Origin of the sequence: Luteibacter sp. 621, from assembly GCF_050435445.1 — a bacterium.
Classification (GTDB): domain Bacteria; phylum Pseudomonadota; class Gammaproteobacteria; order Xanthomonadales; family Rhodanobacteraceae; genus Luteibacter.
On record NZ_JBNDKI010000004.1, the window covers coordinates 228,325 to 281,483 of the forward strand.

The 53,159-nt window shown below is 65.1% G+C and carries 51 protein-coding genes and 1 tRNA gene (1 of these 52 running past the window's edge); 22 read left to right on the forward strand and 30 right to left on the reverse strand.

The window, feature by feature from the left end; translation table 11 throughout:
- The 6 genes from ispF to ABIE56_RS07290 form a co-directional block, all read right to left on the reverse strand.
- Positions 1–214, reverse strand: partial view of a 2-C-methyl-D-erythritol 2,4-cyclodiphosphate synthase gene (gene ispF / locus ABIE56_RS07265; RefSeq protein WP_429243143.1) — the beginning only. It extends 263 nt beyond the left edge of the window; only the first 214 of its 477 coding nucleotides appear in the window; its start codon is at positions 212–214; its stop codon lies beyond the left edge, outside the window.
- Complete coding sequence (ispD, locus tag ABIE56_RS07270) at positions 211–900, reverse strand: 2-C-methyl-D-erythritol 4-phosphate cytidylyltransferase (protein ID WP_429243144.1); 690 nt, start codon at positions 898–900, stop codon at positions 211–213. Before ispD ends, ispF begins: the two co-directional genes overlap by 4 nt.
- On the reverse strand, positions 900–1,244 hold the full coding sequence (gene ftsB / locus ABIE56_RS07275; protein ID WP_429243145.1) for a cell division protein FtsB: 345 nt from the start codon (positions 1,242–1,244) through the stop codon (positions 900–902). Before ftsB ends, ispD begins: the two co-directional genes overlap by 1 nt.
- Positions 1,245–1,253: 9 nt before the next feature.
- Entirely contained in the window at positions 1,254–2,552 is a 1,299-nt protein-coding gene (gene eno, locus ABIE56_RS07280) for a phosphopyruvate hydratase (RefSeq protein WP_429243146.1), read from the reverse strand.
- Positions 2,553–2,562: 10 nt separating this feature from the next.
- A complete protein-coding gene (locus ABIE56_RS07285) occupies positions 2,563–2,946 on the reverse strand; it encodes a hypothetical protein (protein ID WP_429243147.1) in 384 nt (127 codons plus the stop codon).
- An 85-nt stretch (positions 2,947–3,031) separates the two neighbouring features.
- Entirely contained in the window at positions 3,032–4,711 is a 1,680-nt protein-coding gene (locus ABIE56_RS07290; protein WP_429243148.1) for a CTP synthase, read from the reverse strand.
- 84 nt (positions 4,712–4,795) lie between these two features.
- Between ABIE56_RS07290 and ABIE56_RS07295 the strand changes: the two genes are divergently transcribed.
- Both ABIE56_RS07295 and parE read left to right on the forward strand, forming a co-directional pair.
- The gene (locus ABIE56_RS07295) at positions 4,796–6,595 is read left to right on the forward strand and encodes a M24 family metallopeptidase (RefSeq protein ID WP_429243149.1); all 1,800 of its coding nucleotides are present in this window, start codon (positions 4,796–4,798) and stop codon (positions 6,593–6,595) included.
- Positions 6,596–6,709: 114 nt separating this feature from the next.
- On the forward strand, positions 6,710–8,599 hold the full coding sequence (gene parE, locus ABIE56_RS07300; RefSeq protein WP_429243150.1) for a DNA topoisomerase IV subunit B: 1,890 nt from the start codon (positions 6,710–6,712) through the stop codon (positions 8,597–8,599).
- 56 nt (positions 8,600–8,655) lie between these two features.
- Here parE and pgi read toward each other — a convergent pair whose 3' ends face one another.
- The 6 genes from pgi to pcnB all read right to left on the reverse strand — a co-directional run bounded on the left by pgi (position 8,656) and on the right by pcnB (position 14,606).
- On the reverse strand, positions 8,656–10,290 hold the full coding sequence (gene pgi / locus ABIE56_RS07305) for a glucose-6-phosphate isomerase (RefSeq protein ID WP_429243151.1): 1,635 nt from the start codon (positions 10,288–10,290) through the stop codon (positions 8,656–8,658).
- Positions 10,291–10,513: 223 nt separating this feature from the next.
- Positions 10,514–10,894 carry an aspartate 1-decarboxylase gene (panD, locus tag ABIE56_RS07310; protein ID WP_429243152.1) on the reverse strand — a complete coding sequence of 127 codons (381 nt, stop codon included), beginning with the start codon at positions 10,892–10,894 and terminating at the stop codon, positions 10,514–10,516.
- A gap of 142 nt (positions 10,895–11,036) precedes the next feature.
- Positions 11,037–11,882 carry a pantoate--beta-alanine ligase gene (gene panC / locus ABIE56_RS07315; protein ID WP_429243153.1) on the reverse strand — a complete coding sequence of 282 codons (846 nt, stop codon included), beginning with the start codon at positions 11,880–11,882 and terminating at the stop codon, positions 11,037–11,039.
- Positions 11,883–11,892: 10 nt separating this feature from the next.
- Positions 11,893–12,720 (reverse strand): 3-methyl-2-oxobutanoate hydroxymethyltransferase, encoded by an 828-nt coding sequence (gene panB / locus ABIE56_RS07320; protein ID WP_429243154.1) that lies wholly within the window; start codon positions 12,718–12,720, stop codon positions 11,893–11,895.
- Between the two features lie 69 nt (positions 12,721–12,789).
- Positions 12,790–13,275 carry a 2-amino-4-hydroxy-6-hydroxymethyldihydropteridine diphosphokinase gene (folK, locus tag ABIE56_RS07325; protein ID WP_429243155.1) on the reverse strand — a complete coding sequence of 162 codons (486 nt, stop codon included), beginning with the start codon at positions 13,273–13,275 and terminating at the stop codon, positions 12,790–12,792.
- Positions 13,272–14,606, reverse strand: a complete 1,335-nt coding sequence (gene pcnB / locus ABIE56_RS07330; RefSeq protein WP_429243156.1) for a polynucleotide adenylyltransferase PcnB — start codon at positions 14,604–14,606, stop codon at positions 13,272–13,274. Before pcnB ends, folK begins: the two co-directional genes overlap by 4 nt.
- 218 nt (positions 14,607–14,824) lie before the next feature.
- On the opposite strand from pcnB, the gene ABIE56_RS07335 reads away from it, so the two are divergent.
- A tRNA-Glu gene (locus tag ABIE56_RS07335) sits at positions 14,825–14,900 on the forward strand.
- A gap of 28 nt (positions 14,901–14,928) precedes the next feature.
- Entirely contained in the window at positions 14,929–15,252 is a 324-nt protein-coding gene (fdxA, locus tag ABIE56_RS07340) for a ferredoxin FdxA (protein WP_429243157.1), read from the forward strand.
- Positions 15,253–15,438: 186 nt separating this feature from the next.
- Here the strand turns inward: fdxA and ABIE56_RS07345 are convergent, their stop codons facing one another.
- Positions 15,439–16,044, reverse strand: a complete 606-nt coding sequence (locus tag ABIE56_RS07345) for a hypothetical protein (RefSeq protein WP_429243158.1) — start codon at positions 16,042–16,044, stop codon at positions 15,439–15,441.
- A 40-nt stretch (positions 16,045–16,084) separates the two neighbouring features.
- Positions 16,085–16,978, reverse strand: coding sequence for a 4-hydroxy-tetrahydrodipicolinate synthase (gene dapA / locus ABIE56_RS07350; RefSeq protein ID WP_429243190.1), 894 nt, complete (start codon positions 16,976–16,978; stop codon positions 16,085–16,087).
- Between the two features lie 108 nt (positions 16,979–17,086).
- Between dapA and ABIE56_RS07355 the strand changes: the two genes are divergently transcribed.
- From ABIE56_RS07355 to ABIE56_RS07380, 6 genes are all read left to right on the forward strand, one after another.
- Positions 17,087–17,719, forward strand: coding sequence for a glycine cleavage system protein R (locus tag ABIE56_RS07355; RefSeq protein ID WP_425492769.1), 633 nt, complete (start codon positions 17,087–17,089; stop codon positions 17,717–17,719).
- 23 nt (positions 17,720–17,742) lie between these two features.
- Positions 17,743–18,204: a peroxiredoxin gene (locus tag ABIE56_RS07360; protein ID WP_429243159.1), complete on the forward strand. Its 462-nt coding sequence runs from the start codon at positions 17,743–17,745 to the stop codon at positions 18,202–18,204.
- Between the two features lie 82 nt (positions 18,205–18,286).
- On the forward strand, positions 18,287–19,675 hold the full coding sequence (locus tag ABIE56_RS07365) for a PhoH family protein (RefSeq protein ID WP_429243160.1): 1,389 nt from the start codon (positions 18,287–18,289) through the stop codon (positions 19,673–19,675).
- On the forward strand, positions 19,672–20,448 hold the full coding sequence (gene thiD, locus ABIE56_RS07370; protein WP_429243161.1) for a bifunctional hydroxymethylpyrimidine kinase/phosphomethylpyrimidine kinase: 777 nt from the start codon (positions 19,672–19,674) through the stop codon (positions 20,446–20,448). Before ABIE56_RS07365 ends, thiD begins: the two co-directional genes overlap by 4 nt.
- 100 nt (positions 20,449–20,548) lie before the next feature.
- Complete coding sequence (locus tag ABIE56_RS07375) at positions 20,549–21,475, forward strand: aspartyl/asparaginyl beta-hydroxylase domain-containing protein (protein ID WP_429243191.1); 927 nt, start codon at positions 20,549–20,551, stop codon at positions 21,473–21,475.
- Between the two features lie 73 nt (positions 21,476–21,548).
- The gene (locus ABIE56_RS07380; protein ID WP_429243162.1) at positions 21,549–22,091 is read left to right on the forward strand and encodes a hypothetical protein; all 543 of its coding nucleotides are present in this window, start codon (positions 21,549–21,551) and stop codon (positions 22,089–22,091) included.
- Between the two features lie 82 nt (positions 22,092–22,173).
- Here ABIE56_RS07380 and ABIE56_RS07385 read toward each other — a convergent pair whose 3' ends face one another.
- The 3 genes from ABIE56_RS07385 to grxC form a co-directional block, all read right to left on the reverse strand.
- Positions 22,174–23,196: an isocitrate dehydrogenase gene (locus tag ABIE56_RS07385; protein ID WP_429243163.1), complete on the reverse strand. Its 1,023-nt coding sequence runs from the start codon at positions 23,194–23,196 to the stop codon at positions 22,174–22,176.
- 127 nt (positions 23,197–23,323) lie between these two features.
- A complete protein-coding gene (locus ABIE56_RS07390) occupies positions 23,324–23,719 on the reverse strand; it encodes a carboxymuconolactone decarboxylase family protein (protein ID WP_429243164.1) in 396 nt (131 codons plus the stop codon).
- Entirely contained in the window at positions 23,719–23,988 is a 270-nt protein-coding gene (gene grxC, locus ABIE56_RS07395; protein ID WP_429243165.1) for a glutaredoxin 3, read from the reverse strand. The genes ABIE56_RS07390 and grxC overlap by 1 nt, the downstream gene beginning before the upstream one ends.
- A gap of 135 nt (positions 23,989–24,123) precedes the next feature.
- Here grxC and ABIE56_RS07400 point away from each other — a divergent pair, with 135 nt between their 5' ends.
- The 9 genes from ABIE56_RS07400 (at position 24,124) to ABIE56_RS07440 (ending at position 34,764) form a co-directional block, all read left to right on the forward strand.
- Positions 24,124–25,737 carry a M48 family metalloprotease gene (locus ABIE56_RS07400; protein WP_429243166.1) on the forward strand — a complete coding sequence of 538 codons (1,614 nt, stop codon included), beginning with the start codon at positions 24,124–24,126 and terminating at the stop codon, positions 25,735–25,737.
- 99 nt (positions 25,738–25,836) lie between these two features.
- Complete coding sequence (gene phoB / locus ABIE56_RS07405) at positions 25,837–26,526, forward strand: phosphate regulon transcriptional regulator PhoB (RefSeq protein ID WP_045827901.1); 690 nt, start codon at positions 25,837–25,839, stop codon at positions 26,524–26,526.
- A 228-nt stretch (positions 26,527–26,754) separates the two neighbouring features.
- Entirely contained in the window at positions 26,755–27,861 is a 1,107-nt protein-coding gene (gene phoR / locus ABIE56_RS07410) for a phosphate regulon sensor histidine kinase PhoR (protein ID WP_429243192.1), read from the forward strand.
- Between the two features lie 79 nt (positions 27,862–27,940).
- A complete protein-coding gene (ppk1, locus tag ABIE56_RS07415) occupies positions 27,941–30,037 on the forward strand; it encodes a polyphosphate kinase 1 (RefSeq protein ID WP_429243167.1) in 2,097 nt (698 codons plus the stop codon).
- The gene (locus tag ABIE56_RS07420) at positions 30,034–31,179 is read left to right on the forward strand and encodes an MGDG synthase family glycosyltransferase (protein WP_429243168.1); all 1,146 of its coding nucleotides are present in this window, start codon (positions 30,034–30,036) and stop codon (positions 31,177–31,179) included. The genes ppk1 and ABIE56_RS07420 overlap by 4 nt, the downstream gene beginning before the upstream one ends.
- Positions 31,176–31,685, forward strand: a complete 510-nt coding sequence (locus tag ABIE56_RS07425; RefSeq protein ID WP_429243169.1) for a hypothetical protein — start codon at positions 31,176–31,178, stop codon at positions 31,683–31,685. The genes ABIE56_RS07420 and ABIE56_RS07425 overlap by 4 nt, the downstream gene beginning before the upstream one ends.
- 43 nt (positions 31,686–31,728) lie before the next feature.
- Positions 31,729–33,249, forward strand: a complete 1,521-nt coding sequence (locus tag ABIE56_RS07430; RefSeq protein WP_429243170.1) for an exopolyphosphatase — start codon at positions 31,729–31,731, stop codon at positions 33,247–33,249.
- A 64-nt stretch (positions 33,250–33,313) separates the two neighbouring features.
- Positions 33,314–34,039, forward strand: coding sequence for a peptidylprolyl isomerase (locus ABIE56_RS07435; protein ID WP_429243171.1), 726 nt, complete (start codon positions 33,314–33,316; stop codon positions 34,037–34,039).
- The gene (locus tag ABIE56_RS07440) at positions 34,036–34,764 is read left to right on the forward strand and encodes a UDP-2,3-diacylglucosamine diphosphatase (protein WP_429243172.1); all 729 of its coding nucleotides are present in this window, start codon (positions 34,036–34,038) and stop codon (positions 34,762–34,764) included. Before ABIE56_RS07435 ends, ABIE56_RS07440 begins: the two co-directional genes overlap by 4 nt.
- A gap of 26 nt (positions 34,765–34,790) precedes the next feature.
- Here the strand turns inward: ABIE56_RS07440 and ABIE56_RS07445 are convergent, their stop codons facing one another.
- The 6 genes from ABIE56_RS07445 to ABIE56_RS07470 all read right to left on the reverse strand — a co-directional run bounded on the left by ABIE56_RS07445 (position 34,791) and on the right by ABIE56_RS07470 (position 40,854).
- Positions 34,791–35,588, reverse strand: a complete 798-nt coding sequence (locus ABIE56_RS07445) for a ferritin-like domain-containing protein (RefSeq protein ID WP_429243173.1) — start codon at positions 35,586–35,588, stop codon at positions 34,791–34,793.
- 41 nt (positions 35,589–35,629) lie between these two features.
- Positions 35,630–37,108 carry an amidophosphoribosyltransferase gene (purF, locus tag ABIE56_RS07450; RefSeq protein ID WP_429243174.1) on the reverse strand — a complete coding sequence of 493 codons (1,479 nt, stop codon included), beginning with the start codon at positions 37,106–37,108 and terminating at the stop codon, positions 35,630–35,632.
- Positions 37,109–37,119: 11 nt separating this feature from the next.
- Complete coding sequence (locus ABIE56_RS07455) at positions 37,120–37,755, reverse strand: CvpA family protein (RefSeq protein ID WP_247428129.1); 636 nt, start codon at positions 37,753–37,755, stop codon at positions 37,120–37,122.
- Between the two features lie 42 nt (positions 37,756–37,797).
- Positions 37,798–38,862, reverse strand: a complete 1,065-nt coding sequence (locus tag ABIE56_RS07460; protein WP_429243175.1) for an SPOR domain-containing protein — start codon at positions 38,860–38,862, stop codon at positions 37,798–37,800.
- Positions 38,863–38,950: 88 nt separating this feature from the next.
- Positions 38,951–40,231 (reverse strand): bifunctional tetrahydrofolate synthase/dihydrofolate synthase, encoded by a 1,281-nt coding sequence (gene folC, locus ABIE56_RS07465; protein ID WP_429243176.1) that lies wholly within the window; start codon positions 40,229–40,231, stop codon positions 38,951–38,953.
- Positions 40,228–40,854 (reverse strand): GNAT family N-acetyltransferase, encoded by a 627-nt coding sequence (locus ABIE56_RS07470; RefSeq protein WP_429243177.1) that lies wholly within the window; start codon positions 40,852–40,854, stop codon positions 40,228–40,230. Before ABIE56_RS07470 ends, folC begins: the two co-directional genes overlap by 4 nt.
- 97 nt (positions 40,855–40,951) lie before the next feature.
- On the opposite strand from ABIE56_RS07470, the gene ABIE56_RS07475 reads away from it, so the two are divergent.
- Positions 40,952–42,034 (forward strand): sterol desaturase family protein, encoded by a 1,083-nt coding sequence (locus ABIE56_RS07475; RefSeq protein WP_429243178.1) that lies wholly within the window; start codon positions 40,952–40,954, stop codon positions 42,032–42,034.
- Here ABIE56_RS07475 and ABIE56_RS07480 read toward each other — a convergent pair.
- From ABIE56_RS07480 to miaA, 6 genes are all read right to left on the reverse strand, one after another.
- Positions 42,031–43,335 carry an adenylosuccinate synthase gene (locus tag ABIE56_RS07480; protein ID WP_429243179.1) on the reverse strand — a complete coding sequence of 435 codons (1,305 nt, stop codon included), beginning with the start codon at positions 43,333–43,335 and terminating at the stop codon, positions 42,031–42,033. The two genes, ABIE56_RS07475 and ABIE56_RS07480, sit on opposite strands and share 4 nt — an antisense overlap.
- Positions 43,336–43,388: 53 nt before the next feature.
- The gene (gene hflC / locus ABIE56_RS07485; protein WP_429243193.1) at positions 43,389–44,252 is read right to left on the reverse strand and encodes a protease modulator HflC; all 864 of its coding nucleotides are present in this window, start codon (positions 44,250–44,252) and stop codon (positions 43,389–43,391) included.
- A gap of 2 nt (positions 44,253–44,254) precedes the next feature.
- The gene (hflK, locus tag ABIE56_RS07490; RefSeq protein WP_429243180.1) at positions 44,255–45,382 is read right to left on the reverse strand and encodes a protease modulator HflK; all 1,128 of its coding nucleotides are present in this window, start codon (positions 45,380–45,382) and stop codon (positions 44,255–44,257) included.
- A 154-nt stretch (positions 45,383–45,536) separates the two neighbouring features.
- Positions 45,537–46,847, reverse strand: coding sequence for a ribosome rescue GTPase HflX (gene hflX / locus ABIE56_RS07495; protein WP_429243181.1), 1,311 nt, complete (start codon positions 46,845–46,847; stop codon positions 45,537–45,539).
- A gap of 96 nt (positions 46,848–46,943) precedes the next feature.
- Positions 46,944–47,204, reverse strand: coding sequence for an RNA chaperone Hfq (gene hfq, locus ABIE56_RS07500; RefSeq protein ID WP_247428149.1), 261 nt, complete (start codon positions 47,202–47,204; stop codon positions 46,944–46,946).
- Positions 47,205–47,337: 133 nt separating this feature from the next.
- Positions 47,338–48,273 (reverse strand): tRNA (adenosine(37)-N6)-dimethylallyltransferase MiaA, encoded by a 936-nt coding sequence (gene miaA, locus ABIE56_RS07505; RefSeq protein WP_429243182.1) that lies wholly within the window; start codon positions 48,271–48,273, stop codon positions 47,338–47,340.
- Between the two features lie 179 nt (positions 48,274–48,452).
- Here miaA and ABIE56_RS07510 point away from each other — a divergent pair, with 179 nt between their 5' ends.
- A complete protein-coding gene (locus ABIE56_RS07510) occupies positions 48,453–49,361 on the forward strand; it encodes a hypothetical protein (RefSeq protein ID WP_429243183.1) in 909 nt (302 codons plus the stop codon).
- 293 nt (positions 49,362–49,654) lie between these two features.
- Here ABIE56_RS07510 and ABIE56_RS07515 read toward each other — a convergent pair whose 3' ends face one another.
- Positions 49,655–51,808 carry a S46 family peptidase gene (locus ABIE56_RS07515; protein WP_429243184.1) on the reverse strand — a complete coding sequence of 718 codons (2,154 nt, stop codon included), beginning with the start codon at positions 51,806–51,808 and terminating at the stop codon, positions 49,655–49,657.
- Positions 51,809–51,966: 158 nt separating this feature from the next.
- Between ABIE56_RS07515 and tdh the strand changes: the two genes are divergently transcribed.
- On the forward strand, positions 51,967–53,001 hold the full coding sequence (gene tdh / locus ABIE56_RS07520) for an L-threonine 3-dehydrogenase (RefSeq protein WP_429243185.1): 1,035 nt from the start codon (positions 51,967–51,969) through the stop codon (positions 52,999–53,001).
- Positions 53,002–53,159 lie beyond the last annotated feature (158 nt).

Here is a 53,159-nt window from a genome sequence, read left to right on the forward strand (position 1 = left end):
CGCCCTTCCACTGGTCATCTGACGGCGGAAAATGTTTGCCGATATCGCCCAGCGCCAGCGCGCCCAGCAAGGCATCGCACAAGGCGTGCAGCACGACATCGCCATCCGAATGGGCCAGCACGCCCTGCTTGTGCGGCACACGAACGCCGCCCAGCATCACGTGGTCACCCTCGCCAAAGGCGTGTACGTCGAATCCCTGTCCGATGCGAATCATTTCATCCTCCCGAGCAGGAACTCCGCCAAGGCAAAGTCCGCCGGTGTTGTGACCTTGATATTGTCTTCCGAGCCCTCGACCAGCAGCGGCTTACCGCCCGCCCGTTCGATAGCCATGGCCTCATCGCTCACGACGATACCGGCCCCGGCGGCAAGGCGGAGTGCACGCGCCAGTTCGGCACGGCGAAACATCTGCGGGGTGAAGGCACGCCAACGCCCATCGCGCGGCTCGGTCTCGGCACTATGGCCGGTGGCATCGGCACGCTTGAGCGTATCGCGCAACGGCGCGCCGAGCAGGCCGCCCTCACGCTGCCCTGCTTCCGTCACCAGGCGCGTAATGTCATCCGCCCGCACACAGGGTCGCGCGGCATCGTGCACCAGCACGAACGCATCGGGGCCCACCGAATCGGGCAACGCCTCGATCCCTGCCAACACGGAATAGCTGCGCTCGCTCCCACCCAGCGTGGTGAGCAACGGCTTGCCACGCACCTGGTCGATGCTGGCGAAATGGGTATCGTCGGCCGCGATAACGACCATCAGCCCGGCGATAAGCGGGTGCGCCGCCAGGCGTTCCAGCGTGTGGTCCAGCAATGGCCTACCGGCCACGTGCTGGTATTGCTTCGGCCGGTCGCCACCGGCCCGGACGCCCTTGCCGGCGGCCGGAATCACGCACCAGAGCGCATCCATTACTGATCGCCGGCGGTGACGGGCGGCGGGGTCGGCGGCGCGCTGGTTGCGGCCCCCGGCTCCACCACCTGGTAGAACGTCTCGCCCGGCTTGATCAGGCCCAGCTCCTGGCGCGCACGCGCCTCCGTGGCCTGCTCACCGTGCTTCAGGTCTTCCACGTCGGCGCCCAGCGCTTCATTACGCTTTTGCAACGCGGCATTGTCCTCGGTCTGCTTTTTGACCGATACACGCAATGACTCGACCTCGGCCATCCCCCCACCGCCGACCCACAGCTTCAGCTGCAGCGCGATGAGGATGACGACAAGGATCAGGCCGACCCAGCGCAGGAGTGCCGCGTTGCTCACGTAACCTCTTTAGCCCGGCAGCTTGGTGAGGTTCGGGAACGCGTTGCGGCCGGCGTAGACCGCCTTCGCGCCCAGGGCTTCTTCAATGCGCAGCAGCTGGTTGTACTTGGCCACGCGATCGGTGCGGCACAGTGAACCGGTCTTGATCTGGGTCGCCGTGGTCGCCACCGCAATATCCGAAATCGTGGTGTCTTCGGTTTCGCCCGAGCGGTGCGACACGATGGCTGCGTACTTTGCGCGGTCAGCCATGGCGATGGCTTCCAGCGTCTCGGACAGCGTGCCGATCTGGTTGACCTTGATCAGGATGGCGTTGGCAATCTTCTTGTCGATACCTTCCTGGAAGATCTTCGGGTTGGTGACGAACAGATCATCGCCCACGAGCTGGATCGCGCCGTCCACGACCTTGGTCAGGTGCGCCCAGCCGTCCCAGTCGCCTTCGGCCATGCCGTCTTCGATGGTGACGATCGGGTACTGCTTCGCCCACGAAGCCAGCGTATCCACCCACTGTTCCGGGGTGAAGACCTTGCCCTCGCCTTCCAGGTCGTACTTGCCGTTCTTGAAGAACTCCGAGCTGGCCACGTCCAGGCCGAGCAGGATATCGCTGCCGACCTTGAAACCGGCCTTGCTCACGGCCTCCAGGATCGTATCGAGCGCTTCGACGTTCGACTTAAGGTTCGGCGCAAAGCCGCCCTCGTCGCCCACCGACGTGTTCAGGCCGCGCCCCTTCAACACCGACTTCAGCGCGTGGAAGATCTCCGCGCCATAACGCAGGGCTTCAGCGAAGCTCGGCGCGCCCACCGGCAGCACCATGAATTCCTGCACATCGACGTTGTTATCGGCGTGCGCGCCGCCGTTGATGATGTTCATCATCGGCACCGGCAGCGTACCGCCGCCCGGCACCATCAGGTACTGCCACAAGGCCTGCTTCTTCGAAGCGGCCACCGCGTGCGCGGCCGCCATGGAGACACCGAGCAGCGCATTGGCACCCAACTTGCCCTTGTTGTCGGTGCCATCGAGCGCGATCAGCTTGGCATCGAGGCCCTTCTGGTCGGCGGCGTCATAGCCGGCGAGCGCCTTGGCGATATCGGTGTTGACGTTGGCGACCGCCTTGGTCACGCCCTTACCGCCGTAGCGCGACTTGTCGCCGTCGCGCAGCTCGACCGCTTCGCGGGTGCCGGTGGAGGCACCGCTGGGCACAGCCGCGCGGCCGAAGGAGCCATCGGCCAGCGTAACTTCGGCTTCGAGGGTGGGATTGCCGCGCGAATCGAGGATTTCGCGGGCGTGGATTTTGGTGATGGAGGTGGTCATGCGCTTCCCGTTACGAGTTGGAATGACGGAGCACGGTACCGAGCGCCATCATGGCGCCGGTACCAAGCAGGATGAAAACATTGAGCCCAAGGCCTATCGCGGCAAACGTGCGCCGGCGATCCTGGCGGCGCAGGGCCACCAGGGCGAGCACGGTGCCGACCAGCGCCATGAGCAGGAAGAAGATAAGAACGAGGCCGATCAGGCCAAACAGCGGCATGTGCTCGGAGGTATCGCCCGCCGAAATGAGCAGCGCCGAAAACGCGATACCACCCAGCACGGCCAGGCCGGAAACCAGTGCGATGATGAAAGACGCGATGCCGAGACCCGACTGCGGCAACCTGGCCGCACGCTGGGCGTAGTCGCCCGCGCTGTGGATCCCGCTGTCTTCGACCATCGGCGCCCGTCTCCTGGGGAGGCCCCTGGCCTCCGTGGTGTGTGTGCCCGGCGCTCAAGCGCGCCGGGCAATGCCCATCATAGCGTCAAGCGGCCGATTCTTCGGAGCGGGTCGCCAGCTTTTCCCCATCGCGCACGGCCTTGTACTCGCGCGCGGCCCGAACAAAGCCGATGAACAGCGGGTGCCCTTCGCGCGGCGTGGAGGTGAACTCCGGGTGCGCCTGGCAGCCCAGGTACCACGGGTGCACGTTGCGCGGCAGTTCCACCACTTCCACCAGCAGGTCATCCATGGACTTGCCCGAGATGACCAGGCCAAGGTCTTCGAACGACTGGCGGTAGCGGTTGTTGAACTCGTAGCGGTGGCGGTGACGCTCGCGCACCACGTCCTCGCCGTACAGCTCACGGGCCAGCGTGCCCGCTTTCAGGCGGCATTCCTGCGCGCCCAGGCGCATGGTGCCGCCCAGGTCGGAGCGCTCACTGCGCTGCTCGGTTTCACCGGCCGCGGTAGTCCACTCGGTGATCAGGGCAATGACCGGATCCGGCGTGTTGCGATCGTTTTCGCTGGAATCGGCCTGCTTGAGGCCTGCCGTGTTACGGGCGAACTCGACGACGGCCGCATGCATGCCGTAGCAGATGCCGAAGTACGGGATACCGGCTTCACGGGCAAACTGCGCCGCGAGGATCTTGCCCTCGAAGCCGCGCTTGCCGAACCCGCCGGGCACCAGGATGGCGTCGGCGCCACCGAGCACGGTGCGCGCGCCGCGCGCTTCCACGTCCTCCGAATCGATCCACTCCAGCTTGACCCGGGTGGACTGCTTGATGCCGCCATGGCGAAGGGCTTCGCCCAGCGACTTGTAGGCATCCTTGTGCTCAACGTACTTGCCGACGATGGCGACGGTGACTTCATCGCGCGGGTGTTCCACCGCTTCCACCGTACGCACCCAGCTCGAAAGATCGGCCGGACCGGCATCGAGGCCGAGGCGCTTGATGACCAGGTCATCCAGCCCCTGCTCGTGCAGCCACATCGGCAGCTTATAGATCACATCGACGTCGATCATGCTGATGACGGCGTTCTTCGGCACGTTGGTGAACAGCGCGATCTTGTGGCGCTCGGCGTCCGGCAGCGCTTCTTCGGCACGGCACAGCAGCACATCGGCCTGGATACCGATCGAACGCAGCTCCTTCACCGAATGCTGGGTCGGCTTGGTTTTGATTTCACCGGCTGCCTTGATGTACGGCACCAGCGTAAGGTGCACGAACATGCACTTCTCGGCGCCGTGCTCAATGCGCAGCTGACGAATCGCCTCGAGGAACGGCAGCGATTCGATATCGCCCACGGTGCCGCCCACTTCGACCAGCGCTACGTCGAAACCACGGGTCGCTTCGTGGATCGAGTGCTTGATCTCATCGGTGATGTGCGGGATGACCTGCACGGTGGCGCCAAGGTAATCGCCGCGGCGCTCCTTGCGGATCACCGATTCGTAGATCTTGCCGGCCGTGATGGAATTCTTGCCCGTGAGACGGGTACGCACGAAGCGCTCATAGTGGCCCAGGTCCAGGTCGGTCTCGGCGCCGTCATCGGTGACGTACACCTCGCCGTGCTGGAAGGGACTCATGGTGCCCGGATCCACGTTGATATACGGATCGAGCTTCATCATGGTCACGGAGAGACCACGCGCCTCGAGGATGGAGGCAAGCGACGCCGCTGCGATGCCTTTCCCAAGGGAAGACACCACACCGCCGGTGACGAAAATCAGGGGAGTCATGCGAGCAGCCAGTGCTGGAAATTTGTATTTTACCCGAGTGCCGGGCCGCTCGCGAGGGGTTCGCTGAACGCTTAACATGGGGGCATGAGCACATCCCCCGTTTCCGCCCGCCTTGAAGCCCTGCGTGCCGCCATGGCCCGCGCAGGTGTCGCCGCCGTCGTCGTACCCAGCGCCGATCCCCACCTTTCCGAATATCTGCCGCCCCGCTGGCAGGCCCGGGAGTGGTTTTCGGGCTTCACAGGCTCCGCTGGCACCCTGGTGGTAACCGCGAAAGGTGGTGGCCTGTGGACGGATTCACGCTATTTCTCCCAGGCCGAGACCGAACTGGCTGGCAGCGGGCTGCCGCTGATGAAGCTTAACGTGGCGCACACCCCGGAGCACGTTGCCTGGCTGGCTGGCCAGCTGGGCAATGGCGATACGGTCGCCGTCGCGGGCGATAGCGTCTCCGTGGCGGGCGCCGAAGGCCTGGCCCAGCGCCTTGCCGACACCGGTGCCTCGTTGCGCACCGATCTGGACCTGCCGGGTGCCGCCTGGGCGGATCGGCCGACCCGCCCCACGGCCCCGGTTTTCGCCCACGAGGCGCCCTACGCCCCGGTCAGCCGGGCCGACAAACTGCAGCATGTGCGCACCGCCATGCGTCGGGCCGGTGCGACGCACCACCTGCTCTCCAGCCTCGACGACATCGCCTGGCTTACCAACCTGCGCGGTGCCGATGTGGACTACAACCCCGTGTTCCTCGCCCACCTGCTGGTTGAGGACAACCGCGCCACCCTGTTCATCGATGCGCCCAAGCTGCCGCCCGCGGTGAAGGCCGCGCTGGCCGCGGATGGCATCAGCCTGGCCGATTACGGCACGGCGGCCGCCGCCATGGCGGCCCTGCCCGATGACGCCACCTTGTTATTCGATCCTTCGAAGGTTGTGGTCGCCATCCTCGATGGCCTGCCCGCCAGCGTGAAGCAGGTACGTGGCGCCGCCCCCTCGACCGCCGCCAAGGCGCGGAAGACCCCCGAGGAACTGGAGCACATTCGCGAAGCCATGCGCCGCGATGGCGCCGCCCTCGCGCGCGCCTTCCGCCGGATCGAAACCGGCCTCGCGGCCGGCGAGCCGCTGACCGAACTGGATGTGGATACGATCGTCCGCGAGGCCCGTGCCGCCCAGGACGGGTTCGTCGGCGAGAGTTTCTCAACCATCGCCGGCTACCAGGCCAACGGAGCACTGCCCCACTACCGCGCCACCGAAGCAGGCTTCAGCCCGCTGGCCGCCAAGGGCCTCCTGCTGGTCGATTCCGGTGGACAGTACCTCGGCGGCACCACGGATATCACCCGCGTGCTAGCCCTGGGGGCGGTGACCGACGAGCAGAAACGCGATTCCACACTGGTACTCAAAGGCATGATCGCCCTTTCCCGGGCCCGTTTCCCCAAGGGTGCCAGCGGTCCGCAGCTCGATGCGCTGGCCCGGGCGCCCCTGTGGGCCGCCGGCATGGATTTTGGCCACGGCACGGGCCACGGCGTGGGCTACTTCCTCAATGTGCACGAAGGCCCCCACGGCATTCGGCCGCCGGTGGCCGGTGGCGCGCTGGTCCCGCTGGAGACCGGCATGATCACCTCGATCGAGCCCGGCCTGTACAAGCCCGGCCGCTACGGCATCCGCCATGAGAACCTGGCCGTGGTGACCCAGGCCGACCAGACCGAATTTGGCGAGTTTTACGCGTTTGAGACGCTGACCCTGTGCCCGTTTGATCGGCGCGGGCTGGAACCGCGCCTGCTAGAGCCGTCCGAGCGCGCCTGGCTGGACGATTATCACGCCACCGTGCGCGCGGCCCTGTCGCCGCTGCTGGACGGTGAAGACCGCGCGTGGCTGGAGTGGCATTGCGCCCCGTTGTGAGGACCTGCGTCACCGCATCGTCCAATCTCGGCGCGTGATACGTGGACGTGGCAGGCTTGACCGGCTTGCCTGCCTCACCCATCCTGCCCGGCTTACGAGAAACCGACCCGCCTGATGAATACCCGCTACAACGCCTCAGACATCGAAGTCCTCAGCGGCCTTGACCCGGTCAAGCGCCGCCCCGGCATGTACACCGACACATCGCGCCCAAACCACCTGGCGCAGGAAGTCATCGATAACTCCGTCGACGAGGCGCTGGCTGGCCACGCGAAGACCATCGACGTCACCGTATTCAATGACGGCTCGGTGGAAGTGACCGACGATGGCCGCGGCATGCCCGTGGATATCCACCCCGAAGAGAAGGTGCCGGGTATCGAGCTGATCCTCACGCGCCTGCATGCGGGCGGCAAGTTCTCGAACAAGAACTACGCGTTCTCCGGCGGCCTGCACGGCGTGGGCGTTTCGGTGGTGAATGCGCTCTCCACCCGGGTGGATGTCACCATCCGCCGCGAGGGCCAGGAATTCCGCATGAGCTTCGCAAACGGCGATCGCGCCAGCGAGCTCGAAGTCATCGGCACCGTCCCGAAGAAGAAGACCGGCACCACGCTGCGCTTCTGGCCGGACCCGAAGTACTTCGATTCGCCGCGCATCCTCGTTTCCAAGCTCAAGCACCTGCTGCGCGCCAAGGCCGTGCTTTGCGCGGGCCTGACGGTCCGCCTGCATGACGAAGCCGCCGGTGAAACCACCGAGTGGTACTTCGAGGATGGCCTGCAGGATTACCTGAAGGCCGAGCTCAATGGTGCCGAGGCGCTGCCGGCCGACCTGTTTGTAAAGCATTTCGCACGCGAGACAGACACGGTGGACGTGGCCCTGTGCTGGTTGCCGGAAGGCGAGCTGGTGCAGGAAAGCTACGTCAACCTTATCCCCACCGCCCAGGGCGGCACCCACGTGAATGGCCTGCGTTCGGGCCTCACCAACGCCATCCGCGAGTTCTGCGACCTGCGCAACCTGCTGCCGCGCGGCGTAAAGCTGGCCCCGGAAGATGTCTGGGAGCGCCTGGCCTTCGTGTTGAGCATCAAGCTGCAGGACGCGCAGTTCGCCGGCCAGACCAAAGAACGCCTTTCTTCGCGCAACGCTGCGGGCGTGGTCGAAGGCGTGGTGCATGATGCCTTCAGCCTGTGGCTCAACCAGCACGTGGACCTGGGCGAAAAGATCGCCCAGCTCGCCATCGAGCGCGCCAGCGCGCGACTGAAGGCGGCCAAGCAGGTCGTACGCAAGAAGATCACCTCGGGCCCCGCCCTGCCCGGCAAGCTGGCCGATTGCGCCTCCACTGACCTCACCCGCACCGAAATCTTCCTGGTCGAGGGTGATTCGGCCGGCGGTTCGGCGAAGCAGGCACGCGATAAGGATTTCCAGGCGATCATGCCGCTACGCGGCAAGATCCTGAACACCTGGGAAGTCGAATCCACTGCGGTGCTCGCCTCGCAGGAAGTCCACGATCTGGCGGTTGCCATCGGCTGTGACCCCGGCAAGGATGACCTCTCCGGCCTGCGCTACGGCAAGGTGGTGATCCTGGCCGATGCGGACTCCGACGGCCTGCATATCGCGACCCTGCTATCGGCGTTGTTCCTTCGCCATTTCCCGTCCCTGGTGCGCGAAGGCCACGTGTTCGTGGCCATGCCGCCGCTGTTCCGCGTGGACGTGGGCAAGCAGGTGTTCTACTGCCTGGATGAGGAAGAGAAGCGCCTGATGCTGGAAAAGGTCGAGCGCGAAAAGATGAAGGGCGCCGTCTCGGTCACCCGCTTCAAGGGCCTGGGCGAAATGAACCCGGCCCAGCTGCGCGAATCTACCGTGCATCCGGACACGCGCCGCCTGGTGCAACTCACGGTGGATACCGATGACGGCACCACGAAGCTGATGGACATGCTGCTGGCGAAGAAGCGCGCCAGCGATCGCAAACAGTGGCTCGAGGACAAAGGCGACCTGGCCACCCTCGAAGTCTGATCCACAAAAAAGCCCGGCAATGCCGGGCTTTTTTGTGCGCATGCAACGGCAGTCTTTTACCGGCGTTCGCGGATCGCCTCGATCAGCCCGCGCGTTGCGGCGTCGAACTGCGCGATATCACCGGCATCCTTGTCGTTCGCCAGCGACGGGTAGATCTGCTTGGCGATGACCTTGCCCAGCTCTACGCCCCACTGATCGAATGCGTTGATACCCCACAGGTGGCCGAGCATGAACACCTTGTGCTCGTACAGCGCAATGAGCGCGCCCAGCGAATGCGGGGTGAGCGAATCGAGCATGAACACAGTGCTCGGGCGGTTGCCCTTGAACGTACGCTGCGCGGCAAGCGCACGGCGCTCTTCTTCGGTACCGGTCTTCGCTTCGGCAAGCGCTTCTTCGAAGGTCTTGCCCAGCGACAACGCAGCGGCCTGCGCCAGCAGGTTCGAGGTCAGCACATCCTGGTTCTCGCGCAGCGGGTGCGCCGGCTTTACCAGGCCAATGAATTCCAGCGGGACGATGTCGGTGCCCTGGTGCAGCGCCTGGAAATAAGCGTGCTGCGCGTTGGTGCCGATGCTGCCCCACACCACGGGAACGGTCGAGCCGGCGACTTCCTTGCCGGTGGTCGGGTGCACGTGCTTGCCCAGCGACTCCATCTCGAGCTGCTGCAGGTACGACGGCAGGTCGGCCAGGTAATCCACGTACGGAATCACCGCACGGCTGGTGGTGCCAAGGATGTTGCGGTTCCACAGCTCGGCAGCAGCCAGCAGCACCGGCAGGTTGTCCTTCCACTCGGTGGTGCGGAAATGGTCGTCCGCCTCGGCCGCACCCGCCAGCAGGTCGCGGAAACCGTTCATGCCAATCGCGAAGGCGATGGACGCGCCCACGGCAGACCACAGCGAGAAACGGCCGCCGACGTAATCCCACATGGGCAGCACCTGTGCGGCACCCCACTTGTTCACAGCATCGACGTTCGAGCTCACAGCAATGAAATGCTTCGCCGTCTTTGCCGTGTCGCCCTTGTTGAACTTGAGGATCCAGTCACGGAACACACCGCCGTTGAGCAGCGTCTCCTGGGTGTTGAAGCTCTTCGAGACCAGGATCACCAGCGTGTGCGCGGGATCCAGTGAGTTCATCAGATCGTAGGCGGCCTGGCCATCCACGTTGGTCAGGAAGTGGCTCTTGATGCCATCGACATGGAAGCGCTCGAGCGCATGCACCGCCAGGCGCGGACCGAGATCCGAACCGCCGATGCCGATGTTGACCACATCGGTGACGCGGCCGATCAGGCCGACCGATTCGCCCTCGCCTTTATGCACGGCGTTGACGAGCTTTTCCATCTGGTCCAGCGCATCGGACACTTCCTTGCGCACATCGGCCGGTGCGGCCGGGTGACGCGAGGCGCCGCCACGCAGTGCGGTGTGCAGCACGGCGCGGTCTTCGGAGGTGTTGATGTGCTTGCCTTCAAACATCGCATCGCGCGCGGCCTGCCAGCCGGTGCTTTCGATGTACTGGCCGACGGCATCGAGCGCCGCCGTATCGAGCTTCTGGCGGGTGATATCGAGCAGGATGGGACCCATGCGCTTGCGGAAGCGATCGCCACGGGAGGCATCGTTGACGAGCGTGCGGAGGGAGGTGCCGGCAAGGCGGCTCTTGTGCTCATCGAACGACGGCACGGGGACGTGGTTTGAATCCATGGCTTCCACTTGGCTGCGACGGAGGGAAGCGTCGATATTACCGCACTGCAGCGTAAGTGGATTGTATGGAGGAACTGTAGGAGCGCGCCTGCGCGCGAAAAGCCAACAGGGCGGCGATGCCACCATGTCAGGAACCCCTGCCGTCAGGCACCCAGACGGCAGCTGTCCGGGCCTTACGGTACCCGGGGATCGCGCGCAAGCACGCTCCTACAGAGAAGCCCTTTTACGCAGCCTGCTTCGGAATCGAATGGTTGGTGTGCGTAATGCGGTTATTGGCATCCACGTACACCAGGTCGGGCTGGTACTTGGCCAGCTCGGCCTCGGACAGGCCGACAAAGGCGGCGATGATGACGAGGTCGCCCGTCGACACGCGACGTGCGGCGCTGCCGTTCACGGAGATAATGCCCGAGCCCTCTTCCGCACGCAGTGCGTACGTGACGAAGCGTTCGCCGTTGTTGATGTTCCAGGCATGGATCTGCTCGTACTCGCGGATACCCGCGGCATCCAGCAGGTTGCCATCAATGGCGATGGAACCTTCGTAGTTCAGCTCGGCGTGAGTCACCGTGGCACGGTGGATCTTGCACTTGAGCATGTTGAGGTGCATGGCGGTCTCTGGGGTCTGGCGGTTACAAAAACGCCCATTCTAACGGAGGCAAACCCGTACCGTCGTGAATGGGCTTCCTCGGTGTCGAGGCGCTTTATGGGGGAGCCGGGTCGGAAACGCAAGTGCCCGTTCGTGAAGGGATTCAGTCGAACGGCAGGTTATCGATCAGGCGGGTGGCACCCAGTCGGGCGGCGACCAGGGCCACCAGGCCCTCACGCTCGTCAGCCGCAGGCTCGGCCAGGTCATCGGCCCGGCGGATCGCGACGTAATCGGGGACGAAGCCGGCGCGCTCCAGGCGGGCACGGGCGGCCGTTTCCAGCGCCTGCCAGTTGTGCCCCTGGCGGAACAGTTCGCGCATCTGGGTCAGTGTGGCGTAGATCTGGGGGGCGCGCTGGCGCTCGGCTGGGGTGAGGTACTGGTTGCGCGAACTCTTGGCCAGGCCATCCTCATCACGCAGGGTGGGACCGGACATGATCTTCACCGGCAGCGACAGGTCGCGGACCATCCGTTCGATGACCTTCAACTGCTGGAAATCCTTCTGGCCGAATACGGCGAAATCCGGCTGGACCAGGTGGAACAGCTTGGACACCACGGTGGCCACGCCGTCGAAATGGCCCGGGCGGTGAGCACCCTCCAGGGTCTCGGTCACGCCGGGCACGTGAATGCTGACGCTACCGGCCGCACCGAACGGGTACATCGTGGCCACTTCCGGGGCGAACAGCACATCGCAGCCGGCCTCGGCCAGGCCGACCTGGTCCTGGGCCAGGGTGCGGGGGTACCGCTCGAAATCTTCGCCCGGGCCAAACTGGGTGGGGTTCACGAACACGGAGGCAACCACCCTGTCCGCGCGGGCGCGCGCCAGCTTCAGCAGGGAATGGTGGCCCTCGTGGAGGTTGCCCATGGTGGGCACGAAGCCCACGGTCTGGCCGGAGTTGCGCCAGCCGCGAATGGTGGCGCGGAGGGCGGCGGCGTCGGTAACGGTCTGCATGGCGGGCTCTTTAGCTGAAGCTATGTTCTGGGCCGGGAAATGCCCCTGCCCTTACGTCATCCGCGTACGCGCGGATCGCTGACGGAATGGAATCACGTCCCGCGAGGAAATCCTTGGAGAACTTCGGCCGCTTGCCGGGGGTGAGGCCGAGCATGTCGTAAACGACCAGCACCTGGCCGTCGCAGTCGACACCCGCGCCGATACCGATCACCGGGATCGCGAGCGCCTTCGTGATGCGCTCCGCCAGTGCGGAGGGCACGCATTCGAGAACCAACAGGTCGGCACCCGCCGCTTCAACAGCCTTCGCATCGGCGAAGAGCTTGTCGGCCGCGTCTTCGGTCTTGCCCTGCACCTTGTAACCACCGAACTTGTTCACCGACTGCGGGGTGAGGCCCAGGTGGCTGCACACGGGGATATCGCGCTCGGCGAGCGCCGAGATCACCTCGCAGATGCGGCCGGCACCTTCGATCTTGACCATGGCCGCGCCACCCTGGGCGACGAGCCGGGTGGCGGCATCCATCGCGGCGGGCACATCGCGATCGCTCATGAACGGCAGATCGGCCACCAGCAGCGTGGCGGAGAGCCCGCGCGCTACGGCGGCGGTGTGGTAGACCATCTCATCGACCGTGACCGGTAGCGTGCTCGACCTGCCCTGCACCACCATGCCAAGGGAATCGCCGACCAGGGCGACATCGACCCCGGCGGATTCCAGTTGCGCGGCGAAACTCGCATCGTAGGCGGTGAGCATCACGATCTTCCGGCCGTCGGCTTTCATCGCCTTCAGGCCCGGCACGGTCACCGGCTTACGCGCCGGCGCACTCGTTTTTTCGACGTACACGCTCTTGTCGCCTCGTTGGGTGAAACAGGAATTGTCCGCCTGATTGGCCCGGGGCTCAAGGAACCCCGATCAGGCGAGAGGGATACATTCAGCCGCGTTCACGCGGGCCAGCAGGTCGGTGACCCGGCCCTGGCCCGGAAGAACCGCCTCTGGCGCGATATCGGCAAGGGGCAGGAGCACAAACGCGCGTTCGGCGATCCGCGGGTGCGGCACCGCCAGTCGCTCGTCGTCGATCACCTCATCGCCGTAGGCCAGCAGGTCCAGGTCCAGGGTGCGCGGCCCCCAGCGCTCGCCATCGCGCACGCGCCCGAAGGCACGCTCGGTGGCAAGCAGCGTATCGAGCAGGCCGTGGGCACCCAACGCCGTCTCCACGGCGATGGCCGCGTTGATGAAATCCGGCTGGTCCACATGTCCCCAGGGCGGGGTACGGTAGAACCGCGACCGCGCCACCACGCGGATACCAGATGTGGCATCCAGCGCGTCGATCGCGGCATCGAGCCGCGACCGGACATCACCCAGGTTACCCCCCAGGCCGATCAGGGCAACAACGCTCACGCCCCGCCCGCGTCGCCCTTGCCACCGCGCGTGGGCTTGCGCCGCCGCCGGCGCTTGCGGGCCGGTGCCGTGGCAGCGACGGTGCTGCCATCGTTCGTCGGTACGCCACCGCCGCCCAGGGCCGCAGCCAGCATCTCGGGCGGCAACTGCTGGGCGTGCGCCCACCATTCACCCAACTCGCGCATGCGCGGCGATTCATGGGCACGCAGTAGCAGGAAATCGAACGCCGCGCGGAAACGCGGGTGCGACATCAGGCGGAACACCCGCTTGCGATGGATCTGCTCAAAGCGCGGCTGCAGCGACCAGATCTCTTCCATGGTGAAGGTGAAACGGCGCGGGATCGCGACGCGCTGGCATTGCTCGCCCACCACATGTACCGCGGCGCGCTGCCACGCCTCGTTCATCTCGAAGCCTTGCGCCATCCAGCCGTGGGCCTGGTCGCGCACCTCACCCCAAAGCAGTACCGCGTAGAGGAACGCCGGCGTCACCGACTTGCCTTCGGCAATGCGTGCATCGGTGTTGGCCAGGCCCTGCTCCACCAGTGCGCGCAGCGCGTTGTCGCCACGCTCCAGGGCACGGGCGGTGGCCGGGAACAGGAACTCAAGCAAGCCGCACGCCTCGAGCATCTTGAAGCTCTTCAGGCCGTGGCCGGCGAGGAACAGTTTCAACGATTCATCGAACAGCCGGGCCGGCGAGGCTTCGGTCAGCAGGTGACCAAGCTTCTTGAACGGAGCGGACGCGGAAGGGGCGATGGTGAAGCCCAGCTTGGCTGCCAGGCGTGCCGCGCGCAGCATGCGTACCGGGTCCTCCCGGTAGCGCTGCTCGGGGTCGCCGATGAGCCGCATGGTGCGATCTTCCAGGTCCTGCATGCCGCCCACGTAGTCGCGGACGCTGAAGTCGGCGATATCGTAGTAAAGGGCATTGACCCGGAAGTCGCGGCGTACCGCATCTTCTTCGATCGTGCCCCAGATGTTGTCGCGGACGATGCGGCCATCGACGATGTGCCGGTCACCCTCGCCCTCGGCCCCCTCCTCGCCGGTGCCACGGAAGGTGGCGACCTCGATGATCTCGGGACCGAACACGACGTGGGCCAGGCGGAAGCGGCGGCCGATCAGCCGGCAGTTGCGGAACAACCCCTTCACCTCTTCCGGCGTGGCGTTGGTCGCCACATCGAAATCCTTGGGGTGGCCACCCAGCAGCAGGTCGCGCACGGCGCCACCCACCAGGTACGCGGCGAACCCGGCGTCATGCAGTCGGTAAAGCACGCGTAGCGCGGCTTTGCTGATGTTCTTGCGGGAAATGGAGTGCTGTTCGCGCGGGATGATTCGCATACCGTGCGGAACCTCGCCCCTTGATTCGGAATTCAAGCGGTTGGTGTCCTGGCGGGCGCGCTGGCGCCCGGGCAAGTGGCTGCCCCCACCGGCGGCCGGTGTCGGGATGAACGGGCCAAATGTAACGAATTCGACCCAATCCGACGAGCGGCTGCGAAGACGTTGCCAGGCGGCGGAATTCGGATATACTAGCGCGCTTCGTACGTCTCGTACGACCCGCTCCCTTCGTCTAGTGGTCTAGGACACGGCCCTCTCAAGGCTGGAACACGAGTTCGAACCTCGTAGGGAGCGCCACTTTCCTCTTCGGCGCCGAACCGTTCGCATGACCTTTGTCGTTACCGACAACTGCATCAAGTGCAAATACACGGACTGCGTCGAGGTTTGCCCCGTGGATGCCTTCCACGAAGGCCCGAACTTCCTGGTCATTAATCCGGACGAGTGCATCGACTGCACGCTCTGCGAGCCGGAATGCCCCATCAACGCGATCTACCCCGAGGACGATGTCCCCGCAGGGCAGGAGCAGTTCGTGGCACTGAACGCCGATCTGTCGAAGGATTGGCCGGTGATCACCGAGCGCAAGGATGGCATGCCGGACGCGAAGGACTGGGAAAACAAGCCCAACAAGATCGAGCTGCTTCTGAAGTAAGCGGTTAGCAGAAAAGGCCCCGAGGGGCCTTTTTTATTGCCGCGTTCTCTGTAGGAGCGCGCAAGCGCGCGATGGGACTTGCTGCGAGCCCCCATCGTGCGCAAGCGCGCTCCTACACCAGCCATGCCTTTGGCCCACAAAAAAACCGCCCGGACGGGCGGCTTTTTTGTGGGCCAAAGGCGGGGCTTACTTAACGCCCAGGCGCGCCTTCAGCGAATCGATCACGCGGCGGACGCCGCCAGCATCGCCCTGTGCGCGCACTTCCGAGCCGGCGCCGCTGGCGTTGACCGTGAGCACGACCGGGTGCTTGTTGCCACCCTGCTGGGTCGCCTGCGGGCCGCCCTCGATAGCGGCATCGGGGTTCTTGTCGCCGCCGCCGAACATGCGCTTGAAGAAGCCACGCTTCTGCTCCGGAGCACCCGAGGTCGCAGCGATCTGGAAGGTGTGTGTATCGTCATCGTGGGCCGTGACGCTGCCGACATCGCCAACCGCCAGCACCTCGCCGATGCGCTTGTAGGCGGCATCAGGGGCATCGGCCAGGATGAAGCCATCCGAGACCGGAGCGGCAGCAGGGGCGCCCGCGGTCGCAGCGCTACCCGAGGTGGAGCCAGCATCCGGAATCACCAGCGCCGCGCTCGTCGACGGGGTATCCATGCCCGGCGGAATTTCCAGCGGTGCTTCCTGCTTGGCCTTTTCCCACTGCTTGGTGGAGCGGAACGCGCCGCAGCCGGAAACGACCAGGACGGAAAGGAGCAGTGCCGGGACGACCAGCGCGTACGAGGTTTTCTTCATGAACAAGGGTTCCGTTGGAAGCCGTTTTAATGGGGTTGCGTCAGGCGGCAGTCGCCAATGGTGCCAGAGCCGCGAGCGTTTCGCGCACTTTCGCCAGCGCCGGGCCGGGTTCCAGCTCGACCAGGGGCAGGCGGGGTGCTGCCAAACCCAGCCCCAGCAGGGCCAGGCCGGCCTTGACGGGGATGGGGTTCGGCGCACAGTTCAGTGCGTCGATCAGGGGTGCCAGACGGGCCGTGGCACTGGCCGTACGCCCTGCGTCACCCGAGCGGGCGGCGTCGCAGAATTCACGGAAAGGCCCCGGAACGAGATTGGCTACCACCGAAATGGTGCCCGCGGCGCCGGCGAGCATGGCCTGGTGGGCCGTGCCGTCGTCGCCGCTGAGGTAGACGAAATCTTCGCGAATAAGTTCCGCGATGGCCCGAATGCGCTCCGGCTCACCCCGGGCTTCCTTGATCCCGATGATGCCTGGGTGGTCCCTGAGGACGGCCACGGTCTCAGGCCCGATATCGCAGCCGGTGCGGGGTGGCACGTTGTAGAGGATGACCGGCAGGCCGCCTTCATCGGCCACGGCAAGGAAATGCCGGCGCATGCCCTCCTGGGTGGGCCGCACGTAAAACGGCGCCACGACCAGCGCGGCATCGGCGCCCAGCGCCTTGGCCCGGCGCGTGGTGGCAATGGTCCTGGCCGTGCCGGCTTCACCGGTGCCGGCAATGACCGGAATGCGTTTATTGATGTGTTTCACCGCGAACGCGAGCAGGCGCTCGAATTCATCATGCTCAAGGAAGTGCGATTCGCCCGTTGAACCCGCGACCACCACGGCCTGGGTACCGCCGGCCAACTGCTGGTCGAGCAGGCGGCCGAACGCGTCGAGATCGAGGGAACCGTCGGCGGCAAACGGGGTTGCCAACGCGGTGATGCTTCCGGAGATATCCAAGGTGAAACCCATTGAGGAACCAGCCCTTCGCATGTTACCGGGGCGTTTCCGGGGAGTCCATTCGCCCCGATCCAACGGCCCGCGTTCGCAGTGTCTTGCTAGTGTCCAATGGCCCCCGTTAAGCTCGGGCCAACAGCGACGCCCCGCGCCCCGCGGGCCGCGCCATGGGTAGTGAAGGCCTTGAACCGTTCTGTAGCACGCAGCGCCGCCGCCGATAACCAGTTGCTTATCTCGACATTGTCGCCGGCGCACCGCGCGCCGATCCTCGCCCTCGCCAAGCGCATCGCCGATTCCGGGTGCAACCTGGCCGATGCCCGGGTCTCCACCATCGGCAACGATACCTCGGTGATGCTGCTGGCCTCGGGCTCATGGGATGCCGTGGCCAAGCTGGAAACGGCCGTGGGCAAGCTGGCGCGCGACGAGGAACTGCAGATCGTCCATTACCGCACGACGCCGCGCGAGCCGACAGCACACCTGCTGCCGTACCTCGTGGAAGTGATCGCGGCCGATCGTCCGGGCATCCTGGTCAAGATCATCGAATTCTTTTCGCGCCGCGACATCAGCGTGGAACAGCTGTCGTCCATGCGCTACCAGGCCATGCAGACCGGCGCAGAGATGTTCCAGGCGCAGATCACGATCGGCATTCCTTCCGAAACGCATATCGCCGCGTTGCGCGATGATTTCCTCGAACTGTGCGATGGCCTCAACCTCGATGCCATCATGGACCCGGTAAAGTTCTGACCCCAGGGAATAAAACACAGCGCATGATCGGCAAGGGCAAGAAGGTTCCGAAACTCAAGGGCACGCTCGGCGATGGTTCCACGCTGGCGCTGTCATCCCTCTCCGGCCAATGGGTGGTGGTGTTCTTCTACCCCAAGGACAACACGCCGGGCTGCACGAACGAAGCGAAGGATTTCCGTGACCGGTACGCTGAGTTCCAGTCACGGGGCGCTGAAGTCATTGGCGTATCGCGCGACTCGGTCCGTTCGCACGCGAACTACGCGGCAAAGCACGAGCTCCCCTTCCCCCTCGTTTCCGATGCCGATGAAGCCTGGTGCCAGGCCTTCGACGTCATCCACGAGAAGGTGCTGTACGGCAAAAAGTACATGGGTGTCGTACGCAGCACGTTTCTCATCGACCCGGATGGCAAGCTGTTCGCGGAGTGGCGTGGGGTGAAAATCCCCGGCCATGCGCAAGCCGTCCTTGAGTGTGTTCCCACCGCGTGACGGACACCGCGCCACGCGGCTCCTTCCCCCGGCCACGGCCGCGTAGCCGGGTTTTGCAACCTCCGCATGAGGTCACTTCCGCATGACCGGAAGCAAGCGCATCTACGCCCTCGACACCAACGTGCTGCTGCACGATCCGACCTCGCTGTTCCGCTTCGAGGAACACGATGTCTTCATACCGATGACGGTGCTGGAGGAACTGGACGACAAGAAGAAAGGCGGCTCTGAAGTTTCACGCAACGCACGCCAGGTCAGCCGCTTCCTCAACGAGCTGATCGAACTGGGCGGGGTCGACGGGCTGAAGCACGGCCTGGAGCTGACCAACCCCGCCGGCATCAAACTGAAACGCGGCGCGGTGGGCCGCCTGTACTTCCAGCAACGCGCCAGCCACGGCAACGGCAAGGCCGATAACCAGATCCTGTCGTCGGTGATCGACCTGCGCGACCAGTACCCGGATCGACCGGTCATCCTGGTCACCAAAGACATCAACCTGCGCATCAAGGGCTCGATCTACGGCATCACCGCCGAGGATTACGAGAACGACCGCGCGCTGGATGATTTCGCGCTGCTGTTCACGGGCTCCGATGAACTGCCGGAAGATTTCTGGAACCGGCACCCCGAGGTGCGTTCGTGGAACGAGCGTGGCCGTACGTTCTATGAGATGGATGTGCGCGAGGATGAGCACTGGTACCCGAACGAGTGCCTGTACATGCCCGGCGAAAACGACGTGGAGCTGCGCGTCCTCGAGCTGACGGGCCCCGAAGACGCCCGCCGCGCGAAGCTGGTGCTGCTCGACGATCACACCCACACGGCACATGGCGTGTGGGGTATCGCCGCGCGGAACCGCGAGCAGAACTTCGCCATGAACCTGCTGATGGATCCTGACGTGGATTTCGTCACACTGCTCGGCACGGCGGGTACGGGCAAGACCCTGCTCGCGCTCGCCGCCGGTTTGGCCCAGGTCATGGACCAGCAGCGCTACCGCGAGATCATCATGACCCGCGCTACCGTGTCGGTCGGCGAAGACATCGGCTTCCTCCCCGGCACGGAAGAGGAAAAGATGACCCCGTGGATGGGGGCCCTCACCGATAACCTGGAGGTGCTCGCCAACCCCGAGGAAGGCGGGTCCTGGGGCCGCCAGGCCACCAACGATCTGCTCGCTTCGCGGGTGAAGATCCGTTCGCTGAACTTCATGCGTGGCCGCACGTTCCTCAGCCGTTACCTCATCATCGACGAGGCGCAGAACCTGACGCCCAAGCAGATGAAGACGCTGATCACGCGCGCGGGCCCCGGCACCAAGATCGTGTGCCTGGGCAACGTGGAGCAGATCGATACGCCGTACCTCACCGAAACCACCTCAGGTCTTACCTATGCGGTGGACCGCTTCAAGATGTGGGCCCACTCCGGCCACATCACGCTGAAGCGTGGTGAACGTTCGCGCCTGGCCGATTTCGCCTCCGAAGCGTTGTGACGAAGGCGAAACCCAACACCCTCACCATCGCCGGATCCGATTCCGGCGGTGGTGCGGGGATCCAGGCCGATCTGAAGACCTTCCACTCGCTGGGTACGCACGGGCTGACCGCGATCACCGCCGTCACCTCGCAAAACACGCGCGGCGTCTCGGCCGTACACACGTTGCCGCTGGCCCACGTACGTAGCCAGATCGAAACCGTGTTCGCCGATTTCCCGGTCGCCGGGGTGAAAACGGGCATGCTCGGGTCCGCCGCGATCACGCGGCTGGTGGCGAAAGAAATGGCGGAGCGCCAACCACCCTGGCTCGTGGTTGACCCGGTCATGATCGCGACGAGTGGCGCCCGCCTGCTCGATGAAAACGCGCTCGAAGCGCTGGTGACCCGGCTCATCCCACTGGCCGATATCCTCACACCCAACCTGCCCGAGGCAGAGGCCTTGCTGGGGCGGCAAATCGGCAAGGCCTTCGACGAAGCCGGGGCCGATTTGCTCGCCCTCGGCTGTGGCAGCGTCCTGCTCAAGGGCGGCCATGTGAAGGGCAGCCAGATCGTGGATCGCTACTACGATGCGACCGGCGCGCTCGCGTTCGAACACCCCCGCCTGCCCTTCGAAGGCCACGGCAGCGGCTGCACCCTGGCCTCAGCCGTGACGGCCCAACTGGCACGAGGCAAAGCGCCGCAGGCGGCTGCCCGCGCGGCCATTACCTGGCTGGACAAGGCTTTCCGCGGGGCCTGGCGCCCGGGCAGCGGTGCCGTGCACGTGCTGGCGCACTGACGCCGGAGTATCCTATGCGTGTTGATGCAGGGCCCGCAGGGCCTCATGTATCGCCCGTCCTTTTGAGTGCAACCCCATGAATCTCCTCGGGCCCCGCTTCATCGTCCTGTACCTGTTGATCCTGTTCACGCTGTGCGTGCTGCTGGTGCATCTGCGCGGCCGCTCGCGCCTGCGCTTCGATCGCCAGCTGGTGGATCATTCGGCGCTGTTCGCGCCGTACAACCTGCTGATGTACGCGTTTTCGGCCGTGCCCGCGCGCCCGATCCTGGATCGCAGCGGCTTCCCGCAGCTCGATCTGCTGCAGAACAACTGGCAGGCGATTCGCGAAGAGGCCATGCACCTGTTCGACGAGGGCTATATCCGCTCGGCTGAAAAGCACAACGACGCCTCGTTCAATTCGTTCTTCAAGCAAGGCTGGAAGCGCTTCTACCTGAAGTGGTACGGCGAACCACTCGCCTCGGCCGAGGCGCTGTGCCCGGAAACGGTGAAGCTGCTGAACTCGATTCCCAGCGTAAAGGCCGCGATGTTCGCGCTGTTGCCGCCGGGTAGCCGCCTGAACCCGCACCGCGACCCGTTCGCCGGTTCGCTGCGCTACCACCTTGGCCTGATCACGCCCAATTCGGATGATTGCCGCATCTTCGTCGATGGCGAGATGCATGCATGGCGCGACGGCAAGGATGTGGTGTTCGACGAAACCTACGTGCATTGGGCCGAAAACCGCACCGACCAGACCCGCGTGATCCTGTTCGCCGATGTGGAGCGCCCGCTCAAATTCGGCCTGATGACGGCGATTAACAAGCGCGTGGGCGCCTTCATGGGCTCGATCACAGCATCGCCCAACAGCGATGACGGCAAGGAACAGGTCGGCTTCGTCAACCGCATGTTCGCCCTGAACCAGCGCGGCCGCGAGCGTACGCGCAAGTTCAAGAAGGCGAACCCGAAGCTGTTCCGGGTCATGAAGTACATTGGCATCGTGCTGATGGTGTGGCTGGTATTCCTGGCGCCCTACCCCTTCTTCCGGGGTTAAAGAAGATTTCACGCGCCGCAGGATAAAGCGGCGCGATACTCCGGCCGGGGTGAGCCTGAACGGAGATACGGGCATGAAGCAGCGCTGGATCATCGTGTTAGCACTAGTGGCTCCATTTGCGGCTACCGCCGGCACGCCGCCTGTAAAGGCCGGGCCACCCGCCGAGGATATGGGGCCGCTGGTTGCCAGACTGGTCAACGACACCACGCTCGATGCGAAGTCGCAGGCACTGGCATTCCGCCAGCTGATGGGCCTCGGCAAGGCAGGCGTGCCTTATGTCATTTCGCACCTGGGCGATAGCCGCCGGCTGGCGGAGCAGTCGATCTGGGTGCACGGGGCGCCGGGCCGGGAAGACGTGCAGTATCAGCCTTGGTATGTGCACGACGGCCTGATGGCGGTGCTGAAGGAAGTGACGGGCCAGGCAAAGGGGCCGCTGACGGGCCACCTGTTGCCGTCGCAGCGGGCGAAGAACGTGCGCAAGTGGGTCACATACTGCGTTGAGCGTTACCCGACCCAAGCGGCGGTCTGCCAGCGGGCGCTGGAGAACACCTCAGTCACCAACGATGGCAACGATCCGCAAGTGGCGCAGATGAACTCGCCTCCGGCCTCGCGCTAGCGGGCCCAAAGGTGTGCTCGTGCGCACAAACAAAAAAGCCCGGCATATGCCGGGCTTTTTCTTCATGCTTGAACCCAAGCGATTACGCCGCAGCCTTGATCCGCTCCACGATCGCATCGCCGAACGTATCGGTCGTGCCGGTGCCGCCCACGTCCGGCGTCGTGCGGTCGCGCGCGTTCATCACGTCGCTGATCGCAGCGCGCAGGCGCGTGCCCTTCGCCACCATGCCCAGGTGATCCAGCATGTCCGCCGCCGCCAGCAGCAGCGCGCACGGGTTCGCCTTCTTCTGGCCCGCGATATCCGGGGCCGAGCCGTGCACCGCTTCGAAGATGGCCGCGTCCTTACCGATGTTCGCACCCGGGGCCAGGCCCAGGCCGCCCACCAGGCCAGCGCACAGATCCGAAAGGATGTCGCCGAACAGGTTGGTGGTGACGATCACATCGAACTGGTACGGGTTCATCACCAGCTGCATGCAGGCGTTATCGACGATCATTTCCTGGAACTCGAGGTCCGGGAAATCCTTCGCCACTTCGCGCGCCACATCCAGGAACAGACCCGACGAGGTCTTCATGATGTTGGCCTTGTGCACGGCCGTGACCTTCTTGCGGCCCTTCGCGCGCGCCATCTCGAAGCCGTAGCGGCAGATGCGCTCCATGCCCGGGCGCGTGTTACGAATGACCGACACGGCCACCTCGTTGGCGCCCTCACCCTCACGCGTCTGGCCTTCGGCCATATACGCGCCCATGGTGTTTTCGCGCACCGTGATGATGTCGATATTGTCGTAACGCGCCTTGGTGCCCGGGAAGCTGATTGCCGGACGCACATTGGCGTACAGGTCGAACTTGCGGCGCAAGGTAACGTTGATCGAGGTGAAGCCACCGCCGATCGGGGTGGTGAGCGGGCCCTTGAGCGCGACGGTGTGCTTGGCGATGGCATCGATCGTGGCCTGCGGCAGCAGGTCGCCGTGCTTCTCGAGGGCCACCATGCCCGCGTCCACGAAATCGTAGGTCAGGCCGCAGTCGAGGGCATCGAGGACGCGAATGGTCGCATCCATGATCTCGGGGCCGATACCGTCGCCGGGGATCACGGCAATGGTCTTGCTCATGGGGATTACTCCTGGAAGGAAGCGGGTCTGAAGACACATGCGAAGCATGTGCCGGGGAAGGAAAATCGTCCGATTATCGGCGATTTTGCCCGCTTCCTTCAAGGATGCCGCCGTTGGCGGCCCGTTTTCAGCTGGCCGCGTGGTCGGCGCAGGCGGCGGCTTCGCTGCCCGTCTCACCTTCCAGCGAGTCCAGGAAATCCACGGCGCGACGCAGGTGCGGGATGACGATGGAGCCGCCTACGACCAGGCCGACGCTGAATACTTCGAAGAACTCGTCGCGGTTTACCCCGGCTTCCTTGCACTGGGCCACGTGGTAGCTGATGCAGTCATCACAGCGGAGCACCATGGACGCTACCAGCCCGAGCATCTCCTTGGTCTTCACATCCAGCGCGCCCGCGCGGTAGGTCTGGGTATCCAGCGCGAAAAAGCGGCGAACCACCTGGTTGTCTTCACCCAGGATCCGCTCGTTCATGCGCTGGCGAAAGGCGGTGAATTCCTCGACTCGGGTCTTGTCCGTGGCCATCAGTGCGACGCCTCGAGGATCTCGGCCAGGCGGCCGCTACGATCGGCGGCGGCAAGGTCATCAAACCCGCCCACATGGGTACCGTTAATGAATATCTGCGGCACGGTGCGGCGGCCGCCGCTCTTCTCCAGCATGAGGTCGCGCTGGGCCGGATCCATATCGATGCGCACCTCGTTCCACGCGAGGCCCTTGGCCTTCAGCAGGTTCTTGGCGGCGACGCAGTAAGGGCATACCGCGGTCGAATAGATGGTGATGTCGGGGGTGCTCATGGAACGGGTGTCTCCGAACGCTCTGATGACCGTGATATGGCGGCCTTGACCCTATTCTACAACCCGCCGCGAACCCGCGCCGCGCCGCGCGGTCCAAGCCGGTCGAGGCCCCGTGGTGGTATCGTTTTGACACTTATGCGCCAACCCTTTCCCCGCCTGCTTCTCCTCGCCGCCAGCACCGCCGCCACCTTCGTGGCCGGCGCCCAGGAGGCCGTGCGCCTGCCTGACCTGGGCAGCTCCGCCAACGCCCTGATCAGCCCGCGCGAGGCCGAGGATTACGGTGCCCAGATGCTCCGGCAGATGCACGCGCTGGACCTGACCCTGGATGACGCCCTCCTCGACCAGTACATCAATGACCTGGGGTTCCGCCTGGTCGCGGCGAGCGACCGCCCGAAGGACCATTTCCAGTTCTTCATCGTGCGCGACACCCAGATCAACGCCTTCGCAGCCCCTGGCGGCTATATCGGCGTGAATGCCGGCCTGATCAACATCACCCAGAGCGAAAGCGAACTGGCGGGCGTCATCGCGCACGAAATTGGTCATATCACCCAGAACCACCTGTATCGCGCCTTCGAGGCGTCGAAGAAGGATGCGCCGCTGCTGGCGCTGGTACTGCTCGGCGCGATCGCGGCCGGCAGCGCCGGTGGTGATGCCGCGGCAGGCGTACTCATGGGCGGCCAGGGCCTGCTGCTCCAGCGGCAGATCAACTTCACCCGCAAGGATGAAATCGAGGCCGACCGCGTCGGTATCCAGACGCTCGCCAATTCGGGTTTCGATCCAGACGCCATGGCGGATTTCTTCGGCCGCATGCAGGACACCTTACGCGTGGGCGAAGGCGAAGATGCGCTGCCCGCCCTGCTCCAGACCCACCCGGTAACGCTGGATCGCATCAGCGACGCCCGGGCACGCGCCCGTGTGCTGGAGGATCGCCTCAAGGATCGGCCCAAGCTACCCACCCTGGACAAGGCTAGCTGGGAAAAAAGCACCGCACCCGTGCTCTTCGTGAAGGACCCCACCACCCTGGTGAGTACCGGCAATGCAGCACCCAAGGACAGCGCCGGCGATACCTACGCGCTGATGCGTGAACGCGTGCGCGTGCTATCGGGGGATGCTGGCAAGCTAGCCTCGTATTACGCCACCAACCTGAAGCGCAAGGATTTCGATACGGGCGCCAACCGATACGGTTACGCCGTGGCGCTTATCCGCACGAACCACGGCAGCCAGGCCATTGAGCAGCTGCAGCCCTTGCTGGCCAGCCGGCCCGATAGCGTCGTACTGCGCCTTGCGATGGCCGATGCCTACATGGACGCGGGGCGTTCCGGTGATGCCATGGCCATCTACAAGGCCTTGCATGCGAATTCACCACGCAACGTGGCCGTGGCGCTGGGCTATGCCAAGGCGCTGGCCGTGCAGGGCAGCCGGGAGAGCGCCCAGCAGGCCGCCGCCCTGCTCCGGCCCATGCTGGATAACAGCGACGACCCGGAAATCTTCCGCACCTACGCCCAGGCCACCGAGCGCGCGGGCGATAGCATTCGTTCGGCCGAGGCCTACGCCAACAGCGCCTACCTCTCGGGGCGCCCGTTTGATGCCATGGAGCAACTGCGCCGCCTGCTCAAGCGCGATGACCTGGATTTCTACCAGCGCTCGCGTATCCAGGCCCAGATCGCCGACCTGACCCCGCTTTTGCTGGAGCTGCGCAAGCGCCGGGTGGCCACGGATGACAACCCGGACGGCCGCTCGCAGCAATAGATGCGCCTTATCGGCAAGGGGCGAATGTGACGATTGTCATTGCCCTGTAACACGACACGGCTGCAATATGACGGTCACAGCCACCAAGCGGTTCCCAGCGTGCATAAACGCATTCTTATCGTGGAAGACGAAGCATCGATTCGCGACATGGTCGCCTTCGCGCTCCGCAAGGCGGGCATGGACGCGGCTCACGCCGCCGACGCCCGCGCCGCACAGATGGCCATCTCCGAGCGTGTTCCGGACCTGATCCTGCTCGACTGGATGCTCCCGGGCACCAGCGGACTGGAACTGGCCCGCAGGCTGCGCCGCGAGGAACTGTCCCGCGAAATCCCCATCATCATGCTCACCGCCCGCGGCGAGGAGATGGACCGGGTAAACGGCCTGGAGGCCGGCGTGGACGATTACGTGATCAAGCCGTTCTCCACCCGCGAGCTCATCGCCCGGATCAAGGCGGTGCTCCGCCGCAGCCAGGGCGATGATGGCTCAGGCGTGGTAGAGCTTGGCGGCCTGCGCATCGACGGCCCGGCACACCGCGTGTTTGCCGGCGACGACGCCGTACCCATCGGCCCGACCGAATACCGCCTGCTGTTCTTCTTCATGACCCACCCTGAGCGCGTCTACTCGCGCGCCCAGTTGCTGGATCACGTGTGGGGCGGCAGCGTGTACGTGGAAGAGCGCACCGTGGATGTGCATATCCGCCGCCTGCGCAAGACGCTTGAACCCTGGAAGCTGGACGATATGGTCCAGACCGTCCGCGGCGCTGGCTATCGCTTCTCTGCCAATACCTAGGCTTAGGCGTGGTAGCCGCGCTATGGTGCGTTCCACCAGACCGCCGGTTACCTCGTTATGCCACCCAGCTTCCTGACTTCCTGGCGACTGCCTGCCACCTGCGCTGCCCTGCTTATCGTGGGCGGCGTGGTCGGCGCGTTCCTGGGTGCGGCGCTGGCCGGCGTGACCGTTGTCGCGCTGGGCCAAATCGTCGTGCTGCTGTCGCTGTTCCGTCATAAGCCGGGGCCAATGTTGCAATCGCCCGCAACGCACCACCCTGAGCATGACCGTCTCATGACCCGCACCCGTCGAATCGCCTCCCGCCTCCGTGACCTGCGCAGTGCGGCCGGCTCCCTCCCCGATGGCGTCGTCCTGTTGGACCACGCACAGCACGTCCGCTGGTTTAACCATGCGGCGGAGGAGCTGCTTGGCTTGAAGGGTCCGCGGGACCGCGGCCGCTTTATCACCGATATCCTGAAAAACAGCGACCTCGCCGAGTGGCTGGACGAGGGGGCCCGCGAGCCGCTGACCGATGTCACCGCCCCGGGGCATCCGAACCGGCATATCACCGCGACCCTGCTGCCTTTCGGCAGCCGCCAGCGCGTGCTGCTGGCCCGCGATACCAGCCACCTCACCCGGCTGGAGCAGATCCGCCGCGATTTCGTGGCCAATGTCTCCCATGAGCTGCGTACGCCGCTCACCGTGATCCACGGCTACCTCGAACTGCTGGATCCGGAAGATGTGCCCGAGCTCGCGCCCGTACTGGATGAGATGCGCGCGCAATCCAAGCGCATGGGCCAGATCGTCGAAGACCTGCTGACCCTCTCGCGCCTTGAAACGCAGGATCATCTGGCCGAAGAACATGTGCAGATGGCCCCGCTGCTTGCTTCGCTGCGCAAGGAGGCCGAGGCGCTGAGCCAGGGCCGGCATACCATTTCGCTCGATGTCGCCACGGGCTACGACCTGCTCGGGTCGACCAAAGACCTGCACAGCGCTTTCGGCAACCTGGTCGGCAACGCCGTTCGCTACACCCCCACGGGCGGCAAGATCGCCATCCGCTGGGCCGCGACGGAGGATGGCGCACGCTTCTCCGTGCAGGATTCGGGCTTTGGCATCCCCGCCGCGCACATTGCGCGCCTCACGGAACGTTTCTACCGCGTCTCGTCGAGCCGCTCGCGTGATTCGGGCGGTACCGGCCTGGGCCTGTCGATCGTGAAGCACGTGCTGAACCTGCACCAGGCGCGCCTGTCGATCGAGAGCGAGCCGGGCAAGGGCTCTACGTTTGCCTGTGTCTTCGGCAGCGACCGCCTGCTGGATGGCTCGCGCATCCACGACGTGGCAGGCGCGCCGGCCTGAACGCATGGCTGCCCGGCGCCCGCAGGTTGCTGCGATGCCCCTTTCCGTGACGGCCGCCCATGGTTCACCATCGGCGGCTATGAAACGAACCGCGGAACGCATGAACGCGAAGGTCGACCTCGGGGCCGCCGAGCTGTACATCAACCGTGAGCTGGCGGCGCTGGAGTTCAATTTCCGCGTGCTGGCCCAGGCCAGTGATCCCGACGTCCCCGTCCTCGAACGGCTGCGCTACCTGACCATCGTCAGCAATAACCTCGATGAGTTCTTCGAGGTGCGCGTGGCGGTGCTCAAGCACAAGCATGCTCTTGGGGCCGCCACCCCTGGCGCAGATGGCATGTCATCGGGAGAGATCCTGGGCCGTATCCGCGAGCGCACGCTGGAGCTGGTTGGCGAGCTGTACCGCATCTGGCGCGATGAGCTGGGTCCCGCACTCAACGACGCCAATATCCGCTTCCTTACCCGCGACAGCTGGTCTGACAAGCAACGGCGCTGGCTGCAGGGCTATTTCCAGAACGAGATCATGCCGGTGCTGTCACCGCTGGGCCTTGATCCGGCCCACCCGTTCCCGCGCATCCTCAACAAGACCCTGAACCTGGCTGTGGTGCTGAAGGGCCGTGATGCATTCGGCCGGGAAGGCCATATGGCTTTGGTGCGCGCGCCTCGTTCGCTCCCGCGCATCATCCGCATCCCCACCGAAGTATCCGGCAGCGATGGCGATTTCGTCTTCCTGGCCGAGGTGCTGCAAAGCTTCGCCGATGAAATCTTCCCCGGCTTCCAGGTGTGCGCGGCTTATCAGTTCCGCGTAACGCGCAACAGCGAGCTGGTGGTGGAAGAAGCAGAGGTCGAGAACCTCGCCCGCGCGCTGAGCGAAGAGCTGGCCGGCCGCGGTTATGCCCGCCCGGTGCGCCTCGAGGTGGGGGCGGATTGCCCGCGCGCCATCACCGACATGCTCATGGCGAACTTCCAGCTGGAAGATGCCGACATTTACCGCTGCGATGGCCCGGTCAACATCATTCGCGCCGGCGTGATCTACGACCAGCTCGACCGGCCCGAGCTGAAGTTCCCGCATTTCACGCCCCGTCTTACGCCTGCGTTCGCCAAGGGCGTGAACGAGTTCGACGTGCTGGGCGAGCGCGATGTGCTCATGCACCACCCCTACGAGTCGTTTGCTTCGGTGGTGGAGCTGCTGCGCCGCGCCTCCCAGGATCCGGGTGTACTCGCTATCAAGCAGACGCTTTACCGCGCCGGCAAGGATTCGCCGCTCGTGGACCTGCTGGTCGACGCCGCACGCAACGGCAAGGATGTCACCGTGGTGATCGAACTGCGTGCACGGTTCGATGAAGAAGCCAACATTGGCCTGGCCAACCGCCTGCAGGAAGCCGGCGTGCAGGTGGTGTACGGCGTGGTCGGCTACAAGACCCACGCGAAGATGCTGCTCATCGTGCGCCGCGAAGGCAGCGGCCTGCGCCGCTACGTGCACCTGTCCACGGGTAACTACCACCAGGGCAATAGCCGGGGCTACACCGATATTGGCCTGATGACGGCCAACGCGGAAATCGGCGAGGACATCCACAAGGTGTTCCAGCAGCTGTCCGGCCTGGGCCCCATGATCCAGCTCAAGCGCTTGCTGCACTCCCCGTTCACCCTGTACAGCAGCGTGATGGGGAAGATCGAGCGCGAAATCGAGCACGCGAAGAACGGCCGCGCAGGCCGTATCGTCGCCAAGCTCAATGCCCTGAACGAAGCGCACGTCGTCGAGGCGCTATACCGCGCCTCGCAGGCAGGGGTGCAGATCGACCTGATCATCCGCGGTGCGTGCACCTTGCGTCCCGGCATCAAGGGCGTATCGGACAACATCCGGGTGCGCTCCATCATCGGCCGGTTCCTCGAGCACAGCCGCGTGTACTGGTTCGGCAACGATGGCGAACCGGAATTGTACTGTGCCAGCGCCGACTGGATGGAGCGCAACCTCATGCGTCGTATCGAGGTGGGTGTGCCCATCCTGGAACCCGAGCTGTTCAAGCGCGTGTACGACGAGACGCTGGACAACTACCTGCGTGATAACACCCAGGCGTGGATGCTCGGTGCGGATGGCCGCTACACGCGGCGCCACCCGGAAGCGGGCGAGCTGCCGCACTCGGCGCAACAGGCGCTGCTGGCAAAGTACTGCGGGTGACGCGGCGCATCCTGCTCCTGTCGGTGTCCGCGGGCGCAGGCCATGTGCGTGCCGCCGATGCGCTTGATGCCACGGTCGCGGCCCTTGCCGCCCGGGGCGGAAAGGTAGAAGCGCGCCACCTCGATGTCATGGATTTCGTCCCATCGAGTTTCCGCCGCATCTACGCGGATTTTTACCTGGGGCTCATCACTCGCTATCCGCGCCTGTGGGGCATGCTTTACCGCATTACCGACGATGCCCGTCCCGACGCCGTCGTTCAGCGCATGCGCCGCACGATTGAACGACTTAACACGAGGCGCCTGCGCTCGGCCATCGCGGAATTCGCGCCCGACGCCATCGTGTGCACGCATTTCCTGCCCGCCGAAATGCTGGCCCGCCAGATCCGCAAGGGGCGCGTCACAGCGCCCGTGTACCTGCAGGTAACGGATTTCGATCTTCACCGCATGTGGCTGGTGCCCGGCATGAGCGGCTACTTCGCCGCCAGCCCGGAAATTGCCTACCGCATGCATGCGGTAGGCCTGCCGAGGGAACGTGTGCATACGACCGGCATCCCGGTCATGCCTGCCTTCGCCGAACCGCACGAACGTGCCGCGCTCGCCCGTGATTTCGGCATGGACCCGCTGCGCCCTGCCTACCTTGTCATGGGCGGCGGCGCGGGTGTGGGCGCACTCGACGAGCTGGCCGATAACCTGCTCTCGGCAGGCGGCGATTTCCAGCTCGTGGTGCTGGCCGGGCGCAACGAAGACATGCTTGCACGCCTGCGCAAGCTTGCGGCGGGCAAGCACGCCGGCCGCCTGTTCCCCCAGGGCTACACGCGCCATGTCGAACGGCTCATGGCCTGCTGTGACCTCGCCATCACGAAACCAGGTGGCCTGACCACATCGGAGTGCCTCGCCATGGGCCTGCCGATGATCGTTAACGCACCGATCCCCGGGCAGGAAGAACGCAACGCCGATTACCTGTTGGAACAGGGTGCGGCGTGGAAGGCGATCGACGGGGTTGCCCTCGCATGGCGCATTCATGCGTTGCGTAATGATCCGGCCCAACTCGCCGCCATGGCCACCCGTGCTCGCGCGATCGGCCGCCCCCATGCCGCGCGCGATGTGATCGATATCGTGCTCGCGCAACTGGGCCACCGATGAGCCATTCCCCGCGCCGGCGCGTCATCTCCGCGCTGGTCACCGCCGCGTTTACGTTCCTGCTGGCGTTTTGCTTCGCGCATGTCGAGGTGGAGATCGAGGGCCCGCACGGCTGGGCCACCAGCCTGCCTACGTGGCGCATCGAAAACCACTGGCTGCTCGACCTGCTTTGGGGCGGACGGCCCATGACGGGCTACCATGCCTGGGTTTTCCCGTTCATCGCGCTGTTTTTCCACTTCCCCATGATCTTCCGGGGCTTCTGGAGCTGGCGGGCGCAGGTGCGCATCATTGCCTGCGTCATGTTGTTCTGGGTGGCCGAAGATGGCCTGTGGTTCATCCTGAACCCAGCGTTCGGCCTTGGCCGCTTTACCCCGGAAAACGTGCCCTGGCACCGCCACTGGTGGGGCCCGGCACCCACGGACTATTGGGTGTTCGGTTTCCTGTGCATTCTGCTGTTCGCGCTCTCCGCCATGCCGAAATCGCGCGCCGCCATTTCCACAAACCGGTAAAGGCGTGACAAAATTCACCGATACGCCGCTGCGGACTTCTCCCTTGGCCACATCAGGTAAATCGCAGATCAACGACGGCGAATTCATCGCTGCCGTTGACCTCGGCTCTAATAGCTTCCACATGGTGGTGGCGCGCTACGAACACGGCGAGCCGCGCGTTGTCGATCGCCTGCGCGATTCGGTGCGCATGGCCGTGGGTTTGCGCCCCGACGGCACACTGGATGCCGCGCACCGCGCCGCTGCCCTGGGCAGCCTCGCGCGGTTCGGGCAACGCCTGGCAGGCATCCCGGCATTGCACATTCGTGCCGTGGCGACCAATACCGTGCGCCGCCTGGCTTCCCCCCATGCGTTTCTTTCCGCTGCGGAAGCCGCACTGGGCCACCCGGTCGAAATTGTCTCGGGTCGTGAAGAAGGCCGCTTGATCTTCCTGGGTGCGGCCCATGATCTGCCCGCCTCGCGCGATCACCGCTTGGTCATCGATATCGGCGGCGGCAGCACGGAATTCATCATTGGCCGCGGCACGTCGCCGCTGCTGACCGAAAGCGTGCAGGTGGGTTGTATCGCATCCACGCTGCGTTTTTTTCCAGGCGGCAAAATCACCCGCAAACGCTGGCAGAAGGCCCGTCGCGAGATCGGGGTACTCTTGCAGCAGTTCTCCGAGGATTACCGCGAAGCCGGTTGGGCGGATGCCTACGGCTCGTCGGGCACCGCGAAGGCCATCGGCTCCGTGGTGCGCGCCATGAAGCTATCGGACAATGGCATTACACCCGATGCCCTCGCCGCGGTTCGCGAAGCGCTCATTGAGCAAGGCGCCACGGGCGCCCCTCTGAAGTTACCGGGGCTTGCCGAAGACCGTGCCGAGGTCTTCGCCGGTGGCGTGGCGATCTTCGAAGCCGCCTTCGAGGCGCTTGGGATCGAGCGCCTGGGCGTGTCGGAAAGCTCCATGCGCGAAGGCGTGCTGTGGGACCTGATCGGGCGCTCGGCCGGCACGGATCCCCGCATGGCCAGCATCGATTCGCTGGCCGCGCGCTACGGCGTCGATCGCGCCCAGGCTCGCCGCGTTGAAACCACGGCCCTATCGCTGTTCGACCAGCTCGCGAAGGTATGGAAGCTCGACGATGACGGCCGCGAATGGCTGTCGTGGGCAACACGCGTCCACGAGCTCGGCCTGGCCATCGCGCACAGCCAGCACCAGCGCCACGGCGCCTATATCCTTCGCCACGCCGACATGGCGGGCTTTTCACGCCAGGAGCAGCAACTGCTCGCGGCCATTGTCGAGTCGCACCGTCGCAAGCCTGAAAAGTCTGTGATGAGTGCGCTGCCCGTCCGCTACCGCGCGCTGGCGCGCCATATCACCGCCATCCTGCGCCTGGCGGTGTTGTTCCGCCGCGCACGGCGCGCCGAGTCGCTGCCGCGCATCCGCGTAAACGCCACCCGCCAGCGCCTGCGCCTCACCCTGCCTGCGGACTGGCTCGACCAGCACCCCCTTACCGAGGCGGACCTGGAGCAGGAGCGCGAGCCGCTGGCGGAACTGGGCCTCGAGCTCGAGATCGTTACGGAATAACCCTGCCCGCGCCCGCCATGGGGGTATCATGGCCGGGTTGTCACTTTGCACGAACCGGTTGCCCATGCTGAAAGCCGCTCTCGCCAGCCTCCTCCTCGCCCTGCCCGCTGCCGCCCTGGCCCAGCAACAGGCCAAGCCGGCGGCGCCCGCGCCCGGCCCCGTGGATCACCCGCGGGTCGTGGTGCACACGAGCCAGGGCGATTTCACCCTGGAACTGTTCCCGGAAAAAGCGCCCAAGAGCGTCGCCAACTTCCTCCAGTACGTGCGTGATGGGTTCTACGACGGCACGGTGTTTCACCGGGTGGTCGATGGCTACATGATCCAGGGTGGCCTCTACAGCCGCGACCTCACCCAGCGGCGTACCCGCGCGCCCATTGCCAGCGAGGCCGATAACGGCCTGTCCAACCTGCGCGGCACCGTCTCGGTGGCACGTGGCGCGGATGCGAATTCGGGAACGTCACAGTTCTTCGTGAACCTGGTCGATAACCGGCGCCTGGATTACGTGAGCAACCAGAGTGGGCTGACCTGGGGCTTTGCCGTGTTCGGCAAGGTGGTCCAGGGCATGGATACGGTCGACAAGATCGCCAAGGTACCTACGAAGGCTCAGGGTCCCTTCGTAGGCGATGTACCGAACCCGCTGGTGATCATCAATTCCGCCCAGGTCGTGGGTGAGGAGAAGGCGGTGCCCGCTGCCACGTCATCGGCCGCGAAGCCGGCCGCGCCTGCGCCAGCGGCCGCACCCCCCGCGAAGAAGGCCGAGAAGAAGCCGGCCGCCAAGACGTCGCCATGACCACCCTGTTCATTGCCGACCTGCACCTGGACGACGCCCGCCCGCACATCACCGACCTCTTCGAGCACTACCTCGCCTCCGGGGAGGCGCGCAGCGCCAACGCGTTCTACATCCTCGGCGACCTGGTGGAAGCCTGGATTGGCGATGACGACGATGCCGAGCTTCCGGCGCGCATCGCCGCGGCCACCCGGGGCTTGCGCGATGCCGGCGTGCCTGTCTACTTCATGGTGGGCAACCGCGATTTCCTGCTGGGCGAGGCCTTCGCATCGCGCGCGGGCATGACCCTGCTCGACGATGGCACCGTGCACGACATCGAGGGTGTACCTACCCTGCTGATGCACGGCGATGTGCTGTGCACCGATGACGTGGAATACCAGGCGGTTCGCAAGCAAGTGCGCACCGATGCCTGGAAGCAGCAGATCCTTTCCATGCCGTTGGCGGCGCGGCGCGCGTTCGCGGCGCAGGCGCGCAGTGACAGCAAATCCCGCACCGGCCGCATCGATGAAACGATCATGGATGTGAACCAGGGCGCCGTCGAAGATGCCATGCGGAACGCACGGGTCACCCGGCTGGTGCACGGGCACACGCACCGGCCTGCCGTGCACGATTTCCAGCTCGGCGCCGAGCCGGCCCAGCGCATCGTGCTGGGCGATTGGTATGACCATGGTTCGGTGTTGCGTATTGAGCCAGGTAGCGTGGAACTACGCGGGCTAAAGCTGCCGTAAGCTGGCCGCGCGTTGCGCGGATCACCTCACAGGGTAATGAGCCACGCCAGCTCGCTTTCGGAGAACCCGGCCTCACGCCGCGCCTCAAGATTGAACGGCCCGCGAAGCGACCCGTTCATATAGTCATTGAGCAACGTGGCAAACGTTGCCTCGGGATCGATGCCATCGCGCGCGCAGCACCAATGGAACCAGCGGGTTCCCGCAGCAACATGCGCCACTTCTTCGCGAAGAATGACTTCGAGGATGGCAACAGTGCGCTCGTCTTTCTGGTGGCGCAGGCGCTCCATCATGCCCGGCGTGACATCCAGGCCCCGGGCTTCGAGGACGCGCGGCACCAGCGCCATGCGCGCCGTATCGCTATGCGCGGTCTTCTCGGCCATTTCCCACAGGCCGTTGTGCGCATCGAAATCGCCGTAGGCGTGGCCAAGCTCCCTCAGGCGCCCCTGCAACATCATGAAGTGGCGCGCCTCGTCGTTGGCGCACGACGCCCAATCGAGGTAGTACGCCTCGGGCTTGCCGCGGAAGCGATACACCGCATCCCACGCAAGATCGATGGCGTTGAACTCGATATGCGCGATGGCGTGGACCAGCGCGATACGCCCTTCCAGGGTACCGAGGCCCCGCTGCGAAAGCTGGCGAGGCGATACGAGCGTCGGCCGTTCGGGCCGACCGGGCAGCGGTATGGGCTGCGCCGCTGGCGATTGCGGATCCGGACCCAACTCACCGACGCTCAGGCGAGCGAACGTCTCAAACGTGAGGCGCACTTTCTCGACGGGATCCGCCGCATCGAGGCAGCGGCGGGCGGCGGCGTGGAGGTCCTGCATGTCGGGCTGCGCGGCACGCGTGGTGCGTGCCGCGCCTGACCTCAGGCCGTGCGGCGTTCGTTCTTGGCGCTATCCGAACGCAGGGCTTCCTGCTGTTCGAGGAAGGCCGAATCGACGCCCGTGACGTACTCGCCAGAGAAGCACGAGGTATCGAAGCGTTGCAGGTCTTCGTTGCCATCCTGCACCGCCCAGACCAGGTCTTCCAGATCCTGGTAAATGAGCCAGTCGGCGCCGAGGATCTTCTCGACTTCCTCGACCGTGCGACCCGCGGCAACCAGCTCGGAGGCGGCCGGCATATCGATGCCGTACACGTTCGGGTAACGCACCGGCGGCGCCGCCGAGGCGAAGTAGACGTTCTTCGCGCCTGCGTCGCGGGCCATCTGGATGATCTGCTTGGAGGTGGTGCCGCGGACGATCGAGTCATCCACGAGCAGCACGTTCTTCTTGCGGAATTCCAGGTCGATGGCGTTGAGCTTGCGGCGCACGGATTTCACGCGCTCGCCCTGCCCCGGCATGATGAACGTACGGCCGATGTAGCGGTTCTTGACCAGGCCTTCGCGCATGGGAACGCCCAACGCCTGGGCCAGCGAGCTGGCGGCGGTACGCGACGTGTCCGGAATGGGGATGACCGCATCAATGCCGTGATCGGGGCCACGCTCGCGCAGGATCTTTTCGGCGAGCTTTTCGCCCATGCGCAGGCGCGCCTTGTATACCGACACATCCTCGATCATCGAATCGGGGCGCGCGAGGTACACGTATTCAAAAATGCACGGCGCATGCACCGCGCCCTCGGCGCAGCGCTTGGTGAATAGCTGGCCGCCCTCGGTGATGATCACGGCTTCGCCCGGCTCGATGTCACGCAGGCGCTTGAAGCCCAGCACATCGAGGGCCACGGATTCGGAGGCCACGGCATATTCGCGCCCCTCGGCCGTTTCGCGCTCACCCAGCACCAGCGGGCGAATGCCGTTCGGGTCGCGGAATGCGATAAGCCCATAACCCAGCACGAGGGCGATGCAGGCGTAGCCGCCACGGGCACGCGCATGCACACGGGCCACAGATTCGAAGACGTGCTCGGGCGTGAGGTCGCCGCGATCTTCCAGCTGCAGTTCGTGCGCCAGCACGTTGAGCAGCACTTCCGAGTCGGAATCGGTATCGATATGGCGGCGGTCGTCCTCGAACATTTCCTTGCGGAGCTGCTCGGTGTTGACCAGGTTGCCGTTATGCGCGAACGCGATGCCGTAAGGCGAGTTCACGTAGAAAGGCTGGGCCTCTTCCGTGCCCTCGGAGCCCGCCGTGGGGTAGCGGCAGTGGCCGATGCCGATACGGCCGCGCAGCTTGCCGACACCCGCCGAGTTGAAAACATCGCGCACCAGGCCGTTGCCCTTGTGAAGGCGCAGGCGTGCGCCATCCACGGTGGCGATACCGGCGGCATCCTGACCGCGATGTTGCAGGACGGTCAGGCCGTCATACAGGGCCGATGCCACTTCCGTGGTACCGACGATGCCGATGATTCCGCACATGGTGTTGCCTTCTACGAAGAGGCCGCCGTGGAAGCGGCAGCGGGGTGAGCCTGGCTATTGTCGCGCTTTTGCCCGGGGATAGGCAGGTCGCGCAGTTTCATGAGATCGTCCTTGCTGGGGAGCTGGACGTCCGGCATTTTCATGTTCTTCAACGCTTCCGGCGGGTGCATGTAATCGCGCACGTTCGCCGGGATCTGCTCGCCGATCCATGCGGCGGGGGCCCGGAACTGCTGGAGCATGGTCGATTCACGCCACCAGGGGTCGTTCGGCAACGGCGTGAAGCCGAGGATGAACACCACCAGGCTGACAATGAGCACGCCGCGGGCCAGGCCAAACAACATGCCGAAAAGGCGATCGGTACCGCCCAGCCCCGTGCTCGCCACCAGGCGCGACACGAGAAACCGGATGATGCCGCCCACCACCAGGACGACGACAAACGCCAGCGCGTAGCCAATGCCCACACGGGCCGTGGCATTCGACACCGAGCCTTCCATGTAATGGGCCAGCTGCGGCCCAATAGCCCAGGCGACCCAGAACGCGGCCACCCAGATCACCAGCGACAACACCTCTGAAATGAGGCCGCGCGCCAGGCCGATCAAGACCGAGATGAACAGCACCGCCAGGATGACGTAATCGGCCCAATTCACACTGCTACTCCCCATGTGGCGATGTGCGCGCGGCGCGGCCCGTTACGGGGCCGACACCACGACGCCATCGAGGCCGACCTTGGCCTTGATCTGTTCTTTCAGCCGCACCGCGTCATCGCGCTGGGTCTGCGGGCCGGCCCGCACACGCCAGAGCTTCGCGCCGCTGCTGGAAGCGATGCTATCGACATAACCGGCGATGCCCGCACCGCGAAGCTTGTCACGCAGGCGGGTGGCTTCGGCCTCGCTGCTAACGGCGGCGACCTGCACGGCAAACCCGCCGGCGCGCGGCGCAGCGGCCGGAACAGCGGCGGCCTGGGCCTGCTGAGCCGCCACGGGAGCCGCGACAGCCGGCTTGGGCGGCGCCGGGACATCAGCGGTCTGTGTCTCGGGTTTCGACGAAAGCGACGCCGGCGCACCCGGCACGGCTGCGGTGATCTTGAGGCGCGCGGCCTCGGCAGCGGCGCGGGTCTCGAACGGGCCCGCCGTGACACGGGTAAGCGCCTTGCCTGCCTGGTTCGTGTTCGCGGTGCTCACCGGGTAGCCAAGCGCACGGACCTTCTGGACCACGGCATCGGCCTTGCTGCGGTCTGCATAGGCGCTGAGGTTAATGCTGTAGCTGCCGCGGGCGGCCGTGCCGGCCGGAACGGCTGCCGGGGCTTCCGCGGGTGCAGGCGTGGCGAGCGCACTGGCTGGGGCCGGCTTTGCGGGCTTGGCCGGTGTCGGCGCCGGTGCGGGCTTGGCAAAATCTTCCGGCAGCGCATCAACCGGCTTGCGCGAGGCGATGTCCACCGAGGCCAGGCGGCTGCCGCTACCCGGGGTCACAGCCGCCGGCGGCGCGGCCGGTGCGGCCTGCGGGGGCGACGGCGGCTGGCCAGGCGCTGCGGCGGCCTGCTGCGGCGCCTGCGGGGAGGCAGCAGCCGGTGAAGCCGTGCCGTTCGGGGAGACATCCAGCGTACGCGACTGCAGTTCGCGGTCCGGCGCCGGCGGGATCTCGAGGCTGACCGTCTGGTCGGTGTCGCTCTTGGGCGGCGTGCTGGAGAACAGCATGGGCACGATCAAGACAAGCAAGGCGATAAGGACGGCGGCACCCAGCAGGCGTGTTTTCAAGGAAGGCTCCATTCGGCCAGCGCAATGCGGATCGCGGCGATTATAACCGGCAATGGGTGGGGCCCGGTGCCCTTCCCCGTCTCGGCGTTCACGCCCGCGTCGTCAACGCCGCACTCGCCACGAAGAACGAGCCGAACAACAGCACGGTGTCGCTATCCCGCGCCGCCGTCCTGGCGGCCTGCCACGCGGTGCCGACATTGGGAAACGCCCCGCGTACGGCATCCGGCAACGTTTCGGCAAATACGCCTTCCAAGGCCGCCGCGGCCAGGCCCCGCGGCGTGTCGGCATCCAGGCCGGCCAGGAACCAGTGATCGATGCGGTCGCCCAGCGCGGTGATCACGCCAGCCACATCCTTGTCGGCGAGGGCGCCGTAAACGGCGTAGACGCGGCCGGTAGCCGGTTGCGCATCAAGCCAGGCGGCCAACGCGCGGGCGGCCTGCGGGTTGTGGCCCACATCCACGAGCGTACGCGGGTGTTCCGCTATCTGCTGCAGGCGGCCCTCGACGCGCACGCCGGTGAGCGCCGACGCCACCGCGACGGCAGGCACCGCCAGTGGCCCGCGCAGTGCGTGCAGGCTAGCGATGGCGGCCGAGGCGTTGGCGAACTGAACAGGTGCGGCAAGGGCCGGAAGCGGCAGCTCAAGGGTGGTGCCATCCGTATGAAACCACCGCCAGCGGGAGTCACCCGTGCCCGCTGCGGGGGTCTCCCACCAGAACGAAGAACCTGCCCGCTCAATGAGGGCACCTGCGCCGCGGAGCGCATCGAGCAAACCTTCCGGCGGATCGAGCTCACCCACGACGGCGGGCCGCCCGGCACGGGCAATACCCGCCTTCTCCCGGCCAATACTGTCGCGATCATTGCCAAGCCATGCCTGGTGATCAAGGTCGATGGTCGTAATGACGACGAGATCGGCATCAATGATGTTCACCGCATCCAGCCTGCCACCCAGCCCGACTTCGAGAATGGCGACATCCATACCGGCGCGGGCCATCACATCGATGGCCGCGAGGGTACCGAACTCGAAATACGTCTGGGCGATAGTGCCGCGTGCGGCTTCAATGCGTTCAAACGCGGCGACGAGCGCCGCATCGCTGGCATCCACACCATCGATGCGCACACGTTCGTTGTAGCGCACGAGGTGCGGGGATGTGTAGCAACCCGTTCGGTAACCCGCAGCGCGCAGCATGCCCTCCAGCAGCGCCACCGTGGAGCCTTTGCCGTTGGTGCCGCCGACGGTGATGACGATGGGCGCAGGCCGAGGTGCGCCCATCGCCTGCCATACCGAACGCACCCGATCGAGGCCCAGCTCGATCTCATGGACGTTGGTCGTCTCCTGGTACGCCAGCCATTGCTCCAGGGTGCGGGTCATGTGCGTGCCTCTGCGCGTTCGAGTTCGCGCATCCAGAAATCGAGGGTATGGGGTGATGCTTCCGCATGGCCACGCTCCTTCCATGACAGCGTGCACGCCATGCCATCCACAGGCGCGTATCCCCGGCCACGCCAGAAGGCATCGTTGGGGCGGTAGCCCGCAGGCATGCGTGGATCGCCAGCATCGCGCCGCACGGAGCAGAACGCGGCAAAGCGAAACCGGCCCAGGGACGCCGCGTGTGCCTCGCGCGCATCAAAGAACGCGTGGCCTGCACCCCGACCGCGCCACGGCGACAAAAGCACCGATTCACCAAAGTAGAAGATGCGATCCAGTGCCAGGCCGCGCGCCAGGAACGGTGCATGGAAGGCGGTGCCATCGTCAGCCAGCGGGATGCCGGTGGATGCCCCGACGGCCTCCCCCGCCTCCGTCCGAGCCACCACGCAGATGCTGCCAGGTGACGCGGCGTAAGCGGCGAGGTAATCGCGCTCATAGTCGCGGTCACCGTCGTACAGGTAGGGCCAATCGCGGAACACGGCGATCCGCAGCCCGGCCAGCTCATCGGCCACGGGCAGGATCTGCTGCCCTACGTACGAGGTCATCGTGAGACCGGAAATGGGGCGCATGGCGGAAAGCCCAACGAAAGAGCCGCAAAGCTTAATGGGACATCCGCCCGTGCGCACCTGCATGGGCGCTCGGCGGAAGAAACGCACGAGGTTTCCCATGTTCGCGCCATGGTCCCACCTGGTTGACTGGACAAGTGTCCACGCCATCACACCGTTCCTCGCCTGGTTGCACCTGAAAGACCTGGCGGGCGACCCGCGCGAGATCGCCGAGGCGATCCTAATCTCAATGCTCCAGGTGGGCATCATCGCCCTGCTCTTCCGGCCGCTTGAATCCATGATTCCGGCCGAGCGCTGGGAACATCGCAGGCTAACCCGGGTCGACTGGCAGTACACCCTGATGATGCTGCTGGGCATCTTTCCGATGTTCAGTTATCTGGTGCTCACCCCGATCAGCAATTACTTTGGCGGCGCGGATGCGAGCCCGGGCGATGAGTCGCTACTAGGCATCGTTCACTGGATCCCGATGCTGAAGGACCATCCACTCGCGCTGTTCGTCGTCTACTACATCATTTACGACCTTGTGTATTACTGGATGCACCGGCTGCAGCATGCCCTTCCCTGGTGGTGGGCATTGCACAGCATGCACCACAGCACCCGGCAGATGAGCTGCTGGACCAATGATCGTGGCAGCCTCGTCGATGGGTTCCTGCAATCCATGGTGTTGGCCGGCGTTGGCGTGGTGATCGGCGTGGCACCCACCGATTTTGCGTGGTTGGTGCTGCTGGGAGAGCTGGTCCAGAACTTTTCACACGCGAACGTGCGCGTACGCTTCGGGCCAGTGTTTGATCGGCTTCTTGTCTCACCCACCTTCCATCGGCTGCACCACATGCTGGTGGACCCCGATCGCCCGACATTGCACAACTGCAACTTCGGCCAGGTCTTCTCGATATGGGACACCCTCTTTGGCACGGCACTGCACGGCGAGCCCATCCGACCGACCGGCGTCGGCGACCCCATGGTGGACGCGGACAACGACAAAAGCCTGGCCGGCCTGCATTGGGCCGCGTTCCGCCGATTCTGGGGCGCGTTCACCAGCAGGGCCGGTTGGAAGCTCGGCGAAGTGGCCTTTAGCGAGGATTACCGGCCGGTATCCGTGAAAGATATTGACTTACATGCGTTACATAACGAAAAAGGCCAGCCTCACGGCCGGCCTTTCTTTTCGCACGACGCCGTCGATTAGCAGTCGGCGCCACCGAACGGATCGTCGAGGATGATGGTGTCGTCACGATCGGCGCCGGTGGCCACGAGCGCCAGCTTGCACCCGGAGAGTTCTTCCACCGCACGCAGGTAAGCGCGAGCGGCCGGGGGCAGCTTGTTCCAGTCACGGATGCCCGCGGTGGATTCTTCCCAGCCCGGGAACTCCAGGTACACCGGCTTGCACTCATCCCAACCATCCGCATCGAGCGGGGCCAGTTCACGGCGCTTGCCGCGGTATTCGTACGCGATGCAGACCTTGATGCTTTCCAGGCCATCGAGCACATCGAGCTTGGTGATGGCCAGGCCATCAATGCCGTTGATCTGCACGGCACGCTTGAGCGCGACCAGGTCGATCCAGCCGCAGCGGCGCGGGCGGCCGGTGCTGGCACCGAACTCGTTGCCCTTCTTGCGCAGCAGTTCGCCCATCTCATCGTTCAGCTCGGTCGGGAACGGACCGCCGCCAACCCGCGTTGCATAGGCCTTGCAGATACCCAATACGTAGTCGATATCACGCGCGCCCACGCCCGTGCCGGCCAGTGCGCCGCCCACGGTGGTATTCGACGAGGTGACATACGGGTAAGTACCGTGATCGATATCGAGCAGCGCGCCCTGTGCGCCTTCGAACAGGATGTTGCCGCCTTCCTTGCGCACGTCGTGCAGGATGGTAGCCACGTCATCGACCATCGGGCGCAGGTACTCGCCCCAGGTGAGCGCTTCGTCCAGCACGGTCTGGTAATCGACAGGCTCGGCCTTCAGCCACTGGGTGAGCACGAAGTTGTGGTAATCGACCGCAGCCTTCACCTTCTCCGGCAGCTCGTGCGGGTACATCAGGTCGGCCACACGGATGGAGCGGCGGGCGACCTTGTCTTCGTAGGCCGGGCCAATGCCGCGGCCGGTGGTGCCGATGGCCTTGGCGCCGGAAGCGACTTCGCGCGCCTTATCGACGGCGATGTGGTACGGCATGATCAGCGGGGTAGCCGGCGAGATCTTCAGGCGGGCGCGCACATCAACGTTCTGCGCTTCCAGCTCGGCGATTTCGCTCATCAGGGCAGCCGGCGAGAGCACCACGCCGTTGCCGATGAGGCACAGCGCGTCATCGCGCAGGATGCCCGACGGGATCAGGTGAAGAACCGTCTTCTTGCCCTTGATCACCAGCGTGTGGCCGGCATTATGACCGCCCTGGAAACGGGCGACGGCACCGACGCGCTCGGTGAGCAGATCGACGATCTTGCCCTTGCCTTCGTCGCCCCATTGCGCGCCGAGAATAACTACTGACTTACCCATGGTGGTGGTTCTCTTAGGTTGCATGTGCCCGCAAGGGCGATGTGGATGCGGTTTTAGCGCTGGCGGCCAGGGCCGTCGTTGAGGTAGCGCAGGAATTCGGAATCGGGCTTGAGCACGAGCGTGGATTTACCGTCGGCGAAGGCCTTCCGGTAAGCGGCCATGCTGCGATAGAACGCAAAGAACTCGGGATCCTGCCCGTAGGCGGATGCATAGATGGCCGCTGCCTTCGCGTCGCCATCGCCGCGCACGGAGGTCGCATCGCGGTTCGCATCGGCAAGGATCACCGCGCGCTGGCGATCGGCATCGGCGTGGATCTTCTGCGCGTTCTCCTGCCCCGTCGAACGCAGTTCATTGGCAAGACGCGTACGCTCGGTGCGCATGCGCTTGTACACCGAACCACTCACCTCTTCGGGCAGATCGATGCGCTTGATGCGCACATCCACGATGCTTACGCCCAGGGTTTTCCGGGCCACGGCATCGGTACGCTCGCGCACATGGCCCGTGATGTCCTTGCGGCCGCCGCTGATCAGCTCTTCGAGCGGGCGTGAGTTGAATTCGTCACGCAAGGCATCCTTCACCACCGGGGTAAGGCGGCCGATCGCGGCGGTCGGGTCGCCCGCCGTGGCGCGGTAGTACGCGGCATTATCGGCGATCCGCCACTTCACGTAGAAATCGACGGCGACCGTCTTCTTTTCCTTGGTGAAGTAGCGCTCGGGCGGTGCATCGAGGCCAAGGATACGGTTATCGAACAGCACTGCCTGCTGTGCCAGCGGCACCTTGAAATGCAGGCCCGGCTGGTAATCCGAGCGAACGATGCGGCCGAACTGCAGCAGCAACGCGTTCTGCCCTTCCTTTACGACAAAAACACTGTTGAAGCCCAGCAACACGAGGGCGACGACGACGAGGCCGGAAATCATCTTCACGGGTTGCCTCCCTGCTGCGCCGGTGCCGCATCGGTCGTGGCGGACTGCACCACGGTACCGACGCCAGGCACATTGCGCACGCTGGTGTTGCCCGCTTCAACGGGCAGCTGGATCAGGTTCTTGCCGTTCGTGCCATCCACGACCTTCGGGTTGTGGCTCATCACGTCCTCGACGGTTTCAAGCCACAGCCGGCGGCGGGTGACGTCGGGCGCGGCGCGGTATTCCTTCAGCAGCAGGTTGAAGCGGTCGGCATCGCCGGTGGCGACGGCGATCCGCTCGACCTTGTCGGCCTCGGCGGAGCCCGCGATGCGGGCGGCTTCGCCGCGCGCCTCCGGGAGCACCTTGCTCTGGTAGGCCAGGGCCTCGTTCTCGGCACGCTGGCGGTCTTCACGGGCCGCGTTCACGTCATCGAAAGCGTCCTTGACCTGCTGCGGGGGCGACACGCTCTGGAAGCTCACGCCGGTGACGGCGATGCCCGAGTCGTACATATCAAGGGTGGACTGCAGGATGGAGAGGGTCTGCTGCTGCAGGGTTTCCTTCGCCTCGGGCGTGGCGTCCACGCCTGGCGCCTGCGCCGGCGCCGCTTCGGCACCGGGCGTGGTCAGGATGTTATCCATGGCGTTGGCGCCCACCACCGAACGGACCGCGGCCTCGGCGGCGTTCTTCAGCATGTTTTCCGCATTATCCGCATTGGAGAACAGAAACTTGCGTGCGTCGGAGACCTGGTACTGAACGTTGAAGTCGATGGCGATGATGTTTTCGTCGCGGGTGAGCATCGAGACGGTGTCGGACACGGTGCGGACCTGGGTGGTTTCGACCTTGGTCACCGTTTCAATCGGATTCGGGGCCTTCAGGTGCATACCCGGGGGCAGCACGCGGGCGAACTGGCCGAAGCGCAGGACGACGCCGACCTGGCGCGCATCGATCACCGTAAAGCTCGACACAAGCAGCCACGCAACGACAAAGACGAGCAGGATGGCCAGTACGCCGCCACTGCCGGCACCGAAACGGCCGAAGCGTGAGGTGAACTGCTTCAGCAGGCCGTCCAGGTCGAACTTGCGCTGACCCTGCCGGTTGCGGTTCCAGGGGTCCTTCTGGCCGTTGCCGGGTTCGTTCCAGGGCATGGTCGACAGTCTCCTTCGGGGACCGGAGGGTGGGCGGCTGGAAAGCCATCGGGGCGGGCCCGGATCGGCAGGGGAAGGCAAGGAGCACGAAAACACCCCGTTGCCGCGCCGAACGGGCACGCAAACACCGCGAATTCTACCAGAGGACTACCGGTCAGTGCTCGGCGTGGGGCGGATCGATCAGGTCGCGCAGGGGCGATCCATGGGCGTCATCGCCTGCCAGCGGGGCCAGGACGGAGCGCGGGGCATCGATATCCAGCTGCCAGCCGTGCTCGTCGATGGCCTCGCCCGCGATCGCCCCGGCGGCCTTCAGGCGGGCATGCAGGCGCCCTGCGGTGAGCGGCAGGCGCAGCTCCGCGCGCACCCTGTCGCCACCCAACAGTTCGCCGAGGGCATCACGCAGGCCCTCGAGGCCGGCCCCGGAATGGGCCGAAAGCCACACGGTCCGGGGCTTGCCATCGTCGCCACGATCAACACGAGGCTGGGCTTCCTCAATGAGATCTATCTTATTCATGACCGAGAGCTGGGGTACGTCGCCCGCCCCAATCTCTTCCAGGACCGAATTCACGACCCGGCGCAGCAGCTCGCGCTCCTCGTCGGCCGCGTCGCTGACATGAATCAGGAGATCGGCATCGCGCGCCTCGGCCAGGGTGGCGCGGAACGCCGCCACCAGATCGTGCGGCAGCTCTCGGATGAAGCCGACGGTATCGGCGACGACCGCCGGGCCACAACTCAGGCCATCGATCTTGCGTACGGTGGGATCGAGCGTGGCGAACAACTGGTCGGCCGCGTAGACACCCCCGGTAGTGAGGGCGTTGAACAACGTGGATTTGCCCGCGTTGGTGTAGCCCACCAGGGCCACGCGCGGCACGGTGTTGCGCAGCCGCGCCCGGCGCTGCTGATCGCGCTGGACCTGCACCTTTTCAAGGCGCTTGGTGAGCATCTTCACCCGCTCGGCAAGCAGCCGGCGGTCGGTTTCCAGCTGGGTTTCGCCCGGGCCGCGGTTGCCGATGGCACCGCCGCGCTGGGCATCAAGGTGGGTCCAGCCACGTACCAGGCGGGTGGCCAGGTGCTTTAGCTGGGCCAGTTCCACTTCCAGCTTGCCCTCATGGGAGCGGGCACGCTGGGCGAAAATATCGAGGATGAGCCCTGCCCGGTCGACGACGCGGGTCTTCAGGTGCTTTTCGAGGTTGCGCTCCTGCACGGGCGTGAGCACATGGTCGACCAGCACGAGGTCGGCCTCCAGGGCACGCACGGCCTCGGCGACCTCATCGGCCTTGCCCGTACCGATGTAATAACGCGGATTGGGCTCGCTTACGCGGGCCGGGATGCTGGTAAGGATCTCGGCACCCGCCGAGGAGACCAGCTCGGCGAATTCTTCGCCGCGGCGCGCCGCATCGCCTTCGCCCCGGGAATGCGGGAGCACCAGGATCGCGCGATCGCCTTTCTTTTGCCTATCGAACACTTAGGGGATTGACCTCATGGATAGAGAAGGAGACGGGCAGGCCAGCCTGGCCTGCCCGTACTCGTCCTTACCAATATGGGTTCAGCCTTGGGCCCCTCAACCCTCGGCGTCACCACCTGCTGCGTCTACATGGCTTTCATGGCCACCCACACGGACATTCCGGCTGGGGACCACGGTGGAGATGGCGTGCTTGTACACCATCTGACTCACCTGGTTACGCAGCAGCACCACGAACTGGTCGAACGACTCGATCGTGCCCTGCAGCTTGATACCGTTCACCAGGTAGATGGCGACCGGCACACGCTCACGGCGAAGCGCATTCAGAAACGGATCTTGCAACGATTGCCCTTTGGACATTTTTTCTTCTCCCCTACGCCTCTCGTACGGGTCCGGGTAAAAAAACGCCAATGCGGCGCCCCGGCCCAAGTGCCTTGAATCTTAACTGCTTTTAAACGCTCGCTGGAAGCGGCCAGCGTGACGATGTAGGCAATTAAATGAACTGCCCTACCGCCCTGCCCACTTCCGGCAACGGATCCCCCTGATCCGGGTCGAACGCGCGTGCGTCAAGCTCGCTCCGCAACCAGGTGATCTGGCGCTTTGCGAGTTGCCGCGTTGCATAGATACCACGGTCACGGAAGTTCTGGGCATCCCCTTGGCCATCAAGGAATTCCCAGGCCTGCCGGTAGCCCACGGCACGGATCGCCGGAAGGTCCGGGTGCAGGTCGCCGCGCGCCTTGAGTCCTCGCACTTCATCGAGGAAACCGTCGGCCAGCATCACATCGAATCGCCTGGCGATGCGTTCGTGGAGCGCCGCACGGTTCTCAGGAACCAGGGCCAGCTTGAGCACGCGCCACGGGAACGGCTTGCGCGGGGCGTTCTGGAGCTCGGTGATCGGCCGACCGGTCAGTTCCATGACCTCCAGGGCCCGCTGGATCCGCTGGGCATCGGCAGGCCGGATACGTTCGCCGGCGACTGGGTCGGCGGCGGCCATGCGGGCATGCATCGCCACCCAGCCGATCGCCGCCGCCTCCGCGGCCAGGCGCTCGCGCACGGCCGCATCGGCCTCGGGCAACTCAGATAACCCTCGCTGGAGCGCGCGAAAGTAGAGGCCAGTACCGCCCACGAGTAGCGGCACGTTGCCCTTCCCGGCCACGCGCCCCATCGCTGCCGCGGCATCTTCCGCGAAATCCGCCGCCGAGTAAGGTTGCGCCGCGTCGCGGATATCGATCAATTCATGGGGATAGCGCGTGAGCGTCGCCCGGTCCGGCTTCGCCGAGCCAATGTCCAGTCCGCGGTACACGAGCGCCGAATCGACGCTTATCAGCCCAAGGGGAAAGCGATCAGACAATTCGCAGGCGAGCGCCGTCTTCCCTGAGGCGGTGGGTCCCATAAGGAAGATGGCAGGGGGGCGGGTATCGCGGGTCATCGCTAGGGCAAAGTCTGAACGTCCGCAAGGGTAACCCAGCATGGAGACGGGGATGGCCATCGGTGACACGATCGAAGCACCTAAACGACCTGCGGAAGGATTCGATGAACGTGAGGGCATTGGCTTGTGGGGTCGCGTTGGCGATGGGCCCAGTGGTTTCCGCTTCAGGGGCGACTGTCGTGCCCACCGTCTATGAAGCCGGACACTTCTACGTAACCCCGACACTGGCGAAAGGCGGAACACTGAAGCTCATTCTGGATACCGGTGGGCCGGGGCCGACCTGGGGTCTTTTCCCGGATACGGCAGCGCGCCTGGGGCTGGCATCCGCTACCTGCGACGGCCATGACTTTTTCCTCCAACCGCCCGAGTTCGCGCCGGGTAGAGGATTGCCCGCGTCGGTGCGATCGTGCGGCAAGGCATTCAAGGCCTCCGCCACCACAGTGAGCGACACAAGCGTTGAGGGTGTCGTGGGCAGCTTCTATCTATTCGATCATGCCTGGACACTCGATTATCCGAAGCATCAACTGATCGTTGAAGACGCTTCCTGGCATCCGACGCGAGGGGCGCGGGAAGCGCAGGTGGCTTTCATGCTCAATGCGCGTGGCGACGTCGGCTCGCCCTTGCCCACCCTTACAATGAGGGTGGACGGAAAGCCCTTCGACATGTTGCTGGATACGGGAGCAACGGCGCACCCTTCTCCCGCCGGATTGAAAGCCATGGGCACGAGGGTGGCGGGTGGCGGCTTTGCTGCGGGGAGCTACATCGTTACCTCGGTGATGGATGCCTGGCACGCGGCGCATCCCGATTGGCCCATGGTCGAAGCCGGAGACGATCTTTCAGGCGCCGCCAAGGCAACCCGCACGATACGCGTACCTGCCGTGGAAATTGCGGGCCAGGTCGTAGGTCCCGTCTGGTTTATTGAGCGCAGGGATGCAGCATTCAGTGACAAGGGTATCGGTCAGTATATGGTGGGTGACGTCAAAGGCGCCGTGGGCGGCAACGTGTATGCGCATTTTCGTATGACGATCGACTACCCGCACAAGAAGGCATGGTTCACGTGTGTCCAGGAATGCATGCGATCGCCCTGACCATCGACTAGCCGCGCAGCAACGCCTGGTTCGCCCGCATAAAGGTTGCAAGGCACCGGCCGGGCTCAAGATTCAAGCAAGCAACGGCGCCTACAGCTCTGCGCGTGTTACGCCTACATCACCCTCCGCGCACCCATGGCAGCAGGCGCCGGCTTCTTCGCCGCTTCGATGGGGGCGTGCATGGCCCTCGCGAAACTGATGCAGCTGATGTTCTTCTGATGGCCATGCGTGAACATGACACAAGAAAGGCCACCCGAAGGTGGCCTTTTGTTTGAACCGCCTTGCAAGCCGGTTCAGCGCGCCGGCGTACCGAGCTCCTTGAGCAATGCAGGCGACGGATACACCTTGTCCATCAGCCAGCGCATGTAGCGCATATCCACGTGGATGGCGCGCTTGTAACGCGGGTCGTACATCCAGCTCGCACTCACCGCTTCCCAGTTGCTGTCGAAGTTGAGGCCGACAAGTTCGCCCTTCGCGTTGAGCACCGGCGAGCCCGAGTTGCCGCCCGTTGTATCGAGATTGGAAAGGAAGTCGACCGGCATGGCGCCCGTTTTCGGATCGGCATAGCCCGCGAAGTCGCCCTTTTTGATCGCATCGAGCAATGGCTGCGGGGCGTCGAACGGAATCTTCCCTGTGTTCTTCTCGACGATGCCCTGAACCGTGGTCAACGGGGCATACGTCACCGCATCCCGAGCCACCAGCGGGGTGACCTTGCCGTAGCTGACACGCAGCGTGGAGTTGGCATCCGGATATACCGCCTTGCCTTGCTTTTCGCGGTAGCCGATCAGCGCCTGCATATACGCCGGGCGCAGTCGCAGCAAGTCGCCATCACGCCCCTTCTTTTCATCCTCGATCCGCAACAACGCCGGGCGAAGCGCACGGGCGGCCACCATCAACGTATCCGTGCTCTTCTCCACGTCAGCCGGCGGCGCGGCGAACAGCTTGTTGCGTTCGGCCTCGTCGGCAAACGTCGTTGCACCGTAGATCCGATCGAGCGCCTTCGCCAGTTCTGCTGGCGTCGTGCCGAACACCTTGTCCACCTCGGCCAGATGCTGCGCCGCCGGGAGCTTCTGGTAACGCGTGAGCAGCGAGGTGACCAGCGCCTTTTCGACCTTGGGGTCATAGCGGCGCTGAATCTGCTTCAACTGGCTCTGGATCAGCTCTTCGTCGCGTTTCTGGTAGCCACTTTCGCGCTCGGCATCCACCTTGGGGCGCTCGATCGCAAGGCGATCAACGTTAAGCGCACCGCGCATCAACTGGGTCTGGCTCGAGAGCAGGCCCATCAACAGGTCGCGCTCACGCACGTCCTTGCCCTGGGCGATAAGCGACATGGCCTGGTCGATCTGCGGCTTGAGGGTCTTCGCCTCGGGCTGCGTGGCAAGCCAGGCCAGCATCGCGGCCTCGTCCTCCCGGCGCGCCGCAACCGCATCGCTACGCTCCAGGCCCTCCAGTTCACCGCTGAAGCGCTTGATGCCGTTCTTCAGCGATTGCAGCTGCGAGGCGTAGCGGATGGCAGCGTCCTTGTCCGTCTTGCCCTGGTCCTCGATCACGTCCTGGAGCGCCTTCAGCACGGCCACGGAGGTCGGCAGGCGCCATTCCACCTGGTCGGCGAACTCAGCCGCGGTGCGGTGGCGGTAGGTGATGCCGGGATAGCCCGCCAGCATGACGAAATCGCCCTCGGCCACGCCTTCCGTCGCGATCTGCAGGTGCGACGGTGGATGGTACGGCTTGTTGTCCGGCGAGTAATCGGCCGGCCTGCCGTCCGGGCCTACATAGGCGCGCAGGATGGTGAAATCGCCGGCATGGCGCGGCCACATGAAATTATCGGTCTCGTCCCCGTAGTTGCCGATGGCGCGCGGGGGGGCGTAGACAAGGCGGATATCACGGAGCTCCAACTGCTTCACCAGGTAGAAGTCGCGGCCGTAGAACATGGTGGCCACGCTGCACTTGATGCCCGCCTCCTTCTCGCACTCGGCCACGAGCGCCTTGCTGGCGGCGTCCACGGCGTCGTAGTACGCCCGGCCCGTCTTGCCCTTGGCGCCAGCGAGGATCCGGTCAGTGACCTTGTCGAAGCCGACAGTGACCCGGGCCCGGTAGTCCGGGTTGGCCGGGAGCTCACCGGCGCGGTCGGGCGCTACGTAGCCATGGGTGATCAGGTCGCGGTCCGGCCTGGCGTTGTACTGGATGACCCCGAACGCGACGTGGTGGTTGGTGACGAGCAGGCCATCGGCCGAGACGAAGGAGCCCGTGCCACCGCCTACCCGCACGACCGCGTTGAGCGGCGCCTTGGTCAGGTCGGCCAGATCGGCCGCATCGCCACGGTAGCCCGCAGCCTTGAGGTTTTTCGCAATCGAAGGCAGCTGAGAGGGCATCCACATGCCCTCGTCGGCTTTCGCTTCCAGCGCCAATGCCATGGCGGCTCCCAGCATCATGGTGCGGATTCGCATCGTCTCACTTGCCCCTGTGGGTTCCAAAGCTACCCCACCCTAGAGGCCCCGGGTGGCCGCTGGCAATGCCGCGGCGCACAAGCCAACCTACCTGCCACGGCCTATAATGGCGGTTTGGTCCGCCCCCGCGGCCCCTCCCCACGAGAACCTGAAAGCCCATGCAGCAGACGATGAAAGCGCTGGTAAAGCGCCACGCCGAACAAGGCATCTGGATGGAAGAAGTGCCGGTCCCGACCCCGGGCCCGAACGAGGTGCTGATCAAGATCGAGAAAACCGCCATCTGCGGTACCGATCTGCATATCTATAAGTGGGACGAGTGGTCCCAGCGCACGATCACGCCGGGCCTCACCATCGGCCACGAGTTCGTGGGCCGCATTGCCGAGATCGGCCCGGGCGTGACCGGCTACAAGATCGGCGACCGCGTATCGGCCGAAGGCCACATCGTGTGCGGCCATTGCCGCAACTGCCGTGCCGGCCGCCAGCACCTGTGCCCGAACACCGTGGGCATCGGTGTGAACCGCAACGGCGCGTTCGCCGAATACATGACCATGCCGGCCTCGAACCTGTGGCCGATCCCGGACCAGATCCCGTCCGAGCTGGCCGCCTTCTTCGACCCGTACGGCAACGCCGCGCACTGTGCGCTCGAGTTCGACCTGATCGGCGAGGACGTGCTGATCACCGGCGCCGGCCCGATCGGCATCATCGCCGCGGGTATCGCCAAGCACGTGGGCGCCCGCAACGTGGTCGTGACCGACGTCAACGATTACCGCCTGAAGCTGGCCGCCGACATGGGCGCCACCCGGGTGGTGAACGTCGCCAACCAGTCGCTCAAGGACGTGGTGAAGGACCTGCACATCGAAGGCTTCGACGTGGGCCTGGAGATGAGCGGCAACCCGCGCGCCTTCAACGACATGCTCGAGTGCATGTACCACGGCGGCAAGGTGGCCATGCTCGGCATCATGCCGCGCGGTGCCGGCATCGACTGGGACAAGGTCATCTTCAAGGGCTTGACCCTGCAGGGCATCTACGGCCGCAAGATGTACGAGACCTGGTACAAGATGACCCAGATGGTGCTGACCGGCTTCCCCCTGCAGAAGGTGCTCACCCACCAGATCGCGATCGACGATTTCCAGAAGGGCTTCGACCTGATGGACGCGGGCGTTTGCGGCAAGGTCGTCTGTAGCTGGACCTAAGCTAGCCGTATGTAGGAGCGGGGGGGGGGGGGGGGGGGGGGGGGGGGGGGGGCCCCCCCCCCCGCCCCCCCCCCCCCCCCCGGGGGGGGGGGGGGGGGGACCCCGCCTGACGCCACAGCCACCAAGACCCACCCGATCTCGAGAGCAGTGTAGACCTG

Excerpts from the sequence above, each read along its gene's own strand:
- ABIE56_RS07470 (WP_429243177.1), bottom strand. The coding sequence starts at position 40,854 with ATGCGCCCCATTTCCGGTCTCACGATGACCTCGTACGTAGGGCAGCAG.
- eno (WP_429243146.1), bottom strand. The coding sequence starts at position 2,552 with ATGACCACCTCCATCACCAAAATCCACGCCCGCGAAATCCTCGATTCG.
- hflK (WP_429243180.1), bottom strand. The coding sequence starts at position 45,382 with ATGCCCTGGAACGAACCCGGCAACGGCCAGAAGGACCCCTGGAACCGC.
- ABIE56_RS07385 (WP_429243163.1), bottom strand. The coding sequence starts at position 23,196 with ATGAGCAAGACCATTGCCGTGATCCCCGGCGACGGTATCGGCCCCGAG.
- ABIE56_RS07425 (WP_429243169.1), top strand. The coding sequence starts at position 31,176 with ATGAGCCATTCCCCGCGCCGGCGCGTCATCTCCGCGCTGGTCACCGCC.
- panD (WP_429243152.1), bottom strand. The coding sequence starts at position 10,894 with ATGCACCTCAACATGCTCAAGTGCAAGATCCACCGTGCCACGGTGACT.
- pcnB (WP_429243156.1), bottom strand. The coding sequence starts at position 14,606 with ATGCGAATCATCCCGCGCGAACAGCACTCCATTTCCCGCAAGAACATC.
- ppk1 (WP_429243167.1), top strand. The coding sequence starts at position 27,941 with ATGAAACGAACCGCGGAACGCATGAACGCGAAGGTCGACCTCGGGGCC.
- ABIE56_RS07400 (WP_429243166.1), top strand. The coding sequence starts at position 24,124 with ATGCGCCAACCCTTTCCCCGCCTGCTTCTCCTCGCCGCCAGCACCGCC.
- ABIE56_RS07480 (WP_429243179.1), bottom strand. The coding sequence starts at position 43,335 with ATGGGTAAGTCAGTAGTTATTCTCGGCGCGCAATGGGGCGACGAAGGC.
- ABIE56_RS07435 (WP_429243171.1), top strand. The coding sequence starts at position 33,314 with ATGCTGAAAGCCGCTCTCGCCAGCCTCCTCCTCGCCCTGCCCGCTGCC.
- folC (WP_429243176.1), bottom strand. The coding sequence starts at position 40,231 with ATGACCCGCACCCTGGAGCAATGGCTGGCGTACCAGGAGACGACCAAC.
- pgi (WP_429243151.1), bottom strand. The coding sequence starts at position 10,290 with ATGGATTCAAACCACGTCCCCGTGCCGTCGTTCGATGAGCACAAGAGC.
- fdxA (WP_429243157.1), top strand. The coding sequence starts at position 14,929 with ATGACCTTTGTCGTTACCGACAACTGCATCAAGTGCAAATACACGGAC.
- tdh (WP_429243185.1), top strand. The coding sequence starts at position 51,967 with ATGCAGCAGACGATGAAAGCGCTGGTAAAGCGCCACGCCGAACAAGGC.
- ABIE56_RS07345 (WP_429243158.1), bottom strand. The coding sequence starts at position 16,044 with ATGAAGAAAACCTCGTACGCGCTGGTCGTCCCGGCACTGCTCCTTTCC.
- miaA (WP_429243182.1), bottom strand. The coding sequence starts at position 48,273 with ATGACCCGCGATACCCGCCCCCCTGCCATCTTCCTTATGGGACCCACC.
- ABIE56_RS07515 (WP_429243184.1), bottom strand. The coding sequence starts at position 51,808 with ATGCGAATCCGCACCATGATGCTGGGAGCCGCCATGGCATTGGCGCTG.
- ABIE56_RS07290 (WP_429243148.1), bottom strand. The coding sequence starts at position 4,711 with ATGACTCCCCTGATTTTCGTCACCGGCGGTGTGGTGTCTTCCCTTGGG.
- purF (WP_429243174.1), bottom strand. The coding sequence starts at position 37,108 with ATGTGCGGAATCATCGGCATCGTCGGTACCACGGAAGTGGCATCGGCC.
- ABIE56_RS07445 (WP_429243173.1), bottom strand. The coding sequence starts at position 35,588 with ATGCAGGACCTCCACGCCGCCGCCCGCCGCTGCCTCGATGCGGCGGAT.
- ABIE56_RS07475 (WP_429243178.1), top strand. The coding sequence starts at position 40,952 with ATGTTCGCGCCATGGTCCCACCTGGTTGACTGGACAAGTGTCCACGCC.
- ABIE56_RS07355 (WP_425492769.1), top strand. The coding sequence starts at position 17,087 with ATGGCCCCCGTTAAGCTCGGGCCAACAGCGACGCCCCGCGCCCCGCGG.
- ABIE56_RS07285 (WP_429243147.1), bottom strand. The coding sequence starts at position 2,946 with ATGGTCGAAGACAGCGGGATCCACAGCGCGGGCGACTACGCCCAGCGT.
- hfq (WP_247428149.1), bottom strand. The coding sequence starts at position 47,204 with ATGTCCAAAGGGCAATCGTTGCAAGATCCGTTTCTGAATGCGCTTCGC.
- ABIE56_RS07295 (WP_429243149.1), top strand. The coding sequence starts at position 4,796 with ATGAGCACATCCCCCGTTTCCGCCCGCCTTGAAGCCCTGCGTGCCGCC.
- hflC (WP_429243193.1), bottom strand. The coding sequence starts at position 44,252 with ATGATTTCCGGCCTCGTCGTCGTCGCCCTCGTGTTGCTGGGCTTCAAC.
- ABIE56_RS07365 (WP_429243160.1), top strand. The coding sequence starts at position 18,287 with ATGACCGGAAGCAAGCGCATCTACGCCCTCGACACCAACGTGCTGCTG.
- phoR (WP_429243192.1), top strand. The coding sequence starts at position 26,755 with ATGTTGCAATCGCCCGCAACGCACCACCCTGAGCATGACCGTCTCATG.
- ispD (WP_429243144.1), bottom strand. The coding sequence starts at position 900 with ATGGATGCGCTCTGGTGCGTGATTCCGGCCGCCGGCAAGGGCGTCCGG.
- ABIE56_RS07390 (WP_429243164.1), bottom strand. The coding sequence starts at position 23,719 with ATGGCCACGGACAAGACCCGAGTCGAGGAATTCACCGCCTTTCGCCAG.
- grxC (WP_429243165.1), bottom strand. The coding sequence starts at position 23,988 with ATGAGCACCCCCGACATCACCATCTATTCGACCGCGGTATGCCCTTAC.
- ABIE56_RS07360 (WP_429243159.1), top strand. The coding sequence starts at position 17,743 with ATGATCGGCAAGGGCAAGAAGGTTCCGAAACTCAAGGGCACGCTCGGC.
- ABIE56_RS07380 (WP_429243162.1), top strand. The coding sequence starts at position 21,549 with ATGAAGCAGCGCTGGATCATCGTGTTAGCACTAGTGGCTCCATTTGCG.
- ABIE56_RS07440 (WP_429243172.1), top strand. The coding sequence starts at position 34,036 with ATGACCACCCTGTTCATTGCCGACCTGCACCTGGACGACGCCCGCCCG.
- parE (WP_429243150.1), top strand. The coding sequence starts at position 6,710 with ATGAATACCCGCTACAACGCCTCAGACATCGAAGTCCTCAGCGGCCTT.
- panC (WP_429243153.1), bottom strand. The coding sequence starts at position 11,882 with ATGCAGACCGTTACCGACGCCGCCGCCCTCCGCGCCACCATTCGCGGC.